We start from the raw sequence: 41,458 nt of genomic DNA on the forward strand, positions 1-41,458 counted from the left end.
GTGTTGCTCGGTCTCGGAATCTACATGACGATCGCCAGTGAGAACCTCGTGAAGAAACTGATCGGCGTGAGTCTCTTCCAGACGGCCATCTTTCTGTTTTTCATCTCGATGGCCTATATCGAGGGGGGCTCGGCACCGATCGTTCCCGCCGAAGCGGATCCGGGGCGACTCATGGTCGCGAGTCCGCTGCCACAGGTCATCGTCCTGACTGCCATCGTCGTCGGCATCGCGCTAACGGCGGTCGGACTGGCGTTGGTCATCCGCATCTACGCGGAGTATGGCACGCTCCGCGAGGACACGCTTCGGGAGGTGCGTGCCGATGAGTAACGTCGAGTTGCTCCCGCCGCTGTTGATCGCCGCGCCACTGCTGGCAGCAACGCTCCCGATCGTCCTTGGGCTCTGGACCGACCGGACTGGCTGGCCCATCGCCGCGGTCACGACTACTGGCCTCTTCGGCGCTGCCGTTGCCCTCGCGAGCGCCGTTTACACCGGCACCGACGTCCCGGTCACCCACGAACTGGGCGGCTATCCGCGGACCTACGGAATCCAACTCGTCGCCGACCAGTTCTCGGTCCTGATCGCTCTACTCGTGACGGCGGTCGCCACCGGTGTCCTCGTCTATACGCGCCAGGGCGGGCCGCGTGGCAACACGTTCTACACTGCCTACCTGCTGCTGACCGGTGGGTTGCTCGGGATCACCCTGACCGGCGACGTGTTCAACCTGTTCGTCTTCCTCGAGATCACGAGCATCGCGACGTACGCGCTGGTGGCAAGCGGCGACGGCCCCGAGTCGGCAGTCGCCGCCCTGAAGTACCTGATTCTGGGAACGATGGCTGCGTCGATGTATCTGATCGGCGTCGCGTTCCTGCTGATGGCGACGGGGACGCTCAACATGATCGAACTCGCAATGGCGATCCCGGCTGCGGAACGGCCGACGTTGATCCGAGCCGGCTTCGGGTTCATCGCCGTTGGCTTTGTCACCAAAGTCGCCCAGTGGCCGCTGCACACCTGGCAGCCAAGCGCCTATCAGCAGGCCCCCGACGGCGTGACGCCGCTGATCGCCGCGCTCGTCTCGACGGCCTCCGCCTACGCCTTTGGCCGACTGATCGTGACCGTCTTCGGCGTCGACTACCTCACGGCGATGCCGAACGCGGCCGCGATCGTCCTCACGATCGGCTGCGTGAGCGTCCTCGCGGGAACGGTGCTGGCCGTCATCCAGACCGAAGTCAAGCGAATGCTCGCGTACTCGTCGGTCTCGCAGTTCGGGCTCGTCATCGCCGCCTACGGCGTCGTCATCGCCGGCAGCTCCGAGACGGCCTTTATCGGTGCCGCGATCCACCTCCTCGGCCACGGACTGTTGAAAGCTGGGCTCTTCCTAGGGGCTGCACTCGTCGCACGGAGTTACGGTGCCCGCACCGTCGACGAGTACGCCGGCCTCGCTAAAGCGCGGCCGGTCGTCGCCGGCGCGATGGCTGTTCTCTTGCTCTCGCTCGTCGGCGTCCCACCGGGCGTCGGCTTCGTCGGCAAGTGGTACATCGCGCTGGGTGCCGTCCAGTCGCAGCTGTGGCCCGTCGCTGCCGTGATCTTCCTCAGTACCATGCTGACGCTGGCCTACGCCGCCCGCCTGCTCGAGAAGATGTATTTCACGCCACCGGCGGCGCTCGACTGGCCCCGTACGAGGGAGCCGGTCGCGACCGACGGTGGTGACACGACCGTCTCGATCGGCATGCTCGCGATCGTCGTCATCGCCGCCGTCGGAGCCGTCGCACTCGGCTTCGCTGGCGGGACGATCGCCGGGCTGCTCGAGCCGTTCCTTATCGAGGTGTTCAACTAAATGGTTGCAGATATCCGTCCGCTCGCTGCTGTACTCGTCTCGGCCGTCGCGATCGTTTTGATTATCGCGTCGCATCGTCGCCCCAACCTTCGCGAGGGCTGGTCCGTGCTGGCTGCCCTGGCGAAATTCGGACTCGTCGTCAGCATGCTCCCCGCGGTCATGGACGGCACCGTCTTCCGGTGGAGTCTCAAGGAATCGACGGGGATCCAGTTCCTCGCAGGCATCGACTTCGCCCTGCGTGCTGATCCGCTGGGAATCTTCTTCGCGCTACTTGCGAGTTTCCTCTGGATCTTCACGTCCTTCTATGCCGCGGGCTACATGCGCGGGCTCTCCGAACACGACCAGACTCGCTTTTTCGCCTCGTTCGCGGCCAGCCTCTCGGCTGCCGTCGGGATCGCCTTCGCGGCGAACCTCGTGACGATCTTCGTCTTCTATGAGCTGCTGTCGCTTGTCACCTATCCGTTAGTCGCCCACAACGAGGACGAAGAGGCTCGCATCGCCGGTCGGAAGTACCTCACCTACACGTTCTTCGGCGGTGGGGTCTTCCTGCTCGCGGGGACGGTCATGATCTACTGGCTGACGAGTCTGGTCGGCGGGCCGACGCTCGCCTTCGAGGCGGGCGGCATGGAGGCGCTCGCTGCCGCCGCGCAGGTCGAGCCGGTCTACGCACAGGCTGCCTTTTTCCTGCTGATCGCCGGCTTCGGCGTCAAGGCCGCGCTGATGCCGCTGCACTCCTGGCTCGCTGACGCGATGGTCGCGCCCACACCTGTCTCCGGACTGCTCCACGCCGTGGCAGTCGTCAAGTCCGGCGCGTTCGGTGTTGCTCGCGTGATCCTCGAGGTCTACGGCCCCGGGCTGATCTACGACCTCCCGCTTGACGTGCCTGGCATCGGCGAGGTCGGACTGAACATTCCCGTAGCTATCGTCGCCGCGTTCACGCTGACCGCGGCGAGTATCATCGCGATGCGCAAAGACCACCTCAAGCGTCGGCTGGCCTACTCGACGACGGCCCAGCTCTCTTATATCGTGCTCGGGCTCTCCTTGCTTCACCCCTATGCGATCGTCGGGGCACTGTTCCATATCCCCGCACACGCGTTCGCGAAACTCACGCTGTTCTTCTGTGCCGGCGCGATCCACGTTGAGACCCACACCGACTACATCAGCGAGATGGCCGGCATCGGCAAACGGATGCCGCTGACGATGAGCGCCTTCACGATCGGTGCCGCAGGGATGGCCGGACTGCCGCCGATTGCCGGCTTCGTCAGCAAGTTCTACATGCTGATCGGGGCCGGCGATGTCGGCGGCAGCTACTGGCTGTTCGCCGGCGCACTCCTGCTCTCGGCCGTGCTTAACATCGCGTACTTCTGGCCGGTCGTCTACACCGCCTTCTTCGAGAGCGAGGACCGCCACGACGCCAAACCGCTCCTCGAGTTCCCGGAGGGAGGCCTCATCCAGTCGTACGCTGCCACGGCGGACGACGAGAGCGTCGCCGCTGATGGCGGCGAACCAGCTGATACGTCCGGTATCGAGAACGAGCCACACGCAGCCGACACGGATGACTACGAATACGCTGTTGACAAATATCCAAGCGATCATACAACCGCCGATGACACGGATGCACCGAGCCAGCATACCGATGCTCGAGCGACTGAGGCCAGCACCCGTGACGACCACGACGACCACGACGACCACGACGATCACGACGAGGCCGTCGCCGCCGTCGATCACCACGGCGACCACGACGACCATCTCACCGGTGGCCCGCCGGCCGGCGGCTGGCCGCGTCGCTCGCCGCGGACAGAGAGCACGTGGCTCATGCTCGCGCCGATCGCCGTCATCGCCACGGGCGCGGTCGTCCTCGGGATCGGCCCCGACTACGCGGTCTTCCTCGAGCTCGCGACCCGGATCGTCGAAGGCGTCTTCGGGATGCCCTTCGAGCAACTCGGAGACGTGCCGTTCGGTGAGCTCATGACGGAGGTGACCAACTAATGGAACTCGAAGCTCTCTCGCTTGCGTACCCGCCGCTTCTCGTCTTTGTAGCGGCACTGCTCGTGCTCGTTCTGCCCCGAATCGCCGGTTTCACTATGGGCGCACTCAGTCTCGCAGCCGTACTGGCGATCTCGCTGGTCGCACCTGGCGGGGAGCATCTGGGCGGCACCTTCCTCGGCTTCGAGGTTGTCCCCTACTACGTCGACGACTTCTCTCGGATGGTCGGGCTCGGCCTCGGCTTTTTGGGGATCTGTAGCGTCATCTACGCGTACTCGAGCGAGGCCAGCAAGACGCTCGTCGCGTTGGCGCTCGTCTACGTCTCTTCGTCGATCGGTGCGGCCTTCGCCGGCGACTGGCTGGTGCTCCTGTTCATGTGGGAGCTAATGGCCGTGACCAGCACGCTCGTCGTCTGGCACTACGGCGGCGAGGCGGTTCGGGCTGGCTTCCGCTACGCCCTGTTCCACGGCACCGGTGGCGTGCTCGTGATGTTGGCGATCGCCGCTCACTACGTCCAGACTGGGACGTTCATCTACACCGAAGCCGGGATCGCCACCGGCATTCCGGCGTTGCTGGCGGTACTCGGGATGGGCGTCAACGTCGCCTTCATCGGCGTCCACACCTGGCTGCCCGACACCTACCCGCGACCGCATATCGCGGCCTCGGTGTTCCTCTCGGTCTATACGACGAAGACGAGCGCGTTCATCCTCTACCGGGCGTTCCCGATCGGGAGCGAAAGCGATCTCGCGATCTACGTCGCGTACATGGGCGGGCTGATGGCCGTCTACGGGGCGACGTTCGCCCTGCTGCAACACGACATGCGAGCGCTGCTGTCCTACCACATTCAGGCCCAGCTCGGGTATATCGTGGCCGGGATCGGCATGGGCGCGGCGATGTCCTCTGAAATCGCCGTCGCTGGCGCGCTATCGCACCTGTTCAACAACATCCTCTTCAAGAGCCTGCTGTTCATGGCCGTCGGCGTCGTCATCTACCGTACCGGCGAGGAGGACCTCTACAAGCTCGGCGGGCTCTGGCGCGAGATGCCGCTGACCGCGATCGGATTCGGCCTCGGTGCGCTTTCGATCACCGCGATTCCGGGCTTCAACGGCTACGTGAGCAAGGGGATGCTCTTCGACGCGGCAAACCCCGATCCACACTACTACGGCGATCCGGAGTTCCAGGCGCTGTACTACCTGCTCTGGCTCGGCGCGATCGGAACCCTTCTCTCGTTTATCAAGCTCGGCTACTACGTCTTCTTCCACGGCGACAGCGAGTTCGAGGTTGCCGACGCCAAACCCGGCCAGACCGTCGCGATGCTCGGACTTGGTGGTGCCTGTCTCCTCTTCGGCGTCTGGTGGGAGGGGCTTGCAGACCTCGCGCCGACACTGCACGCCCACGGCGGCCACTTTACGTTCGCGTATCCCGGCGGCGAGGGCACGCTCCACCCCTACAGTCCAAGCCACCTCGAGACCGCCGGTATCCTGACCGGCGTCGCGGCCGTCACCTTCGCTGTCGTCCGGAAGCCGCTCTCGAAACTCGATCTGGGTGATCCGGCGATGGTCGTCTACCCCGTGACGTACTACGGCAGCCGCTGGACGATGCTCGTGGTGACGGAGACGTACGCCGCCGTCGACGCTGCCGTCGTCGGTGCAGTCAAACGCTGCTACTGGGCTGGGAACAACCCGGTTCTCGCCGTCGATGCGGCCGCACGTCGGCTCCCGCTGGTCGATGTCGACGAGCGCCAGCCGACCGACGGCGGCCGTCCCTCGACGATCCACCTCCGAGCGAGCATCGGGACCACCGTCCTTCTATTGACGCTCGTCCTGACGGTGGTTCTGTGGCTGCTCGTGGTCTGAGCACGTCGGACTGACGAGAATCAGTCGTTTTCCGTCGATTCGTCACGTCCGCCAGCGGCGGGTGAGCCATCGTCCGAGACGACGATCGATTGCTCGAGCACCGACGCCCGCAACGTCGGCTTCGAGGCTGTCGCCTCTCGTCTATACGACTCTGACGATCGATCCCGGCGGACGCCACGTGGCGTCAGATAGTCGCCGTCGACGTCGATGCCGGCCTCCTCACAGAGTCGTCGTAACACCGACCGCGCCCCCTCCGTTGTGATCGCTGGCGGTTCGATCGACCGCTTGCGAGCGAGTTCCGCCGCCGTGGCGTCCTCGAGTAAGGATTCGATCGTGTCCTCGTCGTAGCCTCGATCACGCAGGACAGACCGAACCCGGGCAGCGATCGAGGGTGCGTGGCCCGTCGGGAACAGCGGCCAGTCGGTCGACGGCGGATCGAGGACGACCCGGTAGCGCCGCAGCGGCGTCCGGGCGCGGGCGGGCAGGGGGACGTCCTCGAGGCGCTGGGACTTGCCGAGGACGCGGATCGTCCCGGTATAGAAGTCCACATCGTCCCAGGTCGCGCCCGTTCGCCGGTCGTCGTCGGGGACCCGGAACAGTTCGGAGCCCCGAACCGTCGAGTGGGCGAGGACGGCGACCATCGCGTACTCGCGCAGCCGACTGCGTCGCTCACGTGTCGATACCGAGGCGGTCTCGAGCGCCCGCTCGCGGACGTATCGCTCGAGCGCACGGCGCTGGGTGGCCGTCCAACTGTCACTCGTCGGTCGCGGGTTGGCGCTTGGCAGTGCGCTTTCGGCGCGGTCGGTCGCCGCCGGGTTCGTCTCGCAGATCCCGCCACGGACACACCACGAGAGGAACGCGCGCACGACCGCATAATAGGTGCCTGCGGACGAAGCGGTGTACTCCCCCCGATCGGTTCGGCGGCGAAGTTCGGCGGCGTAGGCGCGCATGTGCTCGACCTCGAGCGTGGCGATCAATCTGACGCCGTGTTCGGCCTCGAGCCACTTGGCCCAGCGCCGGAGGATCGACTCGGCGTTGGATGCGTAGGTGCCTGCACCCGAGCCGTCGGGATCGCCGACGGCCTTTCGTTGGAGATAGGTATCGACGGCGTCCGTGATCGCGACGGCGGTCATCGGTCGCCCACCTCCGTGTGATCGTCCGGATCGACGCCTGCTGTCGCCGTCGACGTCGCTACGTGCACTTGGATCGGGACTCCGGCTGGGCCGACGGCACGAACGCGGACAGCGGGATCGACACGACGGACCATTTGTGCGAACGATACTGGGCCGAGACCGTAAATCTGTGTTTCGATATCAAATACCTAGAATAAAAGCCGAGTTGGTTTCTCAACCGCGGGCTGATACGGTCTGCTGTCAGGATGGATCCTGATGGCTGATCTTTTCGGCCGTAATCCCCGGGACCGGCGTCCCACAATCCTTGCACTTCCAGTTCCGCGTCGTCGTTCCGGATTCCTTCTCGAGGTCCTGTTTGAACTCGAGGAACGCGCCACACTGACACCGATAGGTCGTGCGGGTCATAGACGTACCAACCTCGGGAGATGCGATAAACGGTTCGCCGACGCAAGTCCGAACGGAATTGCGATCCCGGGAACGTCGATATCAAGGCCCCGGCGGCCGTCGGAACGTGATGAAATGTCCCAGACACATCGGATTCCGATCACAGGCGCAGGGACGGGGACGGACACGGGGCCGCCAACCGTCGCTGCCGTCCATCACGAGGCCGAGTCTGACGATTGGCTCGTCTTCTGTCACGGCCTCCGGAGCGACAAATCGGGCAGCTACGAGCAGCGGTGTCGACAAGCCGTCGAGGCGGGCTACAACGCAGTCCGCTTCGACTGTCGGGGCTGCGGTGAGTCCGATGGCGCGTTCGTCGAGTCGACACTCGAGGCGCGACTCACTGATCTCCACCACGTCGTCGACTACTTCGATCCCGACTCATACGTTCTGTTCGGCTCGAGTTTCGGCGGGAAAGTCGCCTTCCACGCCGCGGCCGCCGACGACCGGGTTACAGCGGTCGCGACACGTGCACCCGTGACGACCGCCGGGACGTTCGACGAGTATCGCGCGGCCGTCGAGCGCGACGGGGAGTGGACGTTCGACACCGGCGACCGGATCGACCGTCGGTTCTTCGACGCCCTCGATCGACATCCGTTCGACGATGTCGTGACGACTCTGTCGATCCCGGTTGCGATCTTTCATGGCGGCGACGACGCGGTCGTCGATCCCGCCGACAGTTTCGATGCGGCGCGGCGACTCGAGACTGACGTCTGTCTCGAGCGATTCGCGGGGGAAGGCCATCGGTTCTCACAGGCCGGCGAACAGCGGTTGCTCGATCGGCTGTTCGGCTGGCTCGAGTGGGCTGACGGCTAATGCGGCTCACCAGCCGGTGTCCTGAGATTGCCATCCCACCGGCGGGGCTTACGCGCTCGTGTCGTGGGCGGCTGTCCGGGCTGGTCCCTCGAGTGGCGACATCGCGACGTACAGCGCCGCAAAGATCAGGACGACGTTTACCGTCGCGATGAGGCCGCCGAGCCCGGATCGAGTGACCCCGAAGACGACCGTCGGGATGACCGCGAGCAATCCCACTGCGACCGCGGCTCGTGGCGTAAGTGTCTCGAACATGGGAGAGACTTGCTATCGCGGCCGTCTTTAATCGGCCACACTGTTCCAGCCGATACGCTCACACTGGGGCGTCGGAATCGGCGTCTTGACCGGTACCTCGTCACTCCGACTTCGTGGGACTGCCACGCAGCGGTCGGATCGCCCAGATGACGAGGGTAGCGATGACGACGAGTCCGATCAGCGCCGTCTCGAGCGGCGGGATATTGATCCCGAAGAACGCCAGGACTGTGCGTCCTTCGACGAGGATCACGAGGCTCAGCGCGATGAGGATCAGTAATTTAGCGGGGGAAGTGTGCATCAGGTGACGAACGCTCCAACGTATTCTAGTCCGAACTGGAAATATATGACGGCTTCGCTGGAGACGGGGAACGGCTGAATATCCTGACCGAACAGTCCACTTTGCGCCGCGATCCCGGCCAGTGGAAGCGCGTAGGCTAGAACGACGAGCGCGAACGCGATTCCGAACCATAGTCGCAGGTTGTCGAGGACCTGTGGTGAGTCCTCCGGCCCGGATAGCGCCGGTGGAAGCGTTCCGTCGACGATCGGCTCACTATCGTTGTTGAACACCGTCAGGAGCATCAACACGAGAAAGAGCATCGCGGAGATAAACAGCAACGTGCCACCGAGTGCGAGTTGAGCGTTGAGTTCGCCCATCGAACCGACGCCGACGTCGTAGTCGAAGCCCTGATACTGTGGCTCAGCCGTCCGGCGTGGGACGCCGACGAGCCCGGCTCGGAACATCGAGTTCGTCATGAAGACGATGCCGACGAACCAGAGCACGACCTGGAAGAGGGCGACCTGCCGACCGACGAGCCGGTTCCCAGTCAACTGTGGGACGAGCCAGTACGAGCCGGCCATAAGCGTCAACGCGGTTGCGGTGCCCACCTGGGCGTGGATGTGGCCGGGGATCCACAGTGCGTTGTGGACGAGATAATTGATGTTCATCCCTGCGTTGACGATACCAGTAAAGCCGCCGAACGCGAAGATCAGCCCGGCCAGCGCCATGCCGGTAAACGCCGGGTTCCGCCACGGGAGTGCGCGAAGCCAATTAAACCGCCCTTCGCCTCCGCGCTGGCGGGCACCGTGTTCCATACTCGCAACGACGGTAAACGCAGTCAGGAAGCTTGGCAATAGCAGGAACATCGTGTTGGTCATCGCGATGAACTTGAACCCCTCCGCGATACCGGGATCCATGTACTGGTGGTGGATGCCGACCGGCGTCGACAGCAGAACGAACAGGATGAAGACGACTCTGGCCAACGGATCGCTGAACAGTCGCCCACCCGAGAGCTTCGGCAACACGGAGTACCAGAGCAGGTACGCCGGCAGCAACCAAAAGTACACGATCATGTGGCCAAAGAACCAGAACAGCGTTCGGGTCAGCAAGGGGTTGAGACTCTCGGTGATCTCGAGCGACCACGGTAAGATAAACACGAGGATAGAGACGATGACGCCGATCGATCCGAGGAAGAACATGATCATCGTCGTCAACACCATAAACGTCCGGAGCGGAATCCGCTTGCCTGGGTTTTCGTCCCGCCAGGCCCACCACGTTCGGAACCAGTCGATGCCTGCGAGCCACGTTCCGACCAAGAAGAGCGCGAGTCCGATATAGTAGAGCGGATTAGCCTCTAACGGCGCGTAGAACGTAAAGAGCACGTTCGCACGCAACTCCGAGCCGAGCACCATCGGCGGCTGGTCGAGGAAGCCAGCGAGGATCGAGATCCCCGCGAGGAGCGAGCCAATCGCCATCAGGCCATACCAGAGCCAGGTAAATCTGATGTCGACGGAGCCTCGCTCGAGGCTATCCGTGACAGCCCACTGGTACAGCCCGACGAGGAAGAAGATGGTAAACGCGATGACGAGGAAGACGCCGTGGCCGGTCAGGACGGTATAGTACTTTATCGAATCGATGAATCGGAAGATGTCTGTCCGGTGAAGTGCCTGAATGATCCCGAAGAGTGCGCCGATCCCGAACGCAATAAACGAGCTCAGAAAGGCAGCCTTAACGAGTCGTGCCTCCGCGGGATACTCGTCGACGAACAGGGCTGTCACGACTCCTCACCTCCCTCGGCCGCAGCCGTCTCGTTGCTCACTACTTCCACCGACCCGGTTTCCTCGTAGTCGTCGACGGTGACGGTCCAGTCGTGCTCACCAACGCCGAGTTGCGTGCTCTCGGCGGTGAACGTCACGTCTTGGGTGCTGTTGCCGTCGACAGTAATATTCTGCTGGAACGTCTGGTCCCCGATCTCGGCGTCGACGGTGGTCTCGAGCGGCTCGAGTTGCCCGTTTTCGACCGTTGCGTTGAGCTGGACTTGCTCGCCCGACGTGACTGTGTCCGGTGTCTCGGCGGACAGTTCGGTCAGGTCGAATTCGTCCTCGGGCTGGACGACGATTAGCCCTTCCATGGTGTGATGGCCAGAGCCACAGTATTCGTGACAGATGAGTCCATGCTCGCCGGGTTCGTCGAATTCGACGGTCAGTTCCGCGACTTGGCCTGGAATGGCCATCGCGTTGATGTTCGTTCCGGGGACGTAGAAGCCGTGAATGACGTCCCGGCTCGTTACGTGGAACGTGATTTCGTTGTTCGCCGGTATTTCGATCGGGTCCGGCTGAAAGATGAACGTCTGGGCGACGACGTAGGCCGCGTATTCGTTTTCACCGACCTGTTCGACTCGTGGTTCGCCGAACTGTTCGTCGTCGTTGAGTTCGTCCGGCGCGATCGTCTCCTCTTCGTCACCGATCATCGTGATCCCGAGCCCGACCGATCCGTACGTAATCGTCACGATGAAGCCGACGATCAAGATCATCGCACCCACGATCCAGAGCTTCTCGTACTGATGGATCCTCATCCGAGCATCACCGGCACGATCATGCCCATGACCGTCGGCGTGTTGCCGACGAACTCGACGAAATACGTGAACAGCCACATCAACGTGAGTGCCACGAAGTATACGACGATCAGCGAGAGTGTCCCCCACGGATCATACTCGTCATGGCCGATCTCCCGCGAGACACGAGAACCCATATCGGAGTTGCCACCACCGTCGATCAAATAACCCCTGCGGAGCGTTCGCACACGAAATACCGACTTGGACAACGAAAGTATTGATTACAGAGGGTGTTGGATTCGTCTCGTTCGCCGAGGGCGGTGCCGTCGCCGTTGCTGATACCAGTTGCAGCGGCGAGACGACCGCGTTTTCTGGTTCAGAAAAACCGGACCGCTTTTCATAGGGATACCGAAACGAACAGCTATACCAGTGAGTGAGGACACCGACCTGTCGACGCTGCTCGCGGTCCTCGACGACGAGTACGCACGCGATATCCTCACCCACACGAGCGTCGAACCCATGTCTGCCAGTACCCTGAGCGAACGCTGTGACGCCTCCCTCCCGACGATCTATCGACGGCTCGACCGACTCGAGGAGTGTCACCTCGTCACCGAAGAGACGGAGCTCGCCCAAGACGGCAACCACTACAGCGTCTACCGTGCGAACTTGGATCGGCTGGAACTCTCGCTAGATGATGGTTCGTTTTCACTCGAGCTAACGTACCGTGAGGAAGACGTCGCCGACAAGTTCACCCGAATGTGGGAGGGGATGCGATGACGCAAAGCGTCGTGCGAATCGACGAAGCGACACTGTTCGAGCTGTTGACCGTCGCGAGTCTTTTTCTGGTCGCACTCTTTGGGACGCTGATCGCCTATCAGGCCTACCGCGGCTACCGCCGGAACGATGCCCAGTCGATGCTGTATCTCGCCATCGGATTACTGTTGTTGACGCTGTGTCCGTTCGTGCTCAACGTCGCGGTGACGACGCTGATCGACCCGGAACGGATCGTGATCGCGCTGCTCGAGAACGTGAGTCGGCTATTCGGACTGGTCGCGATCACGTACTCGTTGTATGGCCATCATTGAGACGGGCTGCTGTCCCGATGTCCCGGTGGGCCCGCATGCGGGTCGCGGCCGGCCGGCACTGACTGACAGGAGTCCGTCTGCTCGGTGAGTGAGGCAAACGGAAAACGAGCCCACGACGTGGTAGCTGCAGGGCCGAAGCGATCGGGCGGCTATCGATATCGACTCCGAATGGCATCTCGAGAGTCGTCACGCGACACGGCCCGCGAGAGGGGGAACGCGGGACCGTGGTGGCACGCGTCGCGACCCTGGGATGATCGGATGCGGGGAGATCCGGGGGACCATCACGGAGTCAGTGAAGGGCTATTTCGTCCCCCGCTCGTTTCGTCCAGTGCCATCGTATTAGTAATACGAGCGCGTTTTCTGGGTCGGAAAACGCAGTGTTACCGACGTATGTCCTGCGATTACTCACCCCAGGATTCTTCGCGGTCGCTATGTGAGGGGCAGTATGTACTCTCTCGCGGGAACTGACTCCGTTCACACGACGGCGATCCGTACGTCCCTCGTGGAACGCGCGACGCCGAGACCGACCGGCGATCGGTGACGCCTGCCGACGTACTCTGCGAGGCCACAGCGGGCTGCGATGCCGACGAGATCGTCATCGGTGCACACGGTAGCGAACCCGACACGACGCGCGACGTCGGTGCGACTACACGAGAGGGTCTCGCGGCTGCGGATCGGCCGGTCGTCGTCGTGCCGATTCCCGATCTCTACAGATCAGCAAGGCGAGTGCCTCGGGGCGTGACCCCGAGGCGGTTCACCGCTCGAGGCAGTTAGAAGGGGAACAGCGAGTCGGCCTCGAGGTCGCGTTCTATGAGTTCGATCTCGTGGCCGTCCGGGTCTTTCGTGAAGGCGTACATGTTGTCGTTGCTCTCGGGGTCGCGGTAGTCGGGGGCCTCGCGCGTCATGAGCTGGTCCCAGTCCTCGGCGAGGTCGTCGACGCGGACACAGAGGTGGCCCCAGGCGTCACCCTGCTCGTAGCTGCGGCCGTCGTAGTTGTAGGTGAGTTCGACGGACATCGCCTCGGGGGCGGCGTCGGTGGGTTCGACGAAGTAGTTCGCGAAGGTATCGGCTTCCCAGCGGCCGACTTCGTCGTAGCCGAACTTGCGGGTCCAGAAGCCAAGCGCCTCGTCGGCGTCCTCGACGCGGACCATGGTGTGGTCGAGCGACCAGAGTGCCCCTTCGTCGGGGTCGCGCTGGACGAGTTCGATCTCGTGGCCGTCTGGGTCTTTGACGAACGCGTACCGACCGCCACAGGACTCGGGGTCGCGGTAGTCGTCGACGCCCTCGTCCATGAGTTGCTGGTAGTAGTCCTCGAGTTTACCCTCGGGAACGCGGACCGCGATATGGCCCCAGGCGTCGCCCACTTCGGGCTCTTCGCCCTCGTTGTGGGTGAGCTCGAGCATCGCACCGTCCTCGTGCATATCCTCGGGCCCGAGATAGACGATGGTGAACCCGTCGCCCTCGTAGCGGTCTTTCTCCTCGTACTCGAGGTGCGTCTGATACCAGTCGAGCGATTTCTCGAGGTCTGCGACGCGGATCATCGTGTGGTCGAGCGTTCCGTCCATATCCACAGAGAGGCCCGCGCGCTCCAAAAAATTGGCGGCTGCAGTCGTCTACTCTGCTCCGTCGGGTGATTCCGCGGTCGCCTCTCGTCCACGGTGGTCGACATCTGCCGTCCTTCGTGTGGCAACCGGCTCGAGGTCCTTTCGGTCGGCGTCGAATTTCGAGAGGCCGATGACGAGGCCGACGAGGGCGACGACGCCCAGCGGCAGGAAGACGAACGCGGGCACGCCCAGGTAGCCGTTGAGCAGGTAACAGCCCACGACGACGAGGAAGACGGTCACAGCATAGGGGATTTGGGTCCGCACGTGATCGATCAGGTCGGCCCCGCTGAACGTCGCCGAGAGCACGGTCGTGTCGGAGATCGGCGAGGAGTGATCGCCGAAGATCGCCCCGGAGAAGAGGGCACCGACGGCCACCGGGACAAGCTCGAATCCCGTTCCGAACTCGGTCGCGACCGGCACGGCGATGGGCGTGACCAGCCCCATCGTCGCCCACGACGATCCCATCGTGAACGCGACGAACGCGGCGACGAACAGGATGAGGACGGGAAGCAGCTCTGCCGACAGGTAGCCCTGAGCGAGCCCGGCGACGTAGTCGCCCGTCCCGAGCGTGTCCGCGACGCTACTGATCGTCCAAGCGAGGACGAGGATCGTCACCGCCGTCAGCATGATCCCGAAGCCGTCGAGGACGGTGTCGACGGCCTCGCCGATGTCGAACAGCCCGTAGGCGAGCCCGAGGACGATCGCCGAGACGACCATGGCGAACGATCCCCAGATCAGCGCCGTCGCGAAATTGCCCGCGCCGACGACGTCGATCAGCACCTGCGTGAGCCCCGTCTCGTTCGCGGCCGCGCCGATCGCTGTCGGCGCTCCCGCCTCGGCCTGGCTCGAGACCCACGACTGGTAGCCCGTCCAGAACGCGCTCGCGAGCGTCACCGCGATCAGGACGACGACGGGGGCAAAGAAGATCCGGAGCATCGGCCGCTGATCGATCGGCGCGCCCAGTTCCTCCTCGACCTTCTGCAGGGGCTGTGCGTCCTCGCGGTTGACGTTCCCGGTCGTCCACGCCCGATGCTCGGCGTTGAGCATCTCGCCATAGTCCCGGCCGGTGTAGACGACGATCCCGACCATAACGATCGCCAACAGCGCGTAGGTATTGTAGGGAATCGACCGGACGAACGTCTCGAACGCCGTCGGCGCTTCCGCCGCGACGCCCATGTCCCTGTATTCACGGTCGATTAGCGAGAGCTGGAACGCGACCCAACTCGAGATGCCGAGCGTCGCGACGGGGGCGGCCGTCGAGTCGACGATGTAGGCGAGTTTCTCGCGGGAGATCCGCAACTCGTCGGAGATCTCGCGCATCGTGCTCCCGACGATCGCCGTGTTGGCGTAGTCGTCGAAGAACATGGCGATGCCGAGAACCCACGTGGTTATCCCAACGGTTCGCTGACTCTGAAGTCGTTTCGTCGCCCACTCGCGAACGGCGAGCGCGCCGCCGAGCCGCCAGATGAGTGCAACGCCCGATCCCAGCAACAGCGTAAAGATGAGGATCTGAACGTGAAAGCCGTCGTCGACGATGATCGCGGCGACGATCCAGTCGAAGGTCTGTCCAATGCCGAGGCTCCCAGTGTAGATGACTGCTCCCGACCAGATGCCGAGAAAGAGCGACAGCATCGGCCGCCGGGTCACGATCGCGAGACCGATCGCAAGCAGCGGGGGAACGAGCGAGAGCGCGCCGAACTCTGCCATAGCTACTTGATCGAGCGTCTGGCGGGTCATCACGGTTCCGATTCGGAGAGTTTCCCATCAGTGATGTCACACGAGTTGCCATCGAAATGCCGCTCATACGGTTTGCTGTACCGATTTCCCGGTGCAACCGCAGGGCGGTCGCGGTCCCACCGGCAATGACTGACAGTAGACCGTATCAGACGGACGACTGGCGGTCGGCACCGGCACACCCCATGCGGGTCACGGGTGTCGAGAGCCCGCGATTATCGGCGCAGAATGAGTTTCAGCACGTCCTCGTCCTCGAGGACGTGGTCCGTCCCGACCTGCTGCTCGTCGTGGGTCGCGCTGGGGCCGCTGACGCGGGCAAAGCGGAACCGCTCTTCCATCTCGCCGCCGAGTTTCTCGATGGCCTCGCCGACGGTGGCTCCCTCCTCGATGACCAGCGGCTCCTCCCAGTCGACACCACGACCGGGTTTGTCCATGTAGACCCGGATGAGGCCGAGGTTCTCCCAGATGCGGTCTTTGAGCGCGTCGAGCCCTTTCTCCTTCTCGGCGCTGATGAACGTGACTTCCTCGGGATCGAGGTCGCGCTCGCGCAACTGCTCGTCGACGGTCTCCTTGTAGTCCGGCTGGATCAGGTCGACCTTGTTGACGCAGGTGATCGACGGAATGTACTCGCGGTTTTCCATCAGTCCGTCGACCAGCCGGTCGATGGTGACGTTTTCCTGTAGGTTGAGGTCGGCGTTGACGTAGCCGTGCTCGCGGAGGACGTCCTTGATGGTCTTCTCGTCTAGGTCCTGGTCGGTGCTCGAGGTGATCTTGATGCCGTCTTTGATCTTCGGACGGACGGTGACTCGTGGGGGCTCCTGATCGACGCGGATGTTGATGTCGTACAGTTCCTCTTGAAGCCGGTCGTACTGCTCGATCTCGAACACCGAGAGGACGTAGATGATCAGGTCGGCGTTTCGGACGACTGCCAGCACCTGCTGGCCGTCGCCTTTCCCCGACGCCGCGCCCTCGATCAGTCCGGGCACGTCGAGTAGCTGGATGTTCGCGCCGCGGTGGTTCAACATCCCCGGGTTGACGTCGAGCGTCGTGAACTCGTACGAGCCCGTCTCGCTCTCGGCGTTGGTCAGCGAGTTCAACAGCGACGACTTCCCGACACTCGGGAAGCCAACCAGCGCAACGGTGGCGTCGCCGTGTTTCTCGACGGAATAACCGCCACCGCCGCCCGAACTCGACTGGTTCTCGAGTTTCTCCTTTTTCTCCGCGAGTTTGGACTTCAGCCGGCCGATGTGGGCCTCCGTCGACTTGTTGTAGGGCGTGTTGGCGATTTCTTCCTCGATTGCCTCGATTTCATCCTCGAGCCCCATTTGTCCGTACACAACCGGTCGTGCCGAAAAACCCTTTCGAGACCCGCACGCCGAGACGGATCGATGGCCGCGATCGGACACGTCGAAAGAATTACCAATGCTAATGGAGTTTCGACACACATAAACGACGGGCCAGCAACCGACCACATATGCCAGACGCGTCGCAGCTGCGCGACAGTACGCAGATCGTCCTCCCCCGGGAGACACTCGTGGGGCTCGAGGCGCGGCTCGATGACGTCTGTACGGTCTCCGTTGTCGCCGAGGGCGAGGACGACTGCCGGATCGTTGGTAGTCCGGTCGAGATCAAACGGGCCACCGAGTTCCTCGCCCGCCACGGCGTCAACGTGCGTTGACCGCCTGAACCGTTTCTGAGTGAGTTACTGCCCTCCGGCCCGGCGGCGGCCCTGTTCGACAGATGAGCAAGACGAGTGTCCGCAGTGGGTTCGCGACGCTACCGGCTGGGCCATTGAACTGCCCAGCGTGAACCACACCGTTGTGAGCGACTGTGGCGGGTCGAAACCAGAATGCCTATATTGATTTAGGCCCACCTAAAAACATGGCGGGAAAGCAGACAGGGAATGCGAACCCGGCGTATCAGAACCGATTCGGGGACGGGAACGTCGTCGTCGAAAGAACGATGCACGTCGACTGGTCGACCACGATGGTGTCTCACCAGTGACCCCCGAGACGACCACCGGAACGGACGAGTACGCGATGCCGGTCGAGACGATCAGGGCGGCGCGAGACACTGTCGCCGCCCTTCAAAACACCGAGGGTGACTTCGTCGTCTCCTGTCGCGAGTCAGGGATTCGACCCGAACCGGTGACGGACGCGCGATTCGATAGCCACAGCGATGCCCAGCAGGCCTGTGATGCCGCTTGCCGCTATCGTGACGCGATGCGAACGCTGGATCCGTCACTGTCACAGTACGACCTCGTTGTCTCGCCGGTCGACGAGACCCCACTCGAGGTTGCGAGCGTTCGCGAACAGACCGGTCGCCGACGCGCCAACGGACTCCCCGCATCGCGCCGAACCGTGACGCTCGCTGGCACCGGCAGCGACGAGTGGCTTCGCGTCGAGAACGGCCCGGTCGTTCACTTCACTGGCCCCGATTCGCTGCTCGACGATGAAGTCATCGCGCGACAACTGCGATCGAAACTCGACGAGAAACGCGGCTGATCGCCGTCCGTCTTTCCAACGGCTGAACAGATCGACGTGGTGCTCCCCCCGCGTCGATGTCGGCGATGACGACCGTCGCGCCGCCGTCAACTGAAACGGTCTGCTGTCCCGATATCCCGGTGGGCCCGCAGTGCGGGTTGCGGTCCCACTGGAACTGACCGACAGGAGTCCGTATGAACCGGTCGGCGACTGCGCCACCGGTCACGATGGCAATCTTGTCTTCAAGCAGTGCGGTCGCTGGCTCCATCAGGGGGCGACAACTGTGTTCGTGTCCCCTCGCTCGAGCGGGACGTCAGCACTCGTTATCAGTCAGGTCGGGTATCCGTTGCTGGGGGGATTAAGAACCGGATCGTAGTAGGGTCGGCGCACGACTGCCCAGATTGCTGGCTCGCCAGCACGGCGTTCGGTGACTGCCCCGACTCGTCGATCCGAGAGCGACTCGCCGACGGCGCACTCGAGGCACACCCCCTCTCCGAGATGGTGCCGGTGACGGGGTCGGCACAGCGGTCCAGATCGATCCCGGCGTTCGCCGACGAGATGCTGGATAAGGCCGGCACCGACGAGCGTATCCGGGGCGCGTTCCCGCCGACGGAGTGAACCGACCCGCGTGCGGAACGACCCTCCTGTACCCGTGCTCGATGGGTGCCCGCCGGCAGTTCCCACCTCACGAAGATCGCGACCGACTACTAAGTTACCGACGGCAACTACAGACACGTGTCCACGACAGAACAGCACGCGCAAGTCGAAGCCGAGTCGATCGACGGGTGGCACTCGCGACCGATCGACGACATCTACGACGCGTTCGAGACCTCGGAGCGAGGGCTGGAGGCCGAGACGGCTCGGGAACGGCTCGAGCGCGAGGGGCCAAACGAGATCGAGGCGGAGGACGGCGTCTCCCCGCTTGCGATTCTCCTCGAGCAGTACTCGTCGGCGCTGATCTGGGTGCTGATCGGCGCTGCGGTCGTGATGGCGGCGGTCGGCCACCTCCTCGACGCCGCGGTTATCGCGGGCATCGTTGTGTTTATCACGCTGTTTGGATTCATCCAGGACTACCGAGCCGAACAGAGCATTCAGGCGCTGCGCGAACTGTCGACGACGTACGCGCTCGTCAGACGCGGCGGCGAGAAACGCGAGGTCGACGCCACGAAACTCGTCCCCGGCGACGTGATCTTCGTCGAGTCCGGCGATGTCGTCCCCGCCGACGCCCGGCTGCTTGCGGAATCGAATCTGCGCGTCGACGAGGCGACCCTGACCGGCGAGAGCGCCGGCGTCTCGAAGGCGGTCGGCACCGTCGCCGAGGAGACCGCGCTCGCCGAGCGCGAGAACATGCTCTACAAGGACACCATCGTGGAGCGCGGCTCCGGCGCTGCGGTGGTCGTCGAGACCGGGGCCGCGACCGAGATGGGGCGAATTGCGACCGCCCTCGAGGCGGCGGAAGAACGAGCGACGCCGTTTCAGGCCGAGATGGACCGTCTCGGCAAGCTCATCGCGGTCGGTGTCGTGGGCATCGTCGCGATCATCGCTGTCGCCGAACTCGTCGTCGGCGAGACGGAGCCGCTGCAGGTGTTTTTGACGGCGGTCGGGATCGCCGTCTCGGCGGTGCCCGAGGGGCTGCCCGCGGTCGTCACGCTGTCGCTCGCGCTTGGCGCACGCCGGATGGCCGACCAGAACGCGCTCGTCCGTCGGCTCCCGATCGTCGAGGCGCTCGGGTCGGTCGACGTCATCTGTACGGACAAAACCGGCACGCTCACCGAAGAGGAGATGACGGTCCAGCGGCTCGTCGCCAACCGCGAGGGCTACGAGGTGACCGGCACCGGCTACGACACCGACGGCGAGTTTCGACGGGACGGCGAGCCAGTCGACCCCGAGCGCGTCGCCGCGGTGCTGCGCTGTGGGATGCTCTGTAACAACGTCGATATCGGTACCCGCGAACGGGACGACACTGACGAGCTAGCTGCGACGACACACGGCGACGACCGGACGTATCTCGGCGATCCGACCGAAATCGCGCTGTTTGTCGCCGCACAGAAGGCCGGCTTCGATCACGACGATCTCAACGAGGCCTACCCCCGGCTCGGCGAGGTCGACTTCACCTCCGCGAGAAAGCGGATGACGACGGTGCACCGAACGCCCGACGGCGGGACCGTCGCCTACATGAAAGGCGCCCCCGAAACCGTCCTCGAGCGCTGTGACCGCGAACTCGTCGACGGCGACCACGTCGCGTTGACCGACGAGCGCCGGGCGGAACTCGAGGCCCAAACCGAGTCGTTCGCCGAAGACGCGTTGCGCGTGATGGGGTTTGCCTACCGGCCCGACGTGCCGCCGTCGCAGGTCGAGTCGCCGGACGACGACCTCGAGCAGGGGATGGTCTTTCTCGGCTTACAGGGGATGCTCGATCCACCGCGGCCGGAGGTACCGGGCGCGATCGCGGGCTGTCTCGAGGCCGGTATCGACGTCGTGATGATCACCGGCGACAACGCCGTGACGGCACGGGCAGTCGGCGAGGAGATCGGCCTTCGATCGACGCGCATCGTGACGGGCCCCGACCTCGAGACGATGAGCGACGACGAACTCCGAACGGCCGTCGAGGAGGTCGACATCTTCGCCCGTACGGCCCCCGAACACAAGACGCGGATCCTCCAGACGTTGCAGGCGAGCGGACACACGGTGGCGATGACGGGCGACGGCGTCAACGACGCGCCGGCGGTGAAAACCGCAGACGTCGGCGTCGCGATGGGGGTTCATGGGACGGACGTCACCGAACAGTCGTCCGATATCGTCCTGCTCGACGACAACTTCGCGACGATCCGGGACGCGGTCAAAGGCGGCCGACGCATCTTCGACAACGTTCGCAAGTTTGTAAATTTCCTGTTATGTTGGAACGCCGGAGAAGTGATGCTGGTGTTTTCCGGGTCGATGCTCGGCTTCGGGCTCGTCGTCACGCCGGTCCAGATCCTCTGGATCAACGTCGTGACCGACGGCCTCCCCGCGCTGTCGATGGGCGTCGACCCGCCGACGGACGACATCATGGAGCGCGACCCCCGACCGCCGGAGGAAGGCGTGATTACGGACCGAATTACGGCCTCCATCGTCGGTATCGGCGTCCTCATCGCACTCACGATCATGCCGCTGTTTTACGTCCACCGGGCCGATGTCGATCTCGCTCGGACGATAGTGTTTACCTCGCTCGTCGTCTTCGAGATCGCCGGCATTCAGGCGGTACGGTGGCGCTACGGGCTCGGGCCGTTCTCTAACCGGTGGCTCATCATCGGCGTGGCGATCGCGCTCACGTTACAGCTCGTGGTGCTCTATACCCCGGTTGGCGTCCTGTTTGGCGTCGTGCCACTCGCGGCTGTCCACTGGGCCCAGATCGGGATCGCACTGCTCGTCTTCGGCGCGTTGCTGGCGCTTTTCGAGAACCTCCTGAACCGATACTACGATCGATACTGACCTATCACAGCTACTGCCAGTCGCGGTAGATCCTTGCCCGCTCGGCGTCTACGGAGACTATGACTCGCGTCCTGGTTCCGATCGACGGCTCCTCGCAATCGACCGACGCACTCGAGGAAGCGTTCGACCTGTTTCCCGACGCCGAGATCCACGTCTTGCACGTCATTCAAGTCACCCGGGTCCCGTCGGACCCGGAGATGACGCCCTACGAATACGCCAAAAAGAAAGGGCAAGCGTTTCTCGAGGACGCGGCGACGACCGCCGATACACACGATCGGGAGATCAAAACGGCGCTCATCGAGGGCCATTCCGCCCGAACGATCCTCCGGTATATCGACGAGCACGACATCGATCACGTCGTGATGGGCAGTACCGGTCGGTCCGGGATGTCGAGAGTCCTGTTGGGCAGCGTCGCGGAGGCGGTCACCCGTCGCTCTCCCGTTTCGGTCACGATCGTTCGGTGACGGGCCCGTCTCGCCGGTTGCAAGCCACGTCATACGAACCATTGCCATACGGCCTCCTGTCATACGGTTTGCTGTAACTGTTTACCAGAGGGTCCGCAGGACGGCTCGCAGTCCCTCCGGAACTGACTTACAGCAGACCGTATCAGCGGGTGCCGGTGGGCCCACGACCCCTCCTGCAGGTCTCCGGTCACTCGGGACAGGGGATCGTATCACCAGTTCTCCTTCGAACGACGACCCGTCGTCTACAGAAAAAGCAGGTCGAGTGCCTCGGGGCGTGACCCCGAGGCGGTTCACCGCTCGGGATGTGTCGGCGCGTCGAACCCGCCCCGGACGAGCGGCTTCGCGATATGGCGGCGCGCACACGGCGGCACCTCGTACCAGCCGATCTCGAGGTCGCGCCCGAGGTCTCGCGTTGCTTTCTCGGCCGCCGTCGTCCCACAGTCTCGACAGCGGTACCCCTGATTCCGGCCGGCACTTTTCATCGTCCGGCCGCAGTCTGGACAGGTCGGCGTCACCCGTTCGGTTCGCACGAGTTTGCGGACGGCAAATTTCTCGAGTTTGAGCGTGCCGTCGGAAACCTCGCCACAGGCGGTGAGCCGATCACCGACACGCAACGCTCGAACGCGATCCCGGAAGCGTTTGGTCGGTTCGAATGCGGCACACATGAGTCGCTCGGCCGCGCTGTCGCCAGCGGCTGGCGGCTCGAGCTCGAAGAAGACGTGCCCGCCGCGTCGTGTTTCGGGTTCGCTGGCGACCCGTCCCTCGAGTCGATAGGCGTGTCCGTCCTCGACTGTCGATAGCGAGCCGTCCTGCAAGTGGACATCCGTCCCCTGATTCGTGACGAACAGTTGGGTCGTGTCCACGGGTTCGCTCTCGATCCGATCGGCGACCGCACGGACGGCGTCTGCATCGTCACCACGGATCCCATGGAGGATGGGGCCAGGCGTGTGGGGCACGCAGACGGTCTCGTCTTCGCCGCGGTCGACCGTATCCCACACGTCGGGATAGCCCCAGTCGGCGGCGGCGAAGACGCTCTCGTGGTCCACTTTGCGGGCCGTTCCCCATCGGTCGGGCTCGCGGTAGGAGATGTACTCGTAGGTCCACGCTGTGAGCGCGTCCCACGCCCCGATCGCAGCCAGCGCGCCGATCCGGCCGCGGCCGTCGCCGGTGTGCCACGATCGGTAGCCGTGGCGGTCGATCAGGGTTTCGGCGTCGGCGATCTCGAGATGATCGCAGATCGCTGCGCGTGCAAACCGCGTAACATCGTCGGGGGTTGTGTCGTCGTCCGGATCGTGCGCTGCGACGACCAGTCCAGGATTCGTCCGCTCGTCGCCGGTTTCGGCCAGCGACTCGAGTCGTTCGCGCGCGATCGCGTACGCGTATTCGGGATCACAATCGGTATGGATCGCCAGTGCGGCGTTGCCCCGGGTTTTGTACTCGACAGCGGGGTTGAGCCGGACGAGCAGGAGCCGCGAGATAGTCTGTACGCCCTTCTGGCGGAGCCGGTCGGCGATCTCTGCGGCGACGTACGTCGTACACATTCCCCGCTCGCGCGAGTCTGTATCGTCGATCCCGACGACGGTCATCGCCGATGTTTGCACGCCGGCTGAGTAACCCCTTTCGGGATCTGCCCCAGCATCGCCGGCGGTAGAAACCGCTATATAAGTATACTCCTGATACAGGCTCGAATCGCGACACGGCACGCAGGCATCACGGGGAAAACGTCTTATAGGAGGAATCGCTTACAACCCCGTATGTCCCGCTCCGCACTGGTCGGCAACGTGACCGCGATGTTAGAGGACGCGGGATTCGTGGTGAGCGATCGGTGTGCGATCCGACCGAAGAGTTTCGATATTGCTGCGCGACGTGGCGACGATCTGATCCTCGTCAAGATCCTCGCGAACATCGACGCGTTCAACGAGGCGACCGGCCACGAGATGCGTCGGCTTGGAACCTATCTCGAGGCAACGCCGCTGGTCATCGGACTGCGCAGCCGTGACGAGGACCTGAAACCGGACGTCGTCTATTTCCGCCATGGCGTCCCGGTCTTCAGTCCCGACACGGCGTACAACCTGTTCATCGAGAACGTGCCGCCGCTGATCTACGCTGCGCCGGGTGGCCTCTATGTCAACATCGACGGCGACCTGCTGGCCGACGAACGCCAGGACAAAGACTGGAGTCTCGGTCAACTTGCCAGCGAACTCGGCGTCTCGCGTCGCACCGTCTCGAAGTACGAAGACGGCATGAACGCCTCCGTCGAGGTCGCGATGGCACTCGAGGAGTTGTTCGACGCACCCCTGACGAGTCCGGTCGACGTCCTCGAGGGGGCCGACGAGGTCCACGAAAGCGACGCGACGCCGGACGATCCGGAGGCCGATCCGGACGACCAACAGGTCGTCGCCGTCTTCACGCGGGCCGGCTACAGCGTGCATCCGACGGTTCGCTCACCGTTTACGGCTGTCAGCGAGGACGAAGCCGACAGCGACATCGTCCTGACGGGTCACTCGAAGTTCACGAAGGCCGCGGAGAAACGCGCCCGTATCATGAGTTCGATCGGGGCGGTCACCCGCACGCGGTCGGTCTACGTCGTCGACCGCGCAAAACAGGACTCCGTCGACGGCACCGCGTTGGTCGAACGCGACGAACTCGCTGACCTCCGGAACGCCGACGAACTCCGAGATGTCATCCGAGAACGCTCGGAGCGCGAAGAAGCAGTCTGATCGGTCTCGACGCTCACGTCACGTGTCGTCGCCGTAGGTTTCCTCGAGATACTCGATGATGTCGCTGCTTTCTGGCATTCCGTCGACGCCAGTTGCCTCGTCGATAATGACCGGCACGCCGGTCTGGCCGCTGACCTTCTCGACTTCGGTCCGCTCATGGTGTGCGCGGGGCACCTCGATGACGTCGTAGTCGAGGTCGAGCTCGTCGAGTTTCGTCCGGACCATCGCACAGAAGGGACAGCCGGGGAGGTCGTACAGCGTGATGTCTGCCATCGTGACTGAAGATAGGGGCCTCGAGGCCCAAGAGCACAGTGATTGCGATGATCCGGTATTGGCCAGCAACGACTGCACACGAACGCGTGCTGAGCGGGTCGATTCATACGGTCTACTGTAAGTCATTGCCGGTGCAACCGCGACCGCCCTGCGGTTGCACCGGTAAATCGGTACAGCAAACCGTATCAGTGGCTCCTCGAGTGTTCGTCGTGAGCCTAGCCGAGCATCCCGCTGGTGGAAACGTAGAAGTAGCCGATCAGCGCGACGGCGATTGCCCACTGTCCGAGCCGGACGTCTCTGCGTTCACCCATCGCCGTTTTGACCAGCGGATACGCGATGATCCCGGCGGCCAGTCCGGTCGCAATGGAGTAGGTCAGTGGCATGATCGTGATCGTGAGCCCGGCCGAGACCGACCACGCGGGATCTTCCCAGTCGATGTCGAGGACGCCCTGGAGCATGATGACCCCGACGGCGACGAGCGCGATGAACGACGCGTAGGCAGGAATCGCGGCAATGATCGGCACTGCGACCAGCGATAGTGCGAACAGGGCCCCAACCACGAGGGCGGTGAATCCGGTGCGGCCACCTTCCTCGACGCCGGTCGAGGACTCGACGAAGGTCGTCACCGTCGACGTGCCGACCATCGCCCCGACGGTCGTCCCGACCGCGTCGGCCATCAGCGGCTTCTCGGCCTCGGGGAGTTCACCGTCCTCGTCGAGGAAGTCACCGAACTGGGCGACGCCGATGAGCGTCCCGGCGGTATCGAAGAAATCGACGAAGAAGAACGTGAACACGACGAGTACGAACGTCAGCGGGTCGACATCACGAAGCCCCTCGACGAACGCACCGGCAAGCGGCGTGATGTCGTAGTGTGGGGATGTCACTGCTTCGAAGGTAACTTCGCCGGTTCTCTCGTCGAGCAACGTCTCGGGTGCGAGTGCCGACGCACTCGCAACGCCAGTGAGCAACAGTCCCCAGCCAACAACGGCTGTCGTGACGATGCCAGCGATAATCGCGCCTTTCATTTCGCGTGCCCACAGGATAAACGTCAAGAAGAGGCCGGCGAGCCCGAGGATCGCGGCTGGATTCTGTGCGACGTTACCGAGCGTGACCAGCGTCGCTGGATCGCCCGTCACGACCTGCATCTCTTGAAGCCCGATAAACAGCAGGAAGACACCGATCCCCGCACCGACCGAGAATTTGACTGGCTCAGGGAAGAGGTTGATGACGTATTTGCGGGCCCCAACGGCCGTGATAGCGATGAAAATGATCCCTTCGACGAACACCGCAGCGAGGGCCGTCTGCCACGGAATCCCCATCCCGATGACGACGGTGAACGTAAAGAAGGCGTTGAGCCCCATCCCGGGAGCCAGTCCGAACGGTCGATTGGCGTACAGCGCCATCACCAGCACCGCAACGACCGAGGCGATGATCGTCGCGATCGCCAGCATTTGGAACACCTCGTTCGAGTCGTAGACGGCCCCGTCGATGGTCGTCTGCTGGTTGATGTCGCCCTGTTCGTTGAACCCCATAATCGCCGGCAGCAACACCGTCGGGTTGACCACGATGATATACGACATCGCCAGAAACGTTGTAATCCCCGCGACTAGCTCGGTCGTGAAGTCAGTATCGTGTTCCTCGAACCCGAAATACGATGCCAGTAAGTCGATAGCCCCCATTTTGGATGCTCGAGCGTAGCAACACGGGTTAGTTAAGCGTTTTTGTCCAGCCCCGTCTATCATGAATGTACATTCGCGCATAGTGGCTGACAGCGTACTGATCCGTTTCTCGAGCTGTCGATGTGGCTGGACGGCTCCTGTCGACCGGTGGACGAACGTATTTCACCCCGGAACGCGTACTGTGATACCATGAGGTTTGTCATCGTTGGGTATGGTCGAGTCGGCTCGCGGACGGCAACGATCCTCGCCGAGGAGGGCCACGATGTCGTCATCGTCGACAGCGACATCGACCGACTCAAGCGCGTCCCTGACGACGGGTTCGAGACGGTACACGGCGATGGGTCTGACGAAGATGTCCTCGTCGAGGCAGGCATCGAGACGGCCGACGCGATCGGGGCTTTTACACCCGATCTCAACGTCAACTTCGCGGCCTGTATGGTCGGGACCCATCACGGCTGTCGAACCGTCTTACGGATCGACGCGGACTACCGCGAGGATATCTACGAGAAGTACGCCGCAGAGGTCGACGAGATTATCTACCCCGAACGACTCGGCGCTGCAGGTGCCAAAACCGCCCTGCTTGGCGGTGACTTCAATGTCGTTGCCGACCTCGCTGCAAACCTCCAACTGACCGTCCTTGAGATCAAGGAGGGATCACCGGCGGTCGGCAAGCGAATGAGCGAACTCGAGTTGCCCGAATCAGCACGGATCTACGCCCATGGCCGCGCACACGAACCGCTGACGATTCCGCTTCCGGGAACGGAACTCGCAGCCGGCGACGAGGTCGCGATCATCACCGAAACCGACCGTGCGGATGCGGTTCGAGCCGCCCTGTTACCCGCCAGCGCTTGAGACGGGCTGTTGTCCCGGGTTCCCGCCACACCCGACGGTAGGTCGGCGTGTGTCGGCACTGATACGGACTCCTGTCAGTCAGTGCCGGCCGGCCGCGGCCCGCACTGCGGGCCCACCGAGACATCGGGACAGCAGATCGTATGACCGATCGCAGTCCGTCTGACGCCGGACGAAAGATGGCATCGCGGCTCGAGCCGCAGTGTCCTCGACGTGCCTCTGACACTCGGACCGAACGGTTATGGGGGAAGAGAAACGGGAGCAGGCGCGCAGGCGAGGGGATGGGGGGAGTGTGGTGGGGAGGCCGCCAGCGCGCCTATTGGTTTCGTCACGCGGTGGGATAATAAAACCGCGTCAGACGGGGGTCAGACGGACGACGAAGCGCCGTTTTCGGGACGGAAAACGAGCACGTTCTGGTGGACCATCGAGGGGACAAACGAGAACGGATAGCCGTAGACGTGGAGGTCTTTCGTCGGGTCGTACCAGATCAGATTCGCCGCCAGCGACAGCGGCGCGGTCGACTCGATCGCCTGTGCGAGCTCCGCCGAGAGGAACTCGTAGGACTGCTCGCGGTACATGTCGCCGATGAAGACGACGACGTGGCCGTCCGGGGCGACGGCGTCCGAAAACCGGTCGAACTTTGCAGCCATGTCCGTGAGCCAGTCGGCTTTCGTCTCCCAGGTCCCGCCTGTCTCGGCGGTACCGTCGCTGTTCTCGCCATCGTCCGGTCGATCGAACGACCCCAGCTTGCTCTCGCGGGTCCGGCGTTCGTTGCGCGTCTGCTCGAGTTCGTCCATGTGCCAGTAGGGCACGTCGGTCAACAGGAGATCGATCGCGTCGTCGTCGACGTCGTCGATCAGGTCGGCACAGTCGCCGTGGTGCATGTCCTGTGTGGCGAGTGGCGGGTCGCCACGCGCACGCCGCTCGTCGTTTTCGCGCTCGAGAACCTCGTGATAGATCTCGACCCACCGTTCGGTGCGCTCGAAGCCGATCGCTTCTCGGCGGCCGGTCCCCTCGTGTTCACAGAGGCTCGCGCCCAGCAAGGTGCCACCGACGCCGGCGAAGGGGTCGAGGACGGTGTCGCCGGCCTTGCTGAACCGGCCGATCAACTCGGCACAGAGCCGTGGGGGTTTCTGTCCGCCGTGTTCGCTGCGCAGGTCGTGTTGGAGGTCGGGTGGGTAGCCTTCCGCAATGACGGACTTCGTGGCGTACTTCCACTCTTTGCCGGTCAGATCGTTCACGCGATTGCGCTCGTCGTAGATCCCACGCCCCTCGACGTAGCGCTGGTGGTCGGCCAACTCGTCGGTATCGATCACCTCGCCATCTTCGACCGGCAGTGATTCCTCGCGGGCACGGTCGGCGTCGAACCCGCCGTCGTCGTCCGTGAACAGCCGACTCTGGCGGTGTCGCTCCCCGTCGTCTGCCATACCCTCGAGTGCTCACGGGGACCGCTTAAACGCTTGTGCCTCGTGTCGATCGGGTCGTTCGGCGACGTCCCGTGCCCGACGTTTTTTACCGCGCCCTGCGAAGGCCAACCAAGGACTGATGAGTGTCGTCGTCGACGCTGCATTGCTCATTGGCGGCACGATCGCGCTCTGGGGCGGCGCACGCCTACTTGTGACCGGGGCCTCGAGACTCGCCGGTGCGGCCGGTGTCTCCGCGCTCGTCGTCGGCCTCACGGTCGTCGCCTTCGGCACCTCCGCGCCGGAGTTCGCCGTCTCGCTCGAGGCGGCGTTTGCGGGACAGGGCGACGTCTCGATCGGCAACGTCGTCGGCTCGAACCTGTTCAACCTCGGCGTAATCCTCGGTCTCGTCGGCGTCCTTTCGCCGTTTCGGGTCGCCGAGACGCTGGTTCGTCGGGACGCACTCGCGATGGCTGCCGCGACGGCAGTCGCTGCCGTCGTCCTCTTGAACGGGGCCGTCTCGAGACTCGAAGGTATTATCCTGCTCGCGTTGCTCGGCGGCTACCTCGGCGCGCTCGGCGTCGCGATTCGGACGGCGAACCGGGCGGACGACGGTCACCCCGACGCAGCCGACGACGGAGCGACGGTTCCGCCGCTCGACGCTGATGAAGAGACGCCACGCGAAATCCGGTCGGGGCTCGAGGGTGGTCGCGTCCTCGTAGGCCTGCTTTTCGTCATCGGCGGTGGGCGCGTGCTGATCGACGCGGCGGTCGGACTGGCCCTGGCCGTGGGCATTTCCGAGTGGGCGGTCGGTGCGACGATCGTCGCGACCGGAACCTCGCTGCCGGAACTCGTCACCTCCGTCGTTGCCATCCGCCGGGGCGACGTGGGCATCGCGGCGGGCAACGTCGTCGGCTCGAACGTCTTCAACGCTCTCGGCGTTCTGGGGCTCGTCGCTGTCGTCCAACCGATGGCGGTCGATCCCGCCGTTTTCCTCGGCATCGCGTGGCTCTGTGTGCTGACCGCGTTCGCGACGGTCGTGCTCGCAACTGGACGTCGATTAACCCGTCTCGAGGGCGTCGCCCTCATCGCACTCGGGGCGGGGTATTGGGTTGTGAGCATGGCACTCTGAGGTCTCGATCGGCGGACGGCAGTGACAGGCGGCGAACCCGGTGACACGGGTGTTAGCGAGGGTACTTCCCGCTTGCGACCCGAGATGATCGTATGAATATGCTCGTCGACGGCGAGTGGCGCGCCGACGCCTTCGAGGTCACCACCGAGGACGGCTCGTTCCAGCGCCAGGAGACGCCGTTTCGACACGAAATCCGGGACGATCCCGACGCCCGGTTTCAGCCCGAGGCGGGTCGGTACCACCTCTACGTCTCGTATGCCTGTCCGTGGGCCCACCGGACGCTTTTGATGCGGACGCTGAAAGGCCTCGAGGACGCGATTTCGGTCTCGGTCGTCGACCCGTATCGTGGCGAAGACGGCTGGCAGTTCACGCCCGACAAGGACGGCTGTACGCGCGATCACGTCCACGATGCGGACTTCCTCCGAGATCTCTACGTCCGCGCGGATCCGGACGCGACCTGCCGTGTGACGGTGCCAGTCCTCTGGGACAGGAACGAAGACACCATCGTCAACAACGAGTCCGAAGAGATCATGCGAATGTTCGACACTGAGTTCGACGAGTATGCGCAACGAGACGTGGACCTCTATCCCGGGGGCTATCGTGACGAGGTCGATCGGATCATCGACGAGATCTACGAGCCGATCAACAACGGCGTCTATCGGGCCGGCTTCGCCACGAAACAGGAGCCCTACGACGAGGCAGTCGGCGACCTCTTCGCGGCGCTCGACCACTGGGACGAGGTGCTCGCAGACCAGCGCTATCTCGCGGGCGATCGGCTGACCGAAGCCGACATCGCGATGTTTACCACCCTCGTCCGATTCGACAACGTCTATCACACCCACTTCATGTGTAACGTCCAGTCTATCCATGAGTACGATAACCTCTGGCCGTATCTGCGCGATCTGTATCAGACGGACGTCGCCGACCGAAGGGAAGGGACGCCGGACGGACGAACGGAGAGGGGTGCGAGGGGCGACCGAAGGGAGCGCCTCGACGACGCGAACGGGGAGGACCGACCCGTGAGCGAAGCGACCCGTGAGTCAGGTGTCGCCGAGACAGTGAATATGGCCCACATCAAAGAACACTACTACACGACCCATCCCGACGTGAACCCCCACCGGATCGTCGCCCGTGGTCCCGACCTCGAGTTCGAAGCCCCACATGACCGCGACGCGCTTCCCGGCGGGCCGCCGTCTGGCCTCCATGCAGCGGCCAGTGCGGACGATTAGTCGCGGTGGATGTGAAGCGAAAACGACGCGGCGACGAGGTGATGTCGCCGTTAGGTTGATTTGATCTAGGCGTCTTCGTCGGCTTCGGCGTCGTCGCCCTCGGCATCGTCGTCGGCAGTCTCGAGCAGATCGGTGCTGGCACGGTCTGCATCACGTCGCCACGTCTCGAAACTATGCTCGATCTCCTCCTCCGAGACGAACACCTTCCAGAGGACCCACACGACAGCTATCACGGGGAGAAGCGGAAAAAGAACGATAACGAGTACTGCGGCCATGATATAGCCGAACAGGGACATCGGTCTGTTCGGCCCGTAGCCCGTCGACTCGGACACCTTGACTGACATGTGTGCGTCTACGAACGTGTCGGTATTCGGTGTTACGATTCCGTGGATCCGTTTCGGAACGAATACACGTCGACGTGATTGCCCTGAATTAGCTCGTCTCGAGCCCGTTTTGCCCGTCCGACGCGTCGCTCAGAACCGCTTCGGCGTCGTCGGTGGGCCGGTATGCAAGCGCCTGCATCGTCTCGGACAAGGAGAGGAACCGTTTGGAGTTATTGGAGATGCCGTGTGCGATCAGCGGTGACGTCTCGAGCGTCGTCGTCGCGGCCGCGTTGAGCAACCGTCGGCAGTCGCCGGGACTGAGCCACATCGCGCGGGCGTAGCGCTCGCCGGCTCCGTCTCGCTCGCGACACTCCTGACGGAGCTCGTCGCGGGTGAGCAGCCAGCCGATCCGGAGAGTGACCACCTCGAGTCCGTGGCGGTTCGCGTAGTACGACCCCATCGCTTCGCCGAAGACCTTCGTGACGCCGTAGTAGGTGTCCGGATCGACCGAATCGTGTGGCCGGACGATCTCGGGCGTGCCGACCGTCGACTCCGGACGGCTCGGCGAGACGGTGTTTCCCATGTTGACTGCATGGTTCGAACTCGCGAAGACCACCCGCTTAAGATCGTTTTCGATCGCAGCCTCGAAGGCGTTGGAGAGTCCGTCGATGTTCGGCCCGCGAAGGTCGTCCCACGCGGCCCGCGGCGAGGAGATAGCCGCGAGGTGGATCACCACGTCCTGTCCCTCGAGTGCGTCGACGAACTGTTCGCGGTCGGTAATCTCGAGGAGCGTCGTCTCGAGGTCCGCGGTCTCGCTGTGAGAGAACAGGGTCAGGTCGTGCTTGTCGGCCGGGAACGCGTCGACGATCGCCCGCCCAACGTTCCCCGCCGCGCCGGTGATGGCGATGTTCGCCATAGCGAACCGACACCGACGCGGCGGAAATAGGCCGCCCCAGCGCGTTCCGGCCGATTCGTCTCCGCTCGAGCGACGCGAAACTCATACGGTCTGCTGTCTCGATTTCCCGGTGTAACTGCAGGACGGGTCGCCGTTGCACCGGAACTGACTGACAGCAGACCGTATCAGTCGATCACTGCCGGCAAGGCGGTTACTTGCAGGCTGCCAACCGGTGGCCTTTTTCCCAGCCAGCCGTACCTCTGTCTGTGACAGCCCCCACGACGTGGGACGTCGAACTTCGCGTGCCGGCAGACGCCGACCTAGACGCTGCCGGCGAATCCCGAACGATTGAGGTCCGTGAGGACGAACCGATTCTCGAGGCGGCCCGGTCGGCGGGCATCTGGCTTTCTGCGGACTGCCAGCAGGGGTGGTGTATCACCTGCGGGGCGACACTCATCTCCGGCGAGGTCGACCACAATCGGGCCAAGCGGTACTATCCCGAAGACGAGGCGGCGGGATTCGTCCTTACCTGTGTCGCACGCCCCCGCTCCGATTGCGTTATCAAAGTCGAACAGTACGGCGAGTTGCTCCAACACCGCGCCGACCACGACAGGCCGCCAGGACGATCGAAGCTTGGATAGTGGACAACCGCACGCACCGCCCCAGCGTGTACCCACTGAACGTTTTCACCCCGCACGATGTACGGGCCCCTATGTCGTCGCAGTTTACCGGTGTCCTGCTCTACGACGGTGATTGCCCGTTCTGTTCGGCCGCCTCGACCGCGATGCGCCAGCTCGAGGGTGTCGGCGTCGTCTCCTGGGACGAGCCGGCCGCACAGGACTTTCTCGAGGCGCAGTTCGGCGAAGCACCCTTTGCGCTGTTTTTCGTCGATAGCGAAGCCGAGACGGTCTGGGCGGGCCGAGCTGCTGCGAGCGAACTCTGCGAGCGAGCCGGCATGCCGGTCCTCGTCCAGGACATCGTCGACGAGAACTACGAGCGCGTCGCCGACGCGATCCAGTCCGTCATGGGAACCGACCGCGAGATCGATCCGTACCACGACGCCTACCCGCTGGCCGATGACGCCGCGGCGCTGTTCGACGACGTGGCGGCAAACGCCAGTCGGACGCATGTGCCTGACTCGGCGTAAGTCGCCTGAGCAGCCACACTCGAGGGTGAACTCAATATCTAGCGCGGCCGAGCGAGGAGTCGGTCGGTTCGTGACAAAGCGATGGTAGCGAGTTGCTACTCGTAGAGCGTGCCGAGAAGGTATATCACGACGACCCCACCGAGTAGGGCTAACGCTACTTCAGGATAGAAACGGACGTCGTCCGGGCCGAAGTAGCTGTCGAGAATTATGTCCACCCATCCGATCATCGCGATCGGGAGTAGCACTCCCAGAAGCAGTTGAACGATTGTGACTACATCGGCGACGTACTCCGGAATCTCCAGCCCGTCTGAGAACATATCAACGCATATGAGGGTCTCTATCTTAAGTATTATCGCCCCCCTCCCCCAGTTTGGATTCCGACCCTACACAGCGAGGTCACTCGTTACGCCGGATTCGGCGCAGGCAGAGACCGCAGCTCTCGCGGTGGCGCGAGGTAGTTGGCCCGGTTGTGGACGCTTAGATACTGGAGAATGCCGTTGTTGGTTCGTGCGCCGACTGAGCCCTCGGTGAGATCGGTCCCAGTCATCGCCTCGCGGGTCTTCACGAAGTCGGCGATCGACCGCTGCAAGGAGAGAAAGTGCGTGGCAGCCCGGTCGTCGTCGGTCGAGTCGAAGTCCCGCCGGAGGATGATCGGTTCGCCGTCCTCACGGGCACGCGATGTTTTCTGGGCGTGGCCGACCGTTCCCTCGTTCCGGGCGTCCTCGGCCGCGCTCTCGGCGACCTCTGTTATGCGGCTCGAGTCACCCAGATTGTGCCCGGCCCCCTCGACGAGGTCGTCGGCGGCATGGTCTGGCGAGAACATCTTGGCGACGCGTTGGTCACGACTGTCCTGGTCGTACCACTGGCCGAGGTGCAACTGAAGCTTCGAGAGGTGGATCGTCGTGCCGCCGGCGAACGGCCCGTCCTGAATCGTCACGCGGTCTTCGCTCGCCTGCGTCTTCCGAAAGCCCGATTTGAACCCCATGAACATCGGTGCGTCCTCCGGGACCGGATTGCCGTCGGGAATCCCATAGACGCCGGATTGATTGTCGGCTGGCAGTCCGCGACCGATAAACCCCGTTCGGCGGTCGGCGATATCGAAGACGCCGTCGAAAGTCCCCTCGACGTCGATGCCGTTGAGTTGCTCGAGCTCGCCTTTCATGGCTTCCTCGACACTGAGCGTGACGTGGCCGTAGTCGCTGGCCAGATGGAGCAACGCATCGTACGCATCGAGCGTGGGGTCCTCGAACGGTGTCAGCGCCGTCGGCGCTGGCAGCTCGACACCTGCGGGGGCTGCGTCGAACCGGTCGAAGTACGCTGGACTATAGGCGATGGTAAACGCCAGTCCCTCGTTGCCGCGTTTGTACGCCTTCTCGAGGGTTCGGAACGCGGCCTCGAGTTGCTCGCGCTCGTCGGCCGCGTCGGCGGGGCCGTCACCGACGTACTCGAGGCCCAGTAGGAGGTGGTGTTCGGGCGGCAGCAAGTTGCCGGCATCGTCGGTTGCAAGAAACTCGTCCCAAGCGTGCTGGCGATCGGGGAGTTCTGCAGGGGAGAGGGTCGCCTGTGGCACGTCCTCGGTCGCTTCGCGCTGGAGACAGGCGGAAAGCGCGCTTGCACCGCCGATAGCGACGGCGCTGCGGACGAACGCGCGACGCGAGATCCCACGATCCGGTCGGTCCATAGACGACTCTGTGTGCCCGTCAGGCAAGGGGATTACGGTCCCGCTGGTCCCGTGAAATGGCCGTCTCGACACTCGACCACGAACCCCCTCCCTTCCTGATGTCGGCCCGTCACAACACTTGACGACCGTGGTACACGCGGCAGCCGTCTTGGACGGACTGCCGTCTGAAAGTCTGCTCAGATAGGCCGTCGTCTGACTGACTGTACGCACTCGATTCACCATCAGACGTTCGTGATTATAACGATAAAATTGATATTTTCTTTAGAGTGTACGCGAACCACTAAGTGCTGCGTTATGGTGTCAATGGATGCAATGTCTGATGACAAACCACACTCCGCAGGCAGCATTAGTCACGGCGACACGAGTGAGCGCGTTGGCATGGAAGTCATCCGCGAGCGTGGGCTCGAGCCCGAGGACCTCCGTGAGAAACTGATCGACGCGATCGGTGCCGAGTTCACCACCTACTACTACTATACGAACCTGCGGATGCATCTGGCGGGGCACGAAGATTACAAGGAGATCACCGAAGACGCCCGCCTCGAAGATCGGGCTCACTTCGAACTCGTCGCACCGCGAGTGTACGAACTCGGCGGGGCGCTGCCCAACGACATCCGGGACTTCGCCGACCGGGCGTCCTGTCCGGACGCCGAGGTGCCGACGCCGATGGACGACGAGGGTGGCTTCGACACCGGCAGCCTCGATGCCGAAGGTATTCTCGAGGTCCTGCTCGAGGCCGAACGCTGTGCGATCCGGACGTGGTCGGAGGTCTGTGACATGACCCGCGACGTCGACCCGCGGACCTACGACATGGCCTCACGCATCCTCCAGGAGGAAATCGAACACGAGGCGTGGTTCGTCGAACTGCTCTCGATGGAACGCGACGGCGAGATCAACCCAGCTGGCCACTTCGTCCGGGGCGAGCCTGGCGACGCGCCGCTCTCGACCAACCGGCGGTTCAACGACAGCGCCTAAGCTGTCGGTTTACCACGCTCGAGCGGTCGCGCCATCCTCGGCAGCGACCGGTACAGCCTTTCCTGTGTATGTGCTACGGTCTCTATGAACGAGGTCGAGGTATTCGTCGAAATCGACGCGCCGCCCGCGGTCGTCTGGGATGCCCTGCTCGCGTTCGACACCTATCCCGAGTGGAACCCGCTCACCCGTCGGGTCGAGGGGGTCGTGATCGACGGGACGGCTCAACGGGGGCGGGACGACCTCGCTGACTCCCGTGGACTCCTCGACGGCCAGGTGCTCGCTACCGTCGAGCCATACAAACGGCTCGCCTGGCTCGATCGGTTCGTCCTCCCGTTCGCACTCGATCGCTACCACGAGTTTCACCTCCAGCCGATCGACGATGGGCAGCGGACGCGGTTGCTCCAGCGGGAGACGGTTCGCGGCGCACTCGCATCGCTGGTGTTCGACGAGATCAAGGTCGAACGGGCGTTCGTCGCAATGAACAAGGCAGTCGCGGTCCGCGCCGAGCGACGGGCGAGTGCGACGCCGTAACCACCAGTCGACTGCACACGTCCGCAGGTTCAAGTACGGACGGGCAGCCAAGCCCGACGTGATCTGCCAGACAGCACATACCACGAGTCTCGAGGACCGGCTGCCGTCACTGTCAGCCCGGGTGAACGATGGGCCATAGGGCGCTGGTCGCCTATCGGCGACTGGACCACCTCTACGACGTGCGATACAGTCACTGGGGCGGCGACGATCTGTCGCTAACAGGCGAGATCAGCGCCACCGCTCCCCTGGCAGCCGGTGCGATCGAGCCCTCGCTCGTCGCGGACTCGATCACCCGCGATCGCATCCTGACAGACCATCTCGATCCCTGCGCCTACGAGGCGCTGTATCTCGTCGATCCGGCGGCCGACTACGCGGTCGATGCCTACAGAGTCTGCTGGCTCGAGTGGGGCGACGGTCGCGACGGTGGCCGCGGCGCGATCGTCGCGGTCGACCCCGACGACGACCGCGCACTCAGGGTCTGGTTTCGCGCGACCAAAACCGCGCTCGCCGACGTTATCGAGATGGGCGGCCTCTCCCGGCGAGCCGCACAGGCCTACCTCGAGGCCCGCGTCTGCGAGGCGTACGACAGCACCGTCTACACGTACGGCGGAGCGATCGATGGCGATCGCAGGGACGGATACGAACCCACACCGGATCGGTGGCCCGCGGATGACGACCACCGCGGGGATCGACAGAACTAGGGCGACGGTGGAGACGGCGAGCGACGGAGCGCCCCGCCCCCTGTCACTCCTCGGCGCTCCACTGGGCGTCCGCGAGCGTCCGCTGGACGACCTCGTCGCCGACGGCCGCCGCCAGCGTCTCGAAGCCAGCCCGCTCGCGCCGGTCGCCTGCGTTGGCGACCAGCCGCGAGACGATGAACTCCGGCGTCGACCGGCCCACTGTGTCGAACCGCGGCTGGTAATCGACGCGCAACTCGAGGTCGGGATCCAGCCCCTCCGCGAAAATGCCGTCGACCCGTGCTTCGGGCGGCAGCGGCTCTAGGTCGTCTGCGAGGTGGGTGACGAACACGCCGAGCGCCTCGCGGTCGACGGTCAACGTCACCAGCCCGTGTAACAGGTCAGCTGCGCTGCCCGGTTCGGTGATCGCCTCGAATTCGTCGACCAACATGAGCGTGCGGCCACCCGACGATAGCGGCGGGACGATCGAGCGCAACGTGGACTCGAGGACACCGGCGTTGAAACTGGCGTGGCGGCGGTGAAAGACCAGCGAGTCCACGGGCGTCACTTCGGCCCGATCGGCGGGGACCGGCAGTCCCATCGTCGCCAGCAGGACGACCTGACACAGCGTCTCGAGCAGCGTCGTCTTCCCGCCGCTGTTGGCCCCGGTCAGGACGGAAACGCGCTGCTCGCCGGGGACTGCGTTCACGTCGTCGGGAACGCTCACCACGTCGTGCTCGCCAAGCGCGTAAGTGACGGGTTGGACTGACTCCTCGTCACGCGCTGCAAGCATAAGATTACGCGCGTTGACGACGGAGACAGCCGCCTGATCGCCCTCGACGAACGTCGGCCGGGTGCAGTCGTACGCGAGCGCAAAGCGAGCCAGCGAGAGCTGCAACGCGATCTCGTCGACTGCTTCGACTGCTCGATCGACGGCGTCGCGGGCGTCCGCGAGCGTGTCCTGTAACTCGCCCGCGACGGTTTCCTCGCGTTCGTCGACCGCCGCGGTGAGATCGCTCCGAAGGGTGCGCAACGTCCCGCCGACGAAGTCGGTCGCGTCCGTCGCGTCGGCCGGCATCGCATCCCGGACCCGATCGATCGTCACGTCGGTCTCGCTCAACAGGTGGTCCTCGAAGGCCTGGCGAAAGCCCTCGACGTCGCGAACGCCCTCCGAACGCAGGTCATCGATCAGCGCGAGGGCGTCAGCGTCCATGTCCTCGACGGCACCCAGCACGTCCCGGAGCCGGTCGAGTTCCTCGTCAGCACCCGACTGGACTCGGCCGCCATCCAGCGCTGCCAGCGCCTCGGCGGCCGCCTCGAGTCGCGCACGCTCGAGGTCGGCAATCGCGGCGAACGGCCCGGAATCGACGCCAGCCTCGAGCAACGCAAGCGCGGCCTCGACGGCGGCGCGTTCGCTGCCCTCGCGGTCGTCGTAGCGCTCGTAGGCCGCGAGGACGGTCTCGCGGTCGGCGTCGTCGAGGGCGTCCCAGGCGTCCCGGGCGGCGAGAACGTCGTCGAGCCGCGTTTCCATCGCGGCTCGACTCTCGAGTGGCGTCAGCACCCGAATGCGGTCTGCCGCGCGCTGTGTGACGGCGTGGTCGACCGCGAGATCCAGCAACTCCTTATAGGCCGATCGCGCGTCGCTGGTCGCCAACACGTCCATCCCAGCGCTGTCGGTTGCTCGCCGGAGAATCCGCGTCGCCCGCCCGCGAGCCAACCCGGCGTCGGCAAGCGTCCGGACGTCTCCACTCTCGATCGCCTGGATCGCCCGCTCGCGGCCCAACGCGTCGACCAGCGTCTCCCGCGTCTTCGGCCCGACTCCCCAGAACTCCTCGAGTCGCATACACGGTGGACTCGAGCCAACCGTCTTGAACACTGTGTCTTGGGCATCCATGTGTCGATAGCTCGAGAACGGACGGGGACGGCTTCGTAATGGCTTGTTCCAGATTTCAACACCGGACCACCGAGTGGCTCGAAATCGATCACTGCAGCGGAAGCGGGCCATGGCGAGGCCTCGCCACCGTGTGATTTCCGAGAAGTATCCACGTTCGTGGATATAATTCGATTCTAGTACCGTCTATAGAAGCACAAACACGGGGGTTTTTATCGGCTCGAGACTCTACTGACTCCCATGACTGATGGGCGGGGCGAGACTCCCCGGCGAACAGGAATGACCGAAAAGTGCGGCGTCGTCGGCGTCTCACTCGACGGTCGGGACGCGGCACGACCGTTGTACTACGCACTCTATGCGCTCCAGCATCGGGGCCAGGAGTCCGCGGGGATCGTCACACACGACGGTTTCCAGCAGCACAGCCACGTCGAAATGGGCCTTGTCGGCGACGCTTTCGGCGAGGACGATCTCGAGACGCTCAACGGGGCGGCCGGGATCGGCCACGTCCGGTATCCGACGGCCGGCTCCGTCGACTCCTCCTGTGCACAACCATTCTCCGTCTCGTTCAAGAGCGGCTCGCTTGGCCTCTCGCACAACGGCAACCTCGTCAACGCCGACGAGATCCGCGAGGAACTCGCGGCGGCGGGCCATGCCTTCACCAGCGACGGCGACACCGAGGTCATCGCCCACGACCTCGCGCGCAACCTCTTGGAGGAGGACCTGGTCCGCGCCGTCAAGCGTACGATGGGACGGATTCACGGCTCGTACTCGCTGACGATCAGCCACGACGACACGGTGCTTGGCGTCCGCGACCCGCAAGGCAACCGGCCGCTGTGTATCGGCGAACTCGAGGACGGCTACATCCTCGCCTCGGAATCGGCGGCAATCGACACGCTCGACGGCGAACTCGTCCGCGACGTGCGGCCGGGCGAACTGGTCGTCTTGCAGGACGACGGGCAGGGCTTTGACACCTACCAGCTCGTCGAGCAGGAACATACCGCCCACTGCTTCTTCGAACACGTTTACTTCGCGCGCCCGGACAGCGTCATCGACGACACCCTCGTCTACGAGGCCCGGCGCGAACTTGGGCGCAAGCTCTGGGAGGAAAGCGGCGTCGAGACCGACGTCGTCATGCCCGTCCCCGACTCGGGACGTGCCTTTGCCTCGGGCTATGCCGACGCCGCAAGCGAGACGACCGCCGACGGCGAGCCACGTGACGTCGAGGACGAGGGCGTCGAGTTCGCCGAGGGACTGATGAAAAACCGCTACGTCGGCCGCACCTTCATCATGCCAACGCAGGACGAACGCGAACGCGCGGTCCGGCTGAAACTCAACCCGATCAAGTCCACGATCGAGGGCAAAACCGTCACCGTCATCGACGACTCGATCGTCCGCGGGACGACCTCGACTCAGCTCGTCCAGCTCCTGAAAGACTGCGGGGCTGAGGAGGTCCACGTCCGCATCGGCGCACCGGCAATCGTCGCCCCCTGCTACATGGGCATCGACATGGCTACCCGCGAGGAACTGATCGCCGCGGACAAATCCGTCGACGAGATCCGCGACGAGATCAGCGCTGACAGCCTCGCGTACCTCTCGACCGACGCCGTCGCCGACGTGCTCGAGAAAGACCGCATCGACCTCTGTCTGGGCTGTGTCACCGGCGAATACCCCTACGACATCGAGGGCGAGGAAACCGACCGCGACGTGAATCGGCCCGACGTCGGGGGGGCGGAGCTGCCTGCGGACGACTAACGAAATTTTGTTCTGCGCGAGCGGCGAAGCCGCTCGCTCGACAAAATTTCGATCAAAAGCACTCCTCCTTCCCCTTCACTCACTTCGTTCGTTTCGGGTCAGTCGTCGGCCCGCTCGCGCCTCCGGCGCTTGCGGCCGTAATCGGTGTCTTCCTGCTACCTACCCTTGGAACGCCTCGGCGAACTCTGCCGGGAGCGTTCCGACCTCGATCCCCCAGGCGATCGGCAGCCAGCCGATCGCGACGAGCGTGATCAGAACGATGCCGATGACGTTGAGCCCGACGCCGATCTTGGCCATCTGTGGCAGCGTGATGT

General features: G+C 63.9%; 41 protein-coding genes and 2 pseudogenes (2 of these 43 only partly in view). 23 read left to right on the top strand and 20 right to left on the bottom strand.

The genetic code is table 11. From position 1 onward, the window contains the following. The 4 genes in view from C476_RS08750 to C476_RS08765 are tightly spaced (each overlapping or abutting the next) and all read left to right on the top strand, a layout consistent with a single transcriptional unit that may run on beyond the window. Positions 1-327: the 3' portion of a cation:proton antiporter subunit C gene (locus C476_RS08750; RefSeq protein ID WP_008012007.1), read on the top strand. Its footprint begins 45 nt before the window's first position; 327 of the gene's 372 nt are visible here — the last part of the coding sequence; its start codon lies off the left edge, out of view; its stop codon occupies positions 325-327. Then, entirely contained in the window at positions 320-1,834 is a 1,515-nt protein-coding gene (locus C476_RS08755) for a proton-conducting transporter transmembrane domain-containing protein (RefSeq protein WP_008012008.1), read from the top strand. Before C476_RS08750 ends, C476_RS08755 begins: the two co-directional genes overlap by 8 nt. Beyond that, positions 1,835-3,823: a proton-conducting transporter transmembrane domain-containing protein gene (locus C476_RS08760; protein ID WP_008012009.1), complete on the top strand. Its 1,989-nt coding sequence runs from the start codon at positions 1,835-1,837 to the stop codon at positions 3,821-3,823. After that, positions 3,823-5,676 carry a Na(+)/H(+) antiporter subunit D gene (locus C476_RS08765; RefSeq protein WP_008012010.1) on the top strand — a complete coding sequence of 618 codons (1,854 nt, stop codon included), beginning with the start codon at positions 3,823-3,825 and terminating at the stop codon, positions 5,674-5,676. The genes C476_RS08760 and C476_RS08765 overlap by 1 nt, the downstream gene beginning before the upstream one ends. Before the next feature lie 20 nt (positions 5,677-5,696). On the opposite strand, the gene C476_RS08770 is transcribed toward C476_RS08765, so the two are convergent. Together C476_RS08770 and C476_RS18945 are read right to left on the bottom strand one after the other, a co-directional pair. Next, complete coding sequence (locus C476_RS08770; protein WP_008012011.1) at positions 5,697-6,809, bottom strand: tyrosine-type recombinase/integrase; 1,113 nt, start codon at positions 6,807-6,809, stop codon at positions 5,697-5,699. Between the two features lie 240 nt (positions 6,810-7,049). Further along, entirely contained in the window at positions 7,050-7,214 is a 165-nt protein-coding gene (locus tag C476_RS18945; RefSeq protein ID WP_008012012.1) for a hypothetical protein, read from the bottom strand. A gap of 114 nt (positions 7,215-7,328) precedes the next feature. On the opposite strand from C476_RS18945, the gene C476_RS08775 reads away from it, so the two are divergent. Continuing rightward, positions 7,329-8,066, top strand: a complete 738-nt coding sequence (locus tag C476_RS08775; RefSeq protein ID WP_008012013.1) for an alpha/beta hydrolase family protein — start codon at positions 7,329-7,331, stop codon at positions 8,064-8,066. Between the two features lie 48 nt (positions 8,067-8,114). Here C476_RS08775 and C476_RS08780 read toward each other — a convergent pair whose 3' ends face one another. The 5 genes from C476_RS08780 to C476_RS08800 form a co-directional block, all read right to left on the bottom strand. Continuing rightward, a complete protein-coding gene (locus C476_RS08780) occupies positions 8,115-8,318 on the bottom strand; it encodes a hypothetical protein (protein ID WP_008012014.1) in 204 nt (67 codons plus the stop codon). 100 nt (positions 8,319-8,418) lie between these two features. Beyond that, positions 8,419-8,616 (bottom strand): hypothetical protein, encoded by a 198-nt coding sequence (locus C476_RS08785; protein WP_008012016.1) that lies wholly within the window; start codon positions 8,614-8,616, stop codon positions 8,419-8,421. Then, positions 8,616-10,373, bottom strand: coding sequence for a b(o/a)3-type cytochrome-c oxidase subunit 1 (locus C476_RS08790; RefSeq protein WP_008012018.1), 1,758 nt, complete (start codon positions 10,371-10,373; stop codon positions 8,616-8,618). Before C476_RS08790 ends, C476_RS08785 begins: the two co-directional genes overlap by 1 nt. Beyond that, positions 10,370-11,170: a cytochrome c oxidase subunit II gene (locus C476_RS08795; RefSeq protein WP_008012021.1), complete on the bottom strand. Its 801-nt coding sequence runs from the start codon at positions 11,168-11,170 to the stop codon at positions 10,370-10,372. The genes C476_RS08790 and C476_RS08795 overlap by 4 nt, the downstream gene beginning before the upstream one ends. Continuing rightward, positions 11,167-11,346, bottom strand: a complete 180-nt coding sequence (locus C476_RS08800) for a hypothetical protein (protein WP_008012023.1) — start codon at positions 11,344-11,346, stop codon at positions 11,167-11,169. The genes C476_RS08795 and C476_RS08800 overlap by 4 nt, the downstream gene beginning before the upstream one ends. Positions 11,347-11,578: 232 nt before the next feature. Here C476_RS08800 and C476_RS08805 point away from each other — a divergent pair, with 232 nt between their 5' ends. The 3 genes and pseudogenes from C476_RS08805 to C476_RS08815 form a co-directional block, all read left to right on the top strand. Further along, positions 11,579-11,926 (top strand): ArsR/SmtB family transcription factor, encoded by a 348-nt coding sequence (locus C476_RS08805; RefSeq protein WP_008012025.1) that lies wholly within the window; start codon positions 11,579-11,581, stop codon positions 11,924-11,926. Next, positions 11,923-12,234 carry a DUF7521 family protein gene (locus C476_RS08810; protein WP_008012029.1) on the top strand — a complete coding sequence of 104 codons (312 nt, stop codon included), beginning with the start codon at positions 11,923-11,925 and terminating at the stop codon, positions 12,232-12,234. Before C476_RS08805 ends, C476_RS08810 begins: the two co-directional genes overlap by 4 nt. Before the next feature lie 519 nt (positions 12,235-12,753). Continuing rightward, positions 12,754-13,008 (top strand): annotated as a pseudogene (locus tag C476_RS08815) (universal stress protein); the annotation flags it as partial. Here C476_RS08815 and C476_RS08820 read toward each other — a convergent pair. The 3 genes from C476_RS08820 to C476_RS08830 form a co-directional block, all read right to left on the bottom strand. Next, positions 13,005-13,799, bottom strand: a complete 795-nt coding sequence (locus tag C476_RS08820; protein WP_008012033.1) for a VOC family protein — start codon at positions 13,797-13,799, stop codon at positions 13,005-13,007. The pseudogene C476_RS08815 and the gene C476_RS08820 sit on opposite strands and share 4 nt — an antisense overlap. A gap of 48 nt (positions 13,800-13,847) precedes the next feature. Beyond that, positions 13,848-15,545: a Na+/H+ antiporter NhaC family protein gene (locus C476_RS08825; protein ID WP_008012034.1), complete on the bottom strand. Its 1,698-nt coding sequence runs from the start codon at positions 15,543-15,545 to the stop codon at positions 13,848-13,850. A gap of 242 nt (positions 15,546-15,787) precedes the next feature. Continuing rightward, positions 15,788-16,897: an OBG GTPase family GTP-binding protein gene (locus C476_RS08830; protein ID WP_008012036.1), complete on the bottom strand. Its 1,110-nt coding sequence runs from the start codon at positions 16,895-16,897 to the stop codon at positions 15,788-15,790. Positions 16,898-17,046: 149 nt separating this feature from the next. Between C476_RS08830 and C476_RS08835 the strand changes: the two genes are divergently transcribed. The 5 genes from C476_RS08835 (at position 17,047) to C476_RS08850 (ending at position 21,990) form a co-directional block, all read left to right on the top strand. Beyond that, positions 17,047-17,250, top strand: a complete 204-nt coding sequence (locus C476_RS08835) for a VNG_1110C family protein (protein WP_008012038.1) — start codon at positions 17,047-17,049, stop codon at positions 17,248-17,250. 322 nt (positions 17,251-17,572) lie between these two features. Next, positions 17,573-18,076: a DUF7552 domain-containing protein gene (locus tag C476_RS08840; protein WP_008012039.1), complete on the top strand. Its 504-nt coding sequence runs from the start codon at positions 17,573-17,575 to the stop codon at positions 18,074-18,076. A 228-nt stretch (positions 18,077-18,304) separates the two neighbouring features. Further along, positions 18,305-18,673 (top strand): hypothetical protein, encoded by a 369-nt coding sequence (locus C476_RS18345; protein WP_152418191.1) that lies wholly within the window; start codon positions 18,305-18,307, stop codon positions 18,671-18,673. 117 nt (positions 18,674-18,790) lie between these two features. Continuing rightward, complete coding sequence (locus tag C476_RS08845; protein ID WP_008012041.1) at positions 18,791-21,526, top strand: cation-translocating P-type ATPase; 2,736 nt, start codon at positions 18,791-18,793, stop codon at positions 21,524-21,526. A gap of 59 nt (positions 21,527-21,585) precedes the next feature. Further along, positions 21,586-21,990, top strand: a complete 405-nt coding sequence (locus tag C476_RS08850) for a universal stress protein (protein WP_008012043.1) — start codon at positions 21,586-21,588, stop codon at positions 21,988-21,990. A gap of 290 nt (positions 21,991-22,280) precedes the next feature. On the opposite strand, the gene C476_RS08855 is transcribed toward C476_RS08850, so the two are convergent. After that, complete coding sequence (locus tag C476_RS08855; protein WP_008012045.1) at positions 22,281-23,576, bottom strand: tRNA(Ile)(2)-agmatinylcytidine synthase; 1,296 nt, start codon at positions 23,574-23,576, stop codon at positions 22,281-22,283. A 168-nt stretch (positions 23,577-23,744) separates the two neighbouring features. On the opposite strand from C476_RS08855, the gene C476_RS08860 reads away from it, so the two are divergent. After that, positions 23,745-24,710, top strand: a complete 966-nt coding sequence (locus C476_RS08860; protein WP_008012047.1) for a transcriptional regulator — start codon at positions 23,745-23,747, stop codon at positions 24,708-24,710. 18 nt (positions 24,711-24,728) lie between these two features. On the opposite strand, the gene C476_RS08865 is transcribed toward C476_RS08860, so the two are convergent. Both C476_RS08865 and C476_RS08870 read right to left on the bottom strand, forming a co-directional pair. Then, complete coding sequence (locus tag C476_RS08865) at positions 24,729-24,983, bottom strand: glutathione S-transferase N-terminal domain-containing protein (RefSeq protein WP_008012049.1); 255 nt, start codon at positions 24,981-24,983, stop codon at positions 24,729-24,731. Between the two features lie 215 nt (positions 24,984-25,198). After that, positions 25,199-26,662 carry an NCS2 family permease gene (locus C476_RS08870; protein WP_008012050.1) on the bottom strand — a complete coding sequence of 488 codons (1,464 nt, stop codon included), beginning with the start codon at positions 26,660-26,662 and terminating at the stop codon, positions 25,199-25,201. 189 nt (positions 26,663-26,851) lie between these two features. Here C476_RS08870 and C476_RS08875 point away from each other — a divergent pair, with 189 nt between their 5' ends. Further along, on the top strand, positions 26,852-27,514 hold the full coding sequence (locus C476_RS08875; RefSeq protein ID WP_049911682.1) for a potassium channel family protein: 663 nt from the start codon (positions 26,852-26,854) through the stop codon (positions 27,512-27,514). A 362-nt stretch (positions 27,515-27,876) separates the two neighbouring features. On the opposite strand, the gene C476_RS08880 is transcribed toward C476_RS08875, so the two are convergent. Continuing rightward, entirely contained in the window at positions 27,877-28,938 is a 1,062-nt protein-coding gene (locus tag C476_RS08880; RefSeq protein WP_008012055.1) for a DNA methyltransferase, read from the bottom strand. A gap of 118 nt (positions 28,939-29,056) precedes the next feature. On the opposite strand from C476_RS08880, the gene C476_RS08885 reads away from it, so the two are divergent. Further along, positions 29,057-30,046 (top strand): calcium/sodium antiporter, encoded by a 990-nt coding sequence (locus tag C476_RS08885; protein WP_008012057.1) that lies wholly within the window; start codon positions 29,057-29,059, stop codon positions 30,044-30,046. Positions 30,047-30,138: 92 nt separating this feature from the next. After that, the gene (locus tag C476_RS08890; RefSeq protein WP_049911683.1) at positions 30,139-31,275 is read left to right on the top strand and encodes a glutathione S-transferase family protein; all 1,137 of its coding nucleotides are present in this window, start codon (positions 30,139-30,141) and stop codon (positions 31,273-31,275) included. Positions 31,276-31,340: 65 nt separating this feature from the next. Here the strand turns inward: C476_RS08890 and C476_RS08895 are convergent, their stop codons facing one another. Further along, a complete protein-coding gene (locus C476_RS08895) occupies positions 31,341-31,619 on the bottom strand; it encodes a DUF7535 family protein (protein WP_008012061.1) in 279 nt (92 codons plus the stop codon). An 88-nt stretch (positions 31,620-31,707) separates the two neighbouring features. Then, on the bottom strand, positions 31,708-32,514 hold the full coding sequence (locus C476_RS08900; protein WP_008012063.1) for an NAD-dependent epimerase/dehydratase family protein: 807 nt from the start codon (positions 32,512-32,514) through the stop codon (positions 31,708-31,710). Positions 32,515-32,759: 245 nt separating this feature from the next. On the opposite strand from C476_RS08900, the gene C476_RS08905 reads away from it, so the two are divergent. Both C476_RS08905 and C476_RS08910 read left to right on the top strand, forming a co-directional pair. Continuing rightward, positions 32,760-33,134 carry a 2Fe-2S iron-sulfur cluster-binding protein gene (locus C476_RS08905; protein ID WP_008012065.1) on the top strand — a complete coding sequence of 125 codons (375 nt, stop codon included), beginning with the start codon at positions 32,760-32,762 and terminating at the stop codon, positions 33,132-33,134. Positions 33,135-33,205: 71 nt separating this feature from the next. Next, a complete protein-coding gene (locus C476_RS08910) occupies positions 33,206-33,640 on the top strand; it encodes a thiol-disulfide oxidoreductase DCC family protein (protein WP_008012068.1) in 435 nt (144 codons plus the stop codon). A gap of 95 nt (positions 33,641-33,735) precedes the next feature. On the opposite strand, the gene C476_RS08915 is transcribed toward C476_RS08910, so the two are convergent. Next, entirely contained in the window at positions 33,736-33,957 is a 222-nt protein-coding gene (locus tag C476_RS08915; RefSeq protein ID WP_008012070.1) for a hypothetical protein, read from the bottom strand. 86 nt (positions 33,958-34,043) lie between these two features. After that, on the bottom strand, positions 34,044-35,321 hold the full coding sequence (locus tag C476_RS08920; protein ID WP_008012071.1) for a DUF7405 family protein: 1,278 nt from the start codon (positions 35,319-35,321) through the stop codon (positions 34,044-34,046). Positions 35,322-35,633: 312 nt separating this feature from the next. Here C476_RS08920 and dps point away from each other — a divergent pair, with 312 nt between their 5' ends. The 3 genes from dps to C476_RS08935 all read left to right on the top strand — a co-directional run bounded on the left by dps (position 35,634) and on the right by C476_RS08935 (position 37,525). After that, positions 35,634-36,293 carry a DNA protection during starvation protein gene (gene dps, locus C476_RS08925; protein WP_049911684.1) on the top strand — a complete coding sequence of 220 codons (660 nt, stop codon included), beginning with the start codon at positions 35,634-35,636 and terminating at the stop codon, positions 36,291-36,293. An 84-nt stretch (positions 36,294-36,377) separates the two neighbouring features. Beyond that, on the top strand, positions 36,378-36,824 hold the full coding sequence (locus C476_RS08930; protein ID WP_008012076.1) for an SRPBCC domain-containing protein: 447 nt from the start codon (positions 36,378-36,380) through the stop codon (positions 36,822-36,824). A gap of 128 nt (positions 36,825-36,952) precedes the next feature. After that, positions 36,953-37,525 (top strand): DUF6735 family protein, encoded by a 573-nt coding sequence (locus C476_RS08935; protein ID WP_008012079.1) that lies wholly within the window; start codon positions 36,953-36,955, stop codon positions 37,523-37,525. Between the two features lie 43 nt (positions 37,526-37,568). On the opposite strand, the gene C476_RS08940 is transcribed toward C476_RS08935, so the two are convergent. Then, positions 37,569-39,344, bottom strand: coding sequence for a MutS-related protein (locus C476_RS08940; protein ID WP_049911696.1), 1,776 nt, complete (start codon positions 39,342-39,344; stop codon positions 37,569-37,571). A 327-nt stretch (positions 39,345-39,671) separates the two neighbouring features. Between C476_RS08940 and purF the strand changes: the two genes are divergently transcribed. Then, entirely contained in the window at positions 39,672-41,144 is a 1,473-nt protein-coding gene (gene purF / locus C476_RS08945) for an amidophosphoribosyltransferase (protein ID WP_008012084.1), read from the top strand. 159 nt (positions 41,145-41,303) lie between these two features. Here the strand turns inward: purF and C476_RS08950 are convergent. After that, positions 41,304-41,458 (bottom strand): annotated as a pseudogene (locus C476_RS08950) (SLC13 family permease); it runs 1,578 nt beyond the window's last position.

Origin of the sequence: Natrinema limicola JCM 13563, assembly GCF_000337475.1 — an archaeon.
GTDB classification, from domain to species: domain Archaea; phylum Halobacteriota; class Halobacteria; order Halobacteriales; family Natrialbaceae; genus Natrinema; species Natrinema limicola.

Bases quoted from the DNA above. Each gene is read 5' to 3' on its own strand.
- C476_RS08920 (WP_008012071.1), bottom strand. From the start codon at position 35,321: ATGGACCGACCGGATCGTGGGATCTCGCGTCGCGCGTTCGTCCGCAGC.
- C476_RS08785 (WP_008012016.1), bottom strand. From the start codon at position 8,616: ATGCACACTTCCCCCGCTAAATTACTGATCCTCATCGCGCTGAGCCTC.
- C476_RS08770 (WP_008012011.1), bottom strand. From the start codon at position 6,809: ATGACCGCCGTCGCGATCACGGACGCCGTCGATACCTATCTCCAACGA.
- C476_RS08930 (WP_008012076.1), top strand. From the start codon at position 36,378: ATGAACGAGGTCGAGGTATTCGTCGAAATCGACGCGCCGCCCGCGGTC.
- C476_RS08800 (WP_008012023.1), bottom strand. From the start codon at position 11,346: ATGGGTTCTCGTGTCTCGCGGGAGATCGGCCATGACGAGTATGATCCG.
- C476_RS08820 (WP_008012033.1), bottom strand. From the start codon at position 13,799: ATGGACGGAACGCTCGACCACACGATGATCCGCGTCGCAGACCTCGAG.
- C476_RS08825 (WP_008012034.1), bottom strand. From the start codon at position 15,545: ATGGCAGAGTTCGGCGCGCTCTCGCTCGTTCCCCCGCTGCTTGCGATC.
- C476_RS08780 (WP_008012014.1), bottom strand. From the start codon at position 8,318: ATGTTCGAGACACTTACGCCACGAGCCGCGGTCGCAGTGGGATTGCTC.
- C476_RS08830 (WP_008012036.1), bottom strand. From the start codon at position 16,897: ATGGGGCTCGAGGATGAAATCGAGGCAATCGAGGAAGAAATCGCCAAC.
- C476_RS08890 (WP_049911683.1), top strand. From the start codon at position 30,139: ATGAATATGCTCGTCGACGGCGAGTGGCGCGCCGACGCCTTCGAGGTC.
- C476_RS08880 (WP_008012055.1), bottom strand. From the start codon at position 28,938: ATGGCAGACGACGGGGAGCGACACCGCCAGAGTCGGCTGTTCACGGAC.
- C476_RS08810 (WP_008012029.1), top strand. From the start codon at position 11,923: ATGACGCAAAGCGTCGTGCGAATCGACGAAGCGACACTGTTCGAGCTG.
- C476_RS08900 (WP_008012063.1), bottom strand. From the start codon at position 32,514: ATGGCGAACATCGCCATCACCGGCGCGGCGGGGAACGTTGGGCGGGCG.
- C476_RS08775 (WP_008012013.1), top strand. From the start codon at position 7,329: ATGTCCCAGACACATCGGATTCCGATCACAGGCGCAGGGACGGGGACG.
- C476_RS08875 (WP_049911682.1), top strand. From the start codon at position 26,852: ATGAGGTTTGTCATCGTTGGGTATGGTCGAGTCGGCTCGCGGACGGCA.
- C476_RS08760 (WP_008012009.1), top strand. From the start codon at position 1,835: ATGGTTGCAGATATCCGTCCGCTCGCTGCTGTACTCGTCTCGGCCGTC.
- C476_RS08895 (WP_008012061.1), bottom strand. From the start codon at position 31,619: ATGTCAGTCAAGGTGTCCGAGTCGACGGGCTACGGGCCGAACAGACCG.
- dps (WP_049911684.1), top strand. From the start codon at position 35,634: ATGTCTGATGACAAACCACACTCCGCAGGCAGCATTAGTCACGGCGAC.
- C476_RS08860 (WP_008012047.1), top strand. From the start codon at position 23,745: ATGTCCCGCTCCGCACTGGTCGGCAACGTGACCGCGATGTTAGAGGAC.
- C476_RS08855 (WP_008012045.1), bottom strand. From the start codon at position 23,576: ATGACCGTCGTCGGGATCGACGATACAGACTCGCGCGAGCGGGGAATG.
- C476_RS18945 (WP_008012012.1), bottom strand. From the start codon at position 7,214: ATGACCCGCACGACCTATCGGTGTCAGTGTGGCGCGTTCCTCGAGTTC.
- C476_RS08910 (WP_008012068.1), top strand. From the start codon at position 33,206: ATGTCGTCGCAGTTTACCGGTGTCCTGCTCTACGACGGTGATTGCCCG.
- C476_RS08870 (WP_008012050.1), bottom strand. From the start codon at position 26,662: ATGGGGGCTATCGACTTACTGGCATCGTATTTCGGGTTCGAGGAACAC.
- C476_RS08935 (WP_008012079.1), top strand. From the start codon at position 36,953: ATGGGCCATAGGGCGCTGGTCGCCTATCGGCGACTGGACCACCTCTAC.
- C476_RS08765 (WP_008012010.1), top strand. From the start codon at position 3,823: ATGGAACTCGAAGCTCTCTCGCTTGCGTACCCGCCGCTTCTCGTCTTT.
- C476_RS08885 (WP_008012057.1), top strand. From the start codon at position 29,057: ATGAGTGTCGTCGTCGACGCTGCATTGCTCATTGGCGGCACGATCGCG.
- C476_RS08940 (WP_049911696.1), bottom strand. From the start codon at position 39,344: ATGCGACTCGAGGAGTTCTGGGGAGTCGGGCCGAAGACGCGGGAGACG.
- C476_RS08755 (WP_008012008.1), top strand. From the start codon at position 320: ATGAGTAACGTCGAGTTGCTCCCGCCGCTGTTGATCGCCGCGCCACTG.
- C476_RS08795 (WP_008012021.1), bottom strand. From the start codon at position 11,170: ATGAGGATCCATCAGTACGAGAAGCTCTGGATCGTGGGTGCGATGATC.
- C476_RS08865 (WP_008012049.1), bottom strand. From the start codon at position 24,983: ATGGCAGACATCACGCTGTACGACCTCCCCGGCTGTCCCTTCTGTGCG.
- purF (WP_008012084.1), top strand. From the start codon at position 39,672: ATGACCGAAAAGTGCGGCGTCGTCGGCGTCTCACTCGACGGTCGGGAC.
- C476_RS08915 (WP_008012070.1), bottom strand. From the start codon at position 33,957: ATGTTCTCAGACGGGCTGGAGATTCCGGAGTACGTCGCCGATGTAGTC.
- C476_RS08850 (WP_008012043.1), top strand. From the start codon at position 21,586: ATGACTCGCGTCCTGGTTCCGATCGACGGCTCCTCGCAATCGACCGAC.
- C476_RS08835 (WP_008012038.1), top strand. From the start codon at position 17,047: ATGCCAGACGCGTCGCAGCTGCGCGACAGTACGCAGATCGTCCTCCCC.